The organism is Streptomyces sp. NPDC037054, assembly GCF_055606745.1.
The window spans coordinates 1,074,298-1,123,537 of the sequence record NZ_JBVJSJ010000001.1 but is presented as its reverse complement, the minus strand read 5'-3'; the positions used below and the strand labels follow the sequence as shown (position 1 = coordinate 1,123,537).

The window sequence follows — 49,240 nt, the reverse complement described above, 5'->3', positions numbered from 1 at the left end:
GGCGAAGCTGAGAACTTAAGCGCCAGTAAACGGCGGTGGTAACTATAACCATCCTAAGGTAGCGAAATTCCTTGTCGGGTAAGTTCCGACCTGCACGAATGGCGTAACGACTTCTCGACTGTCTCAACCATAGGCCCGGTGAAATTGCACTACGAGTAAAGATGCTCGTTTCGCGCAGCAGGACGGAAAGACCCCGGGACCTTTACTACAGTTTGATATTGGTGTTCGGTTCGGCTTGTGTAGGATAGCTGGGAGACTTTGAGCATCGGACGCCAGTTCGGTGGGAGTCGTCGTTGAAATACCAGTCTGGTCGTGCTGGATGTCTAACCTGGGTCCGTGATCCGGATCAGGGACAGTGTCTGATGGGTAGTTTAACTGGGGCGGTTGCCTCCTAAAGGGTAACGGAGGCGCCCAAAGGTTCCCTCAGCCTGGTTGGTAATCAGGTGTTGAGTGTAAGTGCACAAGGGAGCTTGACTGTGAGACCGACGGGTCGAGCAGGGACGAAAGTCGGGACTAGTGATCCGGCGGTGGCTTGTGGAAGCGCCGTCGCTCAACGGATAAAAGGTACCCCGGGGATAACAGGCTGATCTTCCCCAAGAGTCCATATCGACGGGATGGTTTGGCACCTCGATGTCGGCTCGTCGCATCCTGGGGCTGGAGTCGGTCCCAAGGGTTGGGCTGTTCGCCCATTAAAGCGGTACGCGAGCTGGGTTTAGAACGTCGTGAGACAGTTCGGTCCCTATCCGCTGTGCGCGTAGGAGTCTTGAGAAGGGCTGTCCCTAGTACGAGAGGACCGGGACGGACGAACCTCTGGTGTGCCAGTTGTTCTGCCAAGGGCATGGCTGGTTGGCTACGTTCGGGAGGGATAACCGCTGAAAGCATCTAAGCGGGAAGCCTGCTTCGAGATGAGGGCTCCCACCTCCTAGAGAGGGTAAGGCTCCCAGTAGACGACTGGGTTGATAGGCCGGATATGGAAGCACGGTAACGTGTGGAGTTGACCGGTACTAATAGGCCGAGGGCTTGTCCTCAGTTGCTCGCGTCCACTGTGTTGGTTCTGAAACCACGAACAATCAGACCTGTGTTGGTCACCGGGTTGGTTGTCTGTTTCATAGTGTTTCGGTGGTCATAGCGTAGGGGAAACGCCCGGTTACATTCCGAACCCGGAAGCTAAGCCTTACAGCGCCGATGGTACTGCAGGGGGGACCCTGTGGGAGAGTAGGACACCGCCGAACAATCATTGGGAAAGGGCCCACACCTCACGGTGTGGGCCCTTTCTGCATTTAGAGTCGAGTTCATGCGCTACGACCTCGTCATCTTCGACAACGACGGTGTTCTCGTCGACAGCGAGCCGATATCCAACCGGCTCCTGGCGGCCTATCTCACCGAGCTGGGCCACCCGACCTCCTACGAGGACTCCATCCGGGACTACATGGGGTCCGCGATGCACCGCGTGCACGACCTCGTGCGGGAGCGCACCGGGCAGCGGCTGCCGGCGGAGTTCGACGACGTCTTCCACGCCCGCGTCTTCGCAGCCTTCGAGCGGGAGCTGGAGCCGGTCGTCGGCGCCGTCGACGTCCTGGAGAAGCTGGCCGCGGACGGGGTGCCGTACTGCGTGGCCTCCTCCGGGAGTCATGAACGGATTCGGGTGGGGCACCGGACGACCGGGCTGGACCGGTGGTTCGGGGAGGAGCGGATCTTCAGCTCGCAGGACGTGGGGCGGGGGAAGCCGGCGCCCGATCTCTTCCTGTACGCCGCCGAGCGGATGGGTGTCCCGCCCGAGCGGTGTGTCGTCGTCGAGGACAGCCCGCTCGGCGTGCGGGGCGCCGTGGCCGCCGGGATGGACGTGTACGGGTTCACCGCGATGACGCCGGCCGCGCGGCTGGCCGGGGCCACGCGCCTCTTCGCCGACATGGCGGAACTGCCGCCGATGCTCATGCCCTGAGCCTGTTCGTTCGCCGCTCAACAGGACCGATACGGTGGCGGGCATGAGCGGCCGCGCACGACTGATGTGGGACGAGGCAGTAACGGGCTACGACTTCGGCCCGGGCCATCCGATGGACCCGGTCCGGCTCGCGCTGACCCGGCGCCTGATCGACGCCTTCGGGCTCGACCGCGAGGTGGAGGTGGTCGCGGCGAAAGCGGCGGGGGAGTCGACGCTGCGGCTCGTCCACCGGGAGGACTACATCGAGGCGGTGCGGGCCGCGTCGCTGGACCCCGACGCGGCGGACCAGTCGTACGGGCTCGGCACGATGGACGATCCGGCGTTCGCCGGGATGCACGAGGTGTCCGCGCTGATCGCCGGACAGTCGGTCGGGGCCGCGGAGGCCGTGTGGCGCGGTGAGGCGCTGCACGCCGTGAACTTCGCGGGCGGCCTGCACCACGCGATGCCGGGATCCGCGTCCGGTTTCTGCGTCTACAACGACGCCGCGATCGCGATCGCGCGGCTGCTGGAGCTGGGCGCGGAGCGCGTCGCGTACATCGACGTGGACGTGCACCACGGGGACGGGGTGCAGGCGGCGTTCTGGGAGGACCCCAGGGTGCTGACGGTCTCGCTGCACGAGCATCCGCGGACGCTGTTCCCGCAGACGGGCTGGCCCGAGGAGACGGGCGCCGACGCGGCGGAGGGCTCCGCGGTGAACCTCGCGCTGCCGGCCGGCACCGGGGACGCGGGATGGCTGCGGGCGTTCCACGCGGTGGTGCCCGAGCTGCTGGCCGACTTCCGGCCGCAGGTGCTCGTGACGCAGCACGGCGCCGACACGCACTTCGAGGATCCGCTGGCGCACCTGGCGGTGTCGCTGGACGCGCAGCGGGCCGTGCAGGTGGCCTGCCACGACCTGGCGCACGAGTACGCCGACGGGCGGTGGGTCGCGCTGGGCGGCGGCGGATACGCCGTGGTGGACGTCGTACCGAGGTCGTGGACGCATCTCGTGGCGATCGCGGCGGGGCGGCCCGTGGAGCCCACGGAGCTGATCCCGGAGAGCTGGCGGCAGGAAGTGTTCGCGAAGACACGGCAGTTGGGGCCGGGGCGGATGACGGACGGCCGCTGGCCGGTGTCCTACGGGGAGTGGGAGGCCGGGTACGACCCCGCGGACCGGCTGGACCAGGCGGTGCTGGCGACCCGGCGGGCCGTGTTCCCGCTGCGCGGGATGCTGCCGTAACGCGAGGCCGCCCCAGGGCGAGGCCGCCCCAGGGCGAGGCCGCCCCAGGGCGAGGCCGCCCCAGGGCGAGGCCGTCGCAACGCGGGGCGTCGGAACGCGGGGCGGGTGCGCCGTTCGGGGGGAGTTTTCGCCGTTCCCGCCCCGCGGCCCGTGTCGTTCCAGCACCATCGACTCCGTGCTCACCGCCGACTCCCTCCGTGCGCACCTGCTCGCCGCTCGGCTCGCCGGGGTCGTGGCGACGACACGGGAGGTCAGCCTGCGGAGATACCGGCTCTTCGCGGCCGGGGACCCGCGCGTACTGATCGGGATCGATCCCGAGCGGTCATGGAAGTCCCGGGATCTGATCGAGTTGATGGCGGACAGGTGTGGGGTTTCGGCCGATCCGTGCCAGACTTCGGGCCACGACGTGATCGATCCGGAGCGCACGCTGGCCGCCCTGGACGCCTTCGCCGGGCGTCTCGCGGCAGCCGCCCGGCGCGGTGCGCCCGTGCTGCTCGGCACCGGACACCCGCATCGGCTGCTCGGTTTCTACGGCGGTCTCGCAGACGCCTTGTCGGCGGCGGGATGTACTGTCCTCACCCCGGCGCAGGGTCGCTGTGTCGACATAACGACCCGGTTCGGTCTACGCACGCACCTCCTCGACTACGTCGGAGGAGTCGCCCTGGTCCGGGAACCCGGTGGCGCGCGCCCCGGTGGTGAACCCGGCGCACACTCGCACTCCCCGTTGCCGGTCCGGCTCGCGCTGGCCGCGGCGGCCGAGGCCGGCGGACCGCTGCCCGAGCTGGTGATCGGGGACCACGGCTGGGTCTGCGGGGCAGGTCAGCTGGGGTTCGAGGCGATCGGTCTGGCCGACACGGACGACCCGGCGCCGTTCGTCGGTCAGGCCGAGGGCTCGGTGTCGGTCGTCGTGCCCCTCGACGACGGCGTGCGGTCCGCCTACTACCGCCCGCTCACCCGCTACGTACTCAATCGGGCGTGTCTGTCACGGTAGGCCGCCGATGGATGCACCTCTTCCCCACTCGCATCACCCGCCCCTACATTGGGGAGTGAGCACGCAACGACGAAGAGTCACCGGAAGGGGAAGCCGGTGGCCGTCGAGTGCGGAAGGTTCAGGTGTGTCATGGCTGCAGCTGGCGAAAGGCCTCTGAACGAGGTTCAGTTCCTTACCGTGGCGGAAGTCGCCTCGGTGATGCGAGTGTCGAAGATGACCGTGTACCGCCTGGTGCACAGCGGTCATCTGCCCGCGATCCGGGTGGGACGGTCCTTCCGTGTCCCGGAGCAAGCGGTTCACGAGTACCTCCGCGAGAGCTATGTGGGGGTGGAAACGGCCTGACGGCGGTCTCCGGGGGAGGCCCTCAGGGCAGATTCGGGTCTCTCCCGTCACCTCGATTACGACCTCGGCGCTCGGGCGGGTAGGCTAGCCCCTCGTAGGTCGTGTGGGCCCATGGCGCCCAACTACCGAGTGATGAGAAGTGAGCGAGGGTTAGTCGTGGGCTCTGTTATCAAGAAGCGGCGCAAGCGGATGGCGAAGAAGAAGCACCGCAAGCTGCTCAAGCGCACGCGCGTTCAGCGTCGCAACAAGAAGTAGTGACGCCGGTCGCTACTTCGGTACGCGACGCCGACGCCGCTGAAGCGTGACCGTGGCCCCCCACCCGTCCGGTGGGGGGCCGCGTGTCTTGCGCCGACTCGTCGCCTCGTGCGCCGCCGGGGTCATCACAGCGCAACACCGAGCGGCTAGGTTGGCCGTCGTACGGGGAACACGGCAGGCTACGAGCGGTACAGCGAGCCGAGCGGTGGAGCGGCAGAGCGGCGAGGCGGAAGGAAGGCGCTGGTCTTGGGCAAGGTCGTGCTGGTGACCGGAGTGGCCCGTCAGCTGGGGGGCCGGTTCGTGCGGCGGATCCAGCGCGACCCGGAGGTGGACCGGGTCGTCGCCGTGGACGCGGTCCCGCCCGAGCACCATCTGGGCGGCGCCGACTTCGTCCGGGCCGACATCCGGCAGCCCACCATCGCGCGGGTGCTCGCCGAGACGGGCGCCGACACGGTCGTGCACCTGGACGTCACGGGCACTCCGCTGGGCGGCGGCAGCCGGGCGTCGGTGAAGGAGACCAACGTCATCGGGACGATGCAGCTGCTCGGCGCCTGCCAGAAGTCCCCGGCGGTGCGGCGGCTCGTCGTGAAGTCCAGCACGAACGTCTACGGTTCCGCGCCCCGCGACCCGGCCGTGTTCACCGAGACGACCCCGCCCAAGTCCCTGCCGAGCGGCGGCTTCGCCAAGGACGCCGTGGAGGTCGAGGGGTACGTGCGGGGCTTCGCGCGGCGCCGGCCCGACGTCGCCGTGTGCGTGCTGCGGTTCGCGAACATCCTCGGGCCGGCCACCGAGACGCCGCTCGCCTCGTACTTCGCGCTGCCCGTCCTGCCGACCGTGTTCGGCTACGACCCGCGGCTGCAGTTCGTGCACGAGGACGACGTCATCGACGTGCTGCGGATCGCCTCGCACGAACCGGTGCGCGGCACCCTCAACAGCGGCACCTTCAACATCGCCGGGGACGGCGTCCTGACGCTCTCCCAATGCGCCCGGCGCCTCGGACGGCCCACGGTGCCGCTGCTGCTTCCCGCGGTCACCTGGACGGGCTCCCTGGTGCGTACGCTGGGCATGACGGACTTCTCGCCCGAGCAGATCCGGCTGCTGACCCACGGGCGGGTGGTGGCGACGGACCAGATGCGCGAGACGCTGGGATTCCGGCCGAAACGCACGACCGCCGAGACCTTCGCCGACTTCGCCCGCGGCCAGGGCCCCGGGTTGCTGCCGCCGGACAAGGTCACCGCGGCCGTGGACCGGATCGCCGCGCTGCCCCTCGCGGGCGGCGGTCACCTCCCGACGCAGAGCGCCAACTGAGGAGCGCAGCAACGATGGCGGACGCCAAGGTCATTCCGTTCGACGACGACCGCTCCCGCGGGAGCTCCGCGCAGCGCCCGGCGCGGCGCCGGAGCGCGGGGAACCGGCGCAAGGGCACGGAGTCCGCGCCGGTCCGGGAGGTCCAGCCGCTGCCCGACAGCGCGTCCGCGCAGGACGACGGCCGGGTGAGCCGCGACGAACAGAAGGAAGAGCAGGTACAGCAGGAACGGCCGCAGGAGTCCGGGCCGGTCACCGGGCAGCCTTCGGGCGAGGGCGGCGGCGGTCTCGAGCGGCGCATCGCCGGCGGTCTCGCGTTCCTGCGACGGCGGCTGACGGGGGACTACGAGGTCGACGACTTCGGCTACGACGCCGAACTGACCGACCAGGTGCTGATGTCGCTGCTGCGCCCGGTGTACGAGAAGTACTTCCGGGTGGAGGTGAAGGGCATCGAGAACATCCCGTCCGAGGGCGGCGCGCTGCTCGTCGCCAACCACTCCGGGACGCTGCCGCTGGACGGCCTGATGATGCAGGTCGCCGTGCACGACAACCACCCGGCGGGCCGTCATCTGCGGCTGCTCGCCGCGGACCTGGTGTTCATGCTGCCGGTGGTCAACGAGCTCGCCCGCAAGCTCGGTCACACGCTCGCGTGCGCCGAGGACGCCGAACGGCTGCTGGGGGACGGCGAGCTGGTCGGGGTGATGCCGGAGGGGTTCAAGGGCATCGGGAAGCCGTTCAGCGAGCGGTACAAGCTGCAACGTTTCGGCAGGGGCGGTTTCGTGTCGACGGCGCTGCGGCGGGGTGTGCCGATCGTGCCGTGCTCGATCGTCGGCGCCGAGGAGATCTACCCGATGATCGGCAACGCCAAGACGCTGGCGCGGGTGCTGGGCATCCCGTACTTCCCGATCACGCCGACGTTCCCGTGGCTGGGTCCGCTGGGTGCGGTGCCGCTGCCGACGAAGTGGACGATCCAGTTCGGCGAGCCGATTCCGACGGACGGCTATCCGCCGGAGGCGGCCGAGGACCCGATGCTGATGTTCAACCTGACCGACCAGGTCCGTGAGCAGATCCAGCACACGCTCTACAAGCTGCTGGTGCAGCGCCGGTCGGTGTTCTTCTGACGGCACGGCGGCTGGAGACACGGCGATGGGGCGCCCTCTCGCGGAGGGGGCGCCCCATCGCGTTACTCCTGGTCTCGCGTTACTCCTGGTCCTCGCTGTCGATGCCGAGGCCGGGCAGCAGGCCCGGGAGGAGCGGCGGGACCGTGATGTCCGGTTCGCCGGCGGTGGGGTTGCCCGAGGGGGACGTCGACGGCGTGAGGTCCTTCGGCGGGTCGAGGAGTCCGCCGGTGTTGCCGCCGAGCAGGCCGTCGTCCTCGTCGGTGTCGGCCGATCCGCTGGGGCTGCTGCTGGAGCCGGTGTCGCCGCCGCCGTTTCCCGCGCCGGGCGCGGTGGGGTGGCCCGAGGCGGTGGCGCCGGTGGGCGAGGCGCCGCTGCCCGGCCGCCGGTCCGTGTCGTCGTCCTGGGCCGGGGGCTGCGGGAGGAGGGAGCGCAGCGGCTCGACGTCCTCGTCTATGGCGTCGAACACCGAGGACACCTCCTCGCTGACGTCGCCGAGCTGGACGGGCAGTTTGTCGCGGATGGCGCCCCAGGTCGCGCGGTGGGACCGCGAGAACGAGGAGAGGGCCTGGATGGGGCCGAGTGAGTCGGGGTCGCGCTCGTAGACCGAGGACAGCAGGCGGTGGCCCTCGGAGGCGTCGTACCGCATGCCCGAGAGGGTGCGGCGGATCTCGGTGAGGGACTCGTGGTCGAGCTGTCCGCCGCGGCCGCGGTCGAGGAGCCTGCGCGCCTCGTTGAGCCGGGTGGAGGCCTGGTCGAGGTGGGCCCGGCCGCGCTCGTCGTCGTCCCCGGCGAGGCCGAGCTTGAAGTCCTCGATGCCGCGCTTCAGCCCGTAGAGGGAGTCACCGGGGAGGGCGTCGGAGCTGGCAGCGGCGACTCCGCCGAAGGCGCTCGCCGCCACACCCACGCTGAGGCCGCCCGCCGTGAGGCCCTTGGCCAGCCGGGTCCGGGGCCGGAACCGCTTCAGCGGGGTCGCCCGGTGAGCGCCCCGGGCCCGGGAGGAGCGCTGCCCGGGCAACGAAGGGTCCGGGGCCTCGCCCCCCTGGAGCATGGCCTCCATGGCGGCCACCAGCTGGGCCCGCTGGACGACCTTGACCTCCGGGTCCAGCTCCGGTTTGGGCAGCGCGCCGAGGCCGGCGGCCAGGGACAGCATGCGCCCCTGCTCCGTCGGTTCGGCGGCGTCCGGTGGCGGAGGGGCCGGTGCCGGTGCCGGGTCTTCGGACTGTTCGGCCGCCGTGCCCCGTTCGGACTGTTCCTCCAGGGCCTGGGCGAAGGCGTTCGCCCGCCGGTGCGCCGATACGTTCGCGATCACTGGCGGCACCTCCTCTCGTCAAGACGGTCGACTCCCCAGGGGGTCCTGAGGGTTGCACACCTTGAGCACATCCACACGATCGAGTGATCGGAGTCGGCCAGGGGGTGACCACAGGGAGCCTGCATCCCGCACAACGAGCGGCTCGGCACTTGGGTTACGGACGGCGGATGATCCGATCGGGAAGTCAACGGACTTTCACGGTACGTGAGTTGACCGTAGCGGAACGTATCGCTCAGCGGGCGTCGTCCGGCAGGAGCCGGGCGAGGGTACGGACGGCGCGGTACTGGAGGGTCTTGATCGCCCCCTCGTTCTTGCCCATCACGCGCGCGGTCTCCGCGACGGACAGGCCCTGGAGGAAGCGCAGCGTCACGCACTCCTGCTGCTGGGGGTTGAGCCGTCGCACCGCCTCCAGCAGTGCCGCGTTGGAGAGGGACTCCAGGACGGACTCCTCGGGTGAGCGCTCCACCTCGTTGGCGTCGAGCATCTCGCCGGTGGTGACCTCCAGCCGGAAGCGGCTGGACTTGAAGTGGTCGGCGACGAGGTTGCGGGCGATGGTCACCAGCCAGGCGCCGAAGTCGCGCCCCTGCCAGGTGAACGTCCCGATCCTGCGCAGGGCGCGCAGAAAGGTCTCGCTGGTGAGGTCCTCGGCGGTCGCCTTGCCGCCCACCCGGTAGTAGATGTACCGGTACACGGTGTCGCTGTACTGGTCGTAGAGGCGTCCGAAGGCTTCGGCCTCGCCGGCCTGGGCGCGCTCGACGAGGTCCATCATCCGGGCGCTGTCGCTGTCCGCCGCGGGGCGGCGGGCGGTGGTGGCGCCGGCCGAGCGCCCTCGTCTGCCGACGGCGGCGCTGCCGTCGGCGAGCGCGTAGCACGGGCCGGCGGGCGCGGTGGCAACGGCAAGGGCGGGGACGGCGTACGCGGTGGGGACGAAGCCGCGCAACAGGTCCTGGACCGTTGCGCGCAGCGTAGCCAGGCCCGAGGCGTCAACCCCGACGTGTGGGTACACGGGACTCCCAGAGGCAGAGCTTCCATCACGTGCAGTGCGGGACCATTCACCCGTCGTAGCGACGGACGGGTACCGGATTGCGTCTGAGGAGAATAACGCTTCGTACAGGCCCTGCTACGCCCAGTTGCTCAAATCGTCGATTACGTCGCTTCCGTAGCCGATTGACGCTCGATCAGGTGTCGCAGAGTGACCGTTTGTTGATCGGAAAGGTTCGTATTCGGGCTGCGTCCCGCGCGGGTTGTGGCCGTGTACGGGCAAGGGGACTGCACAGGAGGGTGGCGGGGTACGTCAGTTGGATTGGGCGGGGTCCGCGGGGCGCCCGGGCGTTGCGGCCCTCCGGGCGCCCTCGGTCACCGGCGCCGGCGGTGCAGGGCGATCGCCGCCGCCGTGCCGCCCGCCACCGCGCCGACGCCGGCCGCCGCCGGGATGCCGACCTTGGCCGCCTTGCGGCCCGTGCGGTAGTCGCGCAGCCGCCAGTCCAGCTTGCGGGCGTGCTTGCGCAGCTTGGAGTCGGGGTTGATGGCGTAGGGGTGGCCGACCAGGGACAGCATCGGGATGTCGTTGTGCGAGTCGCTGTAGGCGGCGCAGCGGGACAGGTCCAGGCCCTCCGCCGCGGCGAGCGCGCGCACCGCCTCCGCCTTCGCCGGGCCGTGCAGGGGTTCGCCGACGAGGCGGCCGGTGTAGACGCCGTCGACCGACTCGGCGACCGTGCCGAGCGCGCCGGTCAGGCCGAGGCGGCGGGCGATGACCGTGGCGATCTCCACCGGGGCCGCCGTGACCAGCCACACCTTCTGGCCCGCGTCCAGGTGGGCCTGCGCGAGGGCGCGGGTGCCCGGCCAGATCCGCTCGGCCATGTACTCGTCGTAGATCTCCTCGCCGATCGACTGGAGTTCGCTGACGCGGTGGCCCTTGACGATGGAGAGCGCCGACTCGCGGGCCTCCTGCATGTGCTCGGGATCCTCGACGCCGGCCAGCCGGAACCACGCCTGCTGCCAGGCGAAGCGGGCCAGGTCGCGGGTCTCGAAGAACTTCCGCTTGTACAGGCCGCGCCCGAAGTGGAAGATCGCGGCGCCCTGCATGACGGTGTTGTCGAGGTCGAAGAAGGCGGCGGCGCGGTCGTCGCCCTGGACCGGGAACTCCGGTTCCTCGCCGGAGACGTCCTGGGATGTTTTGCGGGCTGCCTCCGCCGAGGCCTCGCCTGCCAGCACGCTGCGCGCCGTGGCGGAGCGCCTACGGGGGGTGAGCCATCCGAGAGCGGCCATGACCGTGAGCATAGCCAGTTTGTTCGGTCCTTCCGGAGCCGAGAGGTTTGAAGGGTGTGAACTCTCCGTGGCCGTGCCGTTGAACGGGGCGCGGGACAATGGCCCGTATGAGTGCCCTTTTCCGCCGAACGGCCGCCCGGCCCCCGCAGGACCGGCTCGTCACCCTGATCCGCAAGCCCGGTTGCCACCTGTGTGATGACGCACAGTCCGTCATCGAGAAGGTGTGCGCCGACCTGGGCGTGCCCTGGGAGCAGAAGGACATCTCCCAGGACGCCGAACTCCACGACAAGTACTGGGAACAGATCCCCGTCGTCCTGGTGGACGGGGCCCAGCACACCTTCTGGCGCGTGAACGAGGAGAGGCTGCGGAAGGCGCTGACCGAGTAGTCCAAGTGGTCCGGAAAGTGACTTAGGATCGATGGTGTCTTGGTCTCGGGGGCGTGGATCGTAGAGGAAGGTGTGCGGTTTGCCCCCGATAAGCGAGGAACGACGGTGCGTGCGCGCCGGTTCCCTCTCGGTGTGCAGGGAGCGCGTGAGCCCGGTCACGTTGGCCGGGCAAATCGGACACCATCTTTGTGCACGCGTTCACAAAGACATAGCCTGCTGTCGACGGGGCGGTCTTGGGACGTGTGACCGCCTGCAGCCCCGCTCTACCCGCAGGAGCACCGTGGCAACTGGCCGAACTCACCGACCGGCGACCCGTAGCCGAGGGATTCCCGAGGCCACCGTCGCCCGGCTTCCGCTGTACCTCCGCGCCCTGACCGCGCTTTCGGAGCGCTCTGTGCCCACGGTCTCCTCCGAGGAGCTCGCGGCCGCCGCCGGCGTCAACTCCGCGAAGCTGCGCAAGGACTTCTCGTACCTCGGTTCGTACGGGACCCGGGGCGTCGGCTACGACGTCGAGTATCTCGTCTACCAGATCTCCCGCGAACTCGGCCTGACGCAGGACTGGCCGGTCGTGATCGTCGGTATCGGAAACCTCGGCGCGGCGCTGGCCAACTACGGCGGTTTCGCCTCCCGCGGCTTCCGGGTCGCCGCCCTGATCGACGCCGATCCCGCGATGGCCGGGAAGCCCGTCGCCGGGATCCCGGTGCAGCACACCGACGAGCTCGAAAGGATCATCTCGGACAACGGCGTGTCCATCGGCGTCATCGCGACGCCCGCCGGTGCCGCCCAGCAGGTCTGCGACCGGCTCGTGGCCGCGGGTGTCACCTCGATCCTGAACTTCGCGCCGACCGTGCTGTCCGTGCCGGACGGCGTCGACGTGCGCAAGGTCGACCTCTCCATCGAGCTGCAGATCCTCGCCTTCCACGAGCAGCGCAAGGCGGGAGAGGAAGCCGCCGCGGAGGCCGCCGCCGTCCCGGCCGCCACCACCCGCGACGAGTCCACCGACCAGGGGCCCGACGGGGACGTACCCGCCGTGATGCCGGCATGAGTCTCCTCGTCGTCGGGCTGAGCCACCGCAGCGCCCCGGTCAGCGTCCTGGAACGGGCCTCGCTGAGCGCGGACGCCCAGGTCAAGCTGCTCCAGGACACGGTTGCCGCCGAACCGGCCGCCGAGGCCGCCGTGCTGGCCACCTGCAACCGCATCGAGCTGTACGCCGACGTGGACAAGTTCCACGCCGGTGTCGCCGAGCTGTCCACGCTGCTCGCCCAGCACAGTGGGGTCGGCCTGGACGAGCTCACTCCTTATCTCTATGTGCACTACGAGGACCGGGCCGTCCACCACCTGTTCTCGGTGGCCTGCGGCCTGGACTCGATGGTCGTCGGCGAGGGCCAGATCCTCGGCCAGATCAAGGACTCCCTGGCCAGGGCGCAGGACCTGCACACCGCCGGGCGCCTGCTGAACGACCTGTTCCAGCAGGCCCTCAGGGTCGGCAAGCGGGCCCACTCCGAGACCGGCATCGACCGCGCCGGCCAGTCGCTGGTCACCTTCGGCCTGGAGCAGCTCGCCGCCGGGTCGGCCGTGGAGCGGTGGGCGCGCGGCAAGAAGGCCGTCGTGATCGGCGCCGGGTCCATGTCGTCGCTGGCCGCGGCCACGCTGGCGCGTGCCGGGGTCGCCGAGATCGTCGTCGCCAACCGCACGCAGGAGCGTGCCGAGCGGCTCGCGCGGATCCTCACCGAGGGTGACGACACGGACGTGGTCGCGCGTGCCGTGCCGATGGACCGCGTCGCGGGTGAACTGACACGTGCCGACCTCGCCGTGTCCTGCACCGGCGCGACCGGGCTCGTGCTGACGGCCGAGTCGGTCGCCGCCGCCGTCGAGGGCCGCGTCGGCCGGACCCCCGCCTTCGGCGCGCTCGCCGACGGCACCGGCGAGACCTCCGCGGAGGCCGACGCCACGGGCATACGCAGGCCGGCCGACGCGCGGACGCCGCTGCCGCCCGCCGGGGCCGGCGCCGAGGACGGCTGCCCCCTCGACCTGGCCGCCGTGCAGCCCGGCTTCTCCGTCATGGGGGAGGCCGCCGTCGCCGGTATGGACGCCGCGACGCTGGAGCAGCACGCCGCCTGGGCCGCCGGTGGCGCCGTGGACCGGCGCGAGCAGAGCCGTGAGGCGGACGCCGGGCTGATCACCGCGCTCGCCGCGACCGCCGCGACCGTCGGCCGGGTGCCCGAGCGGCGCCGGCCCGAGCCGGTCGCCGGGGCCCGTCGGCCCGCGCCCGTGCTGTTCCTCCTCGACCTCGCCATGCCGCGCGACATCGACGCCGCCGCGCACCGGCTGCCCGGTGTCCGCCTCGTCGACATCGAGTCGCTCGCCGAGGCCTCCGCGGACGCCCCGATGGCGGCCGACGTGGACCAGGTCCGCCGTATCGTCTCCGACGAGGTCGCCGCCTTCGGGGCGGCGCTCAGGGCCGCGCACATCACGCCGACCGTCGTGGCGCTGCGCACCATGGCCGCCGACGTCGTCGCCGGTGAGATCGCCCGCCTCGAGGGGCGGCTGCCCGCCCTGGACGACAAGCACCGCGCCGAGATCACGCAGACCGTCAAGCGCGTCGTGGACAAGCTGCTGCACGCCCCGACCGTGCGGGTCAAGCAGCTCGCGGCGGAACCCGGCGGCGCCGGGTACGCGGACGCGCTGCGCACCCTGTTCGACCTCGACCCGGAGACGGTGGCCGCCGTCTCCCGCGCCGAGGGCGGCACCGAGACGCAGGACCAGAACGACCAGAACGCCAAGAACCGAGGGCCAGCATGAGTGACAAGGCACTACGGCTCGGGACCAGGCGGAGCAAGCTCGCCATGGCCCAGTCCGGGCAGGTCGCGGACGCCGTGAGCCAGGTGACCGGACGGCCCGTCGAGCTCGTCGAGATCACCACGTACGGGGACACGTCGCGTGAGCACCTGGCGCAGATCGGCGGCACGGGCGTCTTCGTGACCGCCCTGCGCGACGCGTTGGTCAGGGGTGAGGTCGACTTCGCGGTGCACTCCCTGAAGGACCTGCCGACCACGCAGCCCGAGGAACTCGCGCTGGCCGCCGTGCCGGTGCGCGAGGACCCGCGGGACGTGATCGTGGCCCGGGACGCGCTGAAGTTCACCGACCTGCCGCGCGGGGCGCGCATCGGCACGGGTTCGCCGCGCCGCATGGCGCAGCTCAACGCGTACGCCCGGACCCACGGGCTGGACATCGAGACGGTCCCGATCAGGGGCAACGTCGACACGCGCATCGGGTTCGTGCGGGACGGGGAGCTCGACGCCGTCGTGCTGGCCGCCGCCGGGCTGAACCGGATCGGCCGGATCGACGAGGTGACCGACTTCCTGTCGGTCGACACGGTTCTGCCCGCCCCCGGCCAGGGGGCCCTGGCGATCGAATGCGCCGCGGACAACGCGGAGTTGATCGCCGCGCTCGCCGAGCTCGACGACCCGTACACGCGGGCCGCCGTGACGGCCGAGCGGTCACTGCTCGCCGCCCTGGAGGCCGGTTGCAGCGCCCCTGTGGGCGCGTTGGCCGACCTCTTGGCCGACGGGCAGATTGTCAAGGAAATGCGCCTGCGCGGTGTTGTCGGCACGACCGACGGTGCCACGATGGTGCAGCTGTCCACCACCGGTCCCGTGCCCGAAGCGCACGACCAGGCGGCGGCACTCGGTCGCGTACTCGCCACCGAGATGCTCGCCCAGGGCGCGGCCGGTCTGATGGGGGAGCGAGCACATTGAGCCCCACCACCCTTCCCGCCGCCGGTCCGGAACACGGGCACGTCACCTTCCTGGGTGCCGGACCCGGAGATCCGGGACTGCTGACCCTGCGAGCCGTCGAGGCGCTGGCGCACGCGGACGTACTCGTCGCCGAGCACGAGGTGCTCGACGTCGTGCGTACGCATGCCAGGCAGGGCGTCGCCGAGGTGCGCACGGACGCGGACGCCCCGACGGACGAATCCGGCGCGGCCGGTTCTTCCGCGAGGGCGAATCCGGGCACGGGCACGCCTCAACTGACGGTAGTTGACGGCTCGTCAAAAACCGTTGGTGGCCCCGCGTCGCGGGATGCCGCACATCTTGTCATGGAGGCCGCGCGCAGCGGCAGGCGGGTCGTGCGTGCGGTGTCCGGTGACCCCGGGCTCGACGCGTACGCCGCCGAGGAGATGCTGGCGTGCGCCGCCGCCGGGGTGCCTTTCGAGGTGGTCCCCGGTATCGCGACGGCCGTCGGTGTGCCCGCGTACGCCGGTGTGCCGCTGCGGGACGCGCAGGGCACCGACGTGCGGTTCGTGGACGCGCGCACCGCGTCGGACCGGTGCTGGACGGAGGTCGGCGCCTCCGACGGCACGGTGGTCGTCTCCACGACGCTCGACTCGGTGGCCGCCGCGGCCGGGGAGCTGGTCACGGCGGGCCGCAAGCCGGACACCCCCCTGACGGTGACCGTCGCGGGCACGACGACCCGGCAGCGGACCTGGACGGCGACGCTCGGCACGATCGCGCAGACGCTGAAGCAGGCCAAGGTGCTGCCCTCCCCGGAGGGCGGGCGGCCGGTGATAGCCGTGGTCGGTGAGCGTTTCGCCGCGGCTCAGCGCGAGCAGCTGTCGTGGTTCGAGAACAAGCCGCTGTTCGGCTGGAAGGTTCTCGTGCCGCGCACGAAGGAGCAGGCGGCGTCGCTCTCCGACCAACTGCGCTCCTACGGGGCCGTGCCGCACGAGGTGCCGACGATCGCCGTCGAACCGCCGCGCACGCCCCAGCAGATGGAGCGGGCGGTCAAGGGCCTGGTGACGGGCCGCTACGAGTGGATCGCGTTCACGTCGGTCAACGCGGTCAAGGCGGTCCGGGAGAAGTTCGAGGAGTACGGCCTGGACGCGCGCGCCTTCGCGGGCATCAAGGTCGCGGCGGTCGGCGAGCAGACGGCGAAGGCGCTGATCGCGTTCGGCGTGAAGCCGGACCTGGTGCCGAGCGGCGAGCAGTCGGCGGCCGGCCTCCTGGAGGACTGGCCCCCGTACGACCCGGTCTTCGACCCGATCGACCGCGTCTTCCTGCCGCGTGCCGACATCGCCACGGAGACGCTGGTCGCGGGCCTGATCGAACTCGGCTGGGAGGTCGACGACGTCACGGCCTACCGCACGGTGCGCGCGTCGCCGCCGCCGGCGGAGACCCGCGAGGCGATCAAGGGCGGCGGCTTCGACGCGGTGCTGTTCACCTCGTCCTCGACGGTCCGCAACCTCGTGGGCATCGCGGGCAAGCCGCACAACGTCACGGTCATCGCCTGCATCGGCCCGGCGACGGCGAAGACGGCGGAGGAACACGGCCTGCGCGTCGACGTCATGGCCCCGGAACCCTCGGTCCACAAGCTGGCGGAGGCCCTGGCCGACTTCGGCCGCCGCCGCCGCGCGGCAGCGCTGGAGGCGGGCGACCCGGTGACCCGCCCGAGCGAGCGCAGGCCGGGGGCACGGAGGCGTCGCTCGACGACGTGACCCCGAGCGTCAACGGGCCCCGCACTCCTTCCCGGCGTGCGGGGCCCGACGCGTGTCCGGGGCACCAGGACGTTACGCCGGGGGCACCGTGTGGCCGAAGCGGAGGAGGTTGGCGGGGTCGTAGGTCGACTTGGCGCGGCGCAGGCGGGTGCGGGTCGCCGGGGTCCAGGCTCGGGCCCGGTCCCGGTCGTCGCCCGGGGTGCCGTGGAGGTTGACCATCGTGTGGCCCGTGGACCAGGGGGTCATGGCCGTGGTGAGGGCTCGCGTGGCCCGCTCGACCGCTTCGGCCATGGGGGGTGCGGCCAGGACGCCCACCGCTTCCAGGAGGTAGGCGGCGTCCCGGGACGAGATCGCGTCCTCGACCGCCGCGGGGCGGGCGAGCGCTCCGCCCATGTGGCGCAGTTCTATGAGGAGCAGCGGGCAGTCGGGCACCGCCGGGCCCGCCTGGTCGAGGAACGCGGTCACCGCTTCCGGGGGAAGGTCGCGCAGGAGCAGGCAGGACTCGCGGGCGGGCAGGGGGTCCTGCGGGTCCATGTAGATGGCGTCGACGGCCGTGTAGTCCATCTCCGCCACCGTGTCGATCTCCACCGGTGCCGCCGCGCGGAGCGGGGCCAGGAGGTTCTGGCCCTCGGCCGGGTCGCCGGTCCATGCCATGCAGACCCGGGCCCAGAAGCCGCCGCGGAAGGGTTCCGGGATCTCCGGGAACGGGGGCAGACGGAGGAGGGAGAACGTGCTGTTCATTTCCGGGGGTGCCTCGCGCGTCCAGTTCGCCCAGGTCTTCAGCAACGGCTCCGCGTACTCGCCCGCGCAGTAGATGCCTCCGCCCAGGACGCGGGAGAGCGGCAGCAGGTCCGTGACCAGGGACGTGACCACTCCTACGGTGCCCTTGCCGCCGCGCAGGGCCCAGAACAGGTCGGGTTCGGACTCGGCGGTCACGTGGTGGGCCGTGCCGTCGGGGGTGACCAGGTCGAAGGAGCGGACCAGGTCCGAGGCGTAGCCGTACGTGCGGCCCAGGACGGGCAGGCCGCCGCCCAGGGTGTAGCCGACGACGCCGGCGTCCGTGGACGAGCCGTTCAGCGTGGCCAGGCCGTGCGGGGCCGCCGCCTCCAGCACGTGCCGCCACTTCGCGCCCGCCGCGACGGTCGCCGTGCGCGCGGCCGGGTCGATCGTCACGTCCGTCATGCGGGACGTGTTGATCAACAGGCCGTGGTCGACGGGGAAGTTGGCGCCGTGCCCGGTGGCCTGCACGGCGACCGGGGTGTTCGTGGCCGACGCCCAGCGCAGCGCCGTCACGACGTCGTCGGACGACGTCGCCCCGACGACGACGTCGGGGGTGTGCAGCGCGGCCAGGTTGAATCCGGCGACCTCCTCGGCGTAGCCGGCTTCGCCGGGGTGGAACACCGGGCCCCGGATGTCCGGGAGGGCGTGGGTGGACCGGGGGTGGGTGGCTGTCATCGCGTCCTCCGCGAGGGTGCGTACGGAGGGCCGGGGCGGGCTGCTGTCAGGCACCGGCGTGCGGCGGACGTGGGCTGCGCGTGCGGCCGGGTCGGGCTGCGGATGCGGCCGGGTCGGGCGTCGGCGTGCGGCGGAAGAGAGAGCCGTCGAGGTCCCTTTCTCCCAGCATGGACCCGGGTGCGCGGCCCCGCATGCCGGGCCGCGCGCAGCCCGCCCGAGTACCCCCGTGGACCGCCCCGTACTCCGACGCCCAGTCGGCAAATCGGGTGCCGGGGCGGGCGTAGCGTAGACGGCATGACGAAGTACGGATCCTTCCCGGGTACGCGGCCCCGGCGGCTGCGCACCACCCCCGCGCTGCGCCGCATGGTCGCCGAGACCCGTCTGCATCCGGCCGACTTCATCCTGCCCGCGTTCGTGCGGGAGGGCGTCGCCGAACCGGTGCCCATCCGGGCCATGCCCGGCGTCGTCCAGCACACCCGGGACAGCCTGAAGAAGGCCGCCGCCGAGGCCGTCGCGGCCGGGGTCTCCGGGATCATGCTGTTCGGCGTGCCGGAGGACGCCAACAAGGACGCCCTCGGGACCGCGGGCACCGACCCGGACGGCATCCTCCAGGTCGCGCTGCGGGACGTGCGCGCCGAGGTCGGGGACGACCTCATCGTCATGTCGGACCTGTGCCTCGACGAGTTCACCGACCACGGGCACTGCGGTGTCCTGGACGACCAGGGGCGCGTGGACAACGACGCCACCCTGGAGCGGTACGCCGAGATGGCGCAGGTGCAGGCCGACGCGGGCGCCCATGTCGTGGGCCCCAGCGGCATGATGGACGGGCAGATCGGCGTCGTCCGTGACGCGCTCGACCAGATCGGCCGCGAGGACGTGGCGATCCTCGCCTACACGGCGAAGTACTCCTCCGCGTTCTACGGCCCCTTCCGCGAGGCCGTCGGCTCGTCGCTGCGGGGCGACCGCAAGACCTACCAGCAGGACCCGGCGAACCTCCGGGAGTCGCTGCGGGAGCTGGCCCTCGACCTGGAGGAGGGCGCCGACATGGTCATGGTGAAGCCGGCCGGGCCCTACCTCGACGTCCTGGCGCGGGTCGCGGACGCCGTGGACGTGCCGGTGGCCGCGTACCAGATCTCCGGCGAGTACTCGATGGTCGAGGCCGCCGCCGAGAAGGGCTGGGTCGACCGGGACCGGGCGATCCTGGAGACGCTGACCGGCATCAAGCGGGCCGGGGCGCAGAACATCCTGACGTACTGGGCGACCGAGGTCGCGCAGAAGCTGCGGTAGGCGGCGCGGGCCGGGGTCCGTCCGTCGCCCTTCCCGCGTCGATTCCCGGCCGGGTGTCCGGATCGCGGAAATGCGGGTGTAGACGGCAGGTATTTCTCTAGGGTGCGGGGAACGTCCCACCAGGCCCCGAGGAGCGCCCCGTGACCGTCGCCGAGCCCGCCGCCCCCGTCCCCGCGCCCGTCGCTGAGGCCCCCGGCCCCGCCCCCGTGCCGCCGCTCGCCGCGCGCGTCCGGGCCGTTGGCGGATCGCCCGTGCGGGACATCCTCGCCGTCACCGCCCGCCCCGAGGTCATCAACTTCGCGGGCGGGCTCCCGGCGCCCGAGCTGTTCGACGCCGACGGCATCGCCGCCGCGTACCAGGCCGTGCTCGCCGGCTCGCCCGCGCAGGCACTCCAGTACGCCACCACGGAGGGCGAACCGGCGCTGCGCGCCGCGCTCGCCGCGCGCACCTCGGCGCGGGGCCTGCCCACCGACCCGGACGACATCCTCGTCACCACCGGCTCCCAGCAGGCGCTGTCGCTGCTCGCCACGGCGCTGCTCGAACCCGGTGACACCGTCCTCGTCGAAAGTCCCTGTTATCTCGCGGCACTTCAGGCCTTCGGCCTCGCGGGAGCGCGCGTGCTGGCCGTGCCCGGCGACGCGGACGGCGTCGACCCGCGGGCCCTGGAGGACCTCGTCGTCCGCGAGCGGCCCAAGCTGTTCTACACCGTCCCCACCTTCCAGAACCCCACCGGCCGCACCCTGCCCGCCGACCGCCGCGCCGCCGTGGCCGCCGTCGCCGCCCGGCGCGGACTGTGGATCGTGGAGGACGACCCGTACGGCGAGCTGCGCTTCGAGGGCGGGCGCGTGCCGTGGATCGCCGCCCACGACGACGCCCGCGACCGGACCGTGCTGCTCGGCTCCTTCTCCAAGGTGATGGCGCCCGGGCTGCGGCTCGGCTGGCTGCGGGCGCCCGGCGAGCTGCGCCGCGCCTGCGCCGTCGCCAAGCAGGCCGCCGACCTCCACACCCCGACCGTCAACCAGCTCGCCGCCGCGCGGTACTTGGCGGACAACGACCTCGACGCGCACGTCGCCCGCGTCGCCACGGCCTACGCCGCCCGCCGCGACGCCATGCTGGCCGGCCTCGCCGACGCGCTGCCCCCGGGCTCGGTCTGGAACCGGCCCGAGGGCGGCATGTTCCTGTGGGCGCGGCTGCCCGACGGCCACGACACGACCGCCCTGCTCCCGCAGGTCGTCCGGCACGACGTCGCCTACGTCCCCGGCGCCCCCTTCTACGCGGGCGAGCCCGACCGCGCCACGCTCCGGCTGTGCTTCGTGACGCAGACGCCGGACGAGATCGCGGAGGGGCTGCGGAGACTGGGGGCGGCGCTGCGGGCGTGACGCCGGCGGGGGGAGGGGCTGGTCGCGGGGGCGGCCGGCGGCCGTGATTGGGTCTGCGGCATGGCTGTCTTCCGTGACTTCAACTTCAAGCTCCTCGTCGTCGAGGAGCTCATGTACGGGGTCGAGACCCTGACCCCGGCGTTCAGCATCGACGAGCTGATGCGGGAGCGCGGCATCACCGATGTGCAGGGCCATGTCTTCGCCAACGACCTCGCGTACAAGGTGCTCCCGGAGTCCCGCGCGTACTTCGAGGCGCTGGAGATCAGCGACGAACTGCTGGCCTCCGTCGAGTCCCTGTGCGTCGACGGCGGCAACCAGGTCTACTACGAGTGCTCACCCGTCTGGGACGGCGAGGACGAACTCTTCGACGTGCACTCCCTCGACGACCTCGACCTCCTCCCCAACCTCAAGCGGATCATGGGGGCGGAGGAGGCGCTCATCGCCGTGCCGGACAAGCTGGAGATCCTCGCGGCACGCGGCATCGCCGCGTCCTAGTCCCACCAGAAGTGCCACACCGGCTGGTTGAGGACCCGGCGTTCCGCGTACGCGGGCAGGGTGGTCTCGGTGCCCTGCCAGATGTTGTCCGGGCAGAACGCGAAGTGCTCCGCCGCCAGGGCCTCCGCCTCGGCGGGCGTCGTCGGCGGCTGGGCCACCGACACCAGCAGGTGGTCGAAGCCGAGCGCCACGACGCGTATGCCGTAGCGGTCCTCCCAGGAGCGGAGGACCGCGCACAGTACGGCCGTGTCGTTCTCGTGGTTCACCGGGCCCGACCAGCCGATCGCCGCCGGGATGTCCGCGGAGCGCCGCGCCGGGACCAGGGCCAGGCGCGGGTCCTCCAGCGGACCGAACTCCACCAGGGCGTCGGCCGTTCCGGCGGCGACCACGTCGGGCTCCTCCACCGGCGGCCTGCCGGACGCGGGCGCCAGGCCCGGCCAGGGCGTCCCTTCCTCGCACGCCTCCCAGAAGTCGGCGAGGACCTCCGCCGCGTCGTGGTCCCCCGGGTACGTCACGTCGCCGGGCATCAAGGTCCAGTCGGCCGGGGTGCCCTGTCTGCCGCCCGCCTCGATGACGACCGGGAGCAGACCGGCCGTCCGCGCGGACTGCAGCGCCGTCCACGCGCCCGGCACGGCGGTGTCGTCCGCGAGCCACAGCAACGGCTCGTGCCACGGGCCCTTGTCGGTGGCGTCGATCAGGGAGCCGGGCGGCAGCTCCAGGCCGAGCGTACGGCCGGACGGTTCGGCGACGAGCTGGGGCAGGGGGTTGGGAAGCGTGGCCATACGGCCGACTGTAAGCCCGCCCGCCGACAATGAACGAGGCCCAGGCGGCCGGGGTGGCCTCCGGGGCGGTCAGCCGCAGGCCGCGGCCGATTCGTAGCCCGTGATGTCGTCGGGCTTCACCAAGCCGTCCTCGATCGCACGGGCCAGCATGTCCGCCTTTGTCGGTGCGTTTCTGCCGACCTGCGCGTACTTGACCCGCGCCCGCCGGATGTACACGTCCACGGTGTGGACCGACACCCCCATGCGCCGGGCGACCGACGCCTTCGACATGGACTGGAACCACCACAGCAGCGCGGTGCGTTCCTGCGAGGACAACTGGGGCCTGTTGGCGCCGCGATCGCCCACCAGGACACCCGCGGCCGTCGGGGTGACGTACGGCCTGTCTCCCGCCACCGCCAGCACCGTGTTCACCAGGTGCGCCCGTCCCTCGTTCTTCGCGACGAACTCGCAGGCGCCGACCTCCAGGGATTCGAGCACCACGCGCTGTTCGGTGAACTGTGAGAAGACGATGACCCGTTGGCCCGCCGCGGCCAGACGGGCGACGGCGTCGATGGCGATGGTGCCGTGCAGATTCAGGTCGAGGATGAGGACGTCCGCGACGCCGGGCGGCACCTCGGCGGTTTCGCCCGTGTACACCACCGAGATGCGCGGCTCCGCGGACAGCCAGGTCTGAATGCCTTCGACGACGACCGGGTGGTCGTCGGTGATGGCAACGGTCAGTGAGCCGGTCGCACCGGACAACGTGTCTCCCACCACAACTGCTCCCCCTCCGCGTCGAACAGGAAGGACACGCCACGCGGGCCCGGCGGTTCCACGACCGCGTCCGGCGGGGCGTCGGCCACCACGCTCACCGCCACCTCCTCGGGCGTCGCCACCAGCGTGACCCGCGCCTCGGTGGCCGCGGCGGCCAGGACCAGCAGAGCCCCGTCCGTCAGTTCGCGACGCACGGACACCGGCAGCACGGGCAGGTCTCCGTAGCAGAGCAGGGTGACGCGTACCCCGCGCCGCTCCGCCATGTCCGCGCAGGACCGCAGTTCGTGCAGGAGCGGGTGCGGGGTGTGGTCCGTCTCGGCGAACAGCCTCCGCAGGCGTGCCGCCTCCACTGCCGCGCGCCGGCGTACGTCGGTGTCCTCCGGGTCCAGCCGGCGTTCCGCCAGACCACGCAGCAGCGGTTCCACCCTGGCGCGCAGGTGCTCGTACCGGCGCCGCCGCTCGGCGTGCACGGCTTCGTCGGCGGCGGCACGGGCGAGGTGCTCCGCGTGCGCCGCGGCGGCCTCGGTGGCCTCTGCGGCACCGCTGTTGAGCTGCCGGGCGAGGTACGCGAACGTGAGCTGGACGCCGGCGGTGGTGTAGATGGCGGCCAGAATCCGGGAGACGGTGACGTGGTCGAGCGGGCCGTCGGCGGCCAGCAGGCCCACCGTGACGGCCGTGTTCGCCACCAGCAGGGTGACCAGTTCCCACAGCGGGCGCTGGATCAGCAGCAGTACGCCGAACCAGCCCACGGTGTTCCAGGCCCAGCTCACGTCACTGCTCGCCCCGTCCGGCGAGTACGTGGCGGTCACGACGGCCCCGGCGACCAGCGCGGCCCCCGCGAGCAGCCGCGCCGTGCGTGCGCCGAGCGCGGAGCGCAGCAGCAGGACGGAACCGGCGCCATGGATGAGCGCGAGGGCGAGCCAGCCGCCCGCGGCGGCGCCCCGTGACGCGTACTCCGGCAGGCCCTTGAGCAGCAGGAACGTGTCCAGCCCCAGGTGCCAGATGCCGACGATCACCACCACGCCGAGATGGACGGCCGAGGCGAAGCGGGTGGCGACCACGCCCTGGACGACACCGGCGCTCATGGTGCCCATCTCAGGACGACCCGGGTTCCGGCCCCGGCGGACGACACCACTCGGGCGCTGCCGCCCACGGCACGCATCCGGCCGTGGACCGATTCCCGCAGGCCGCGTCGGTGGGGGGCAACGGCCGACGGGTCGAACCCGGCTCCGTCGTCGCGGACTTCGACGGTGGCGCCCCGTCCGACGCGTCGCACGGTGACCCGCGCGGTGCGGGTGTCCGCGTGCAGGGCCACGTTGGCCAGGGCCTCGGCGGCCCCTTGCGCGAGGGCGTCCACGACCTCGCGGGGGAGGTCCAGCGGCGGTACGTCGAACTCGATGTCCAGTGGTGGCAGGCCTACTTGGCGTGCCTGCACGGCGGTGCGCAGCGCGACGTCCAGCGGGGCGAGCGCGTGCGCCGTGTCGCGTGCCGAACCGGGGTGTGCCCGCAGGCTCTCGATGACGGCCAGGTCGGCGCCGGCCCGTTCCGGCAGCGCGGTGGAGTCGCGGGTGATGCTGCCCGTACCCACCATGGTGAGCGTGGCGAGCACGGTGTCGTGCAGCAGTCGCTGCTGTTCCAGTTCGTCGGCCCGCGCGGCGGACCGGGCTCGTGCGGACGCGCGTGCCGCTGCTTCCTCGGACAGCGCGTGATCCGCCGTGCGTGCCCCGTGCCGCAGCAGGGCGACGACGGCGGCGGCGAGCAGCCCTTGGAGTACCAGCACGACGGAGGCCTCTCGTAACCCGCCGCCCGTCGCGTGGGCCGCCGCGATGGCGAGTGCCGCGACCATCGCCCAGGGCTGGCGCAGCGTGAACTGCGCGATGAAGACGCCGGTGCCGGACACCATGTCGACCCACCCCGAGCCCGCTGACGCCTCCAGGACCGCGGCCGGGACGAGCACGCCGTGCGCGAGGCAGAGCACCACGACGACGGCGGTGTCACCGACGCAGAGCCAGGGGCGCGGTCCCCGCCTGAACATCACCACGCCGAACAGGACGCTCCACGCCGACAGTGCGACGACGGCGACGGCCACCCAGACGGAACGTGCGGGCGGCGCGAAGCCAACCACGGCGACCAGGGCCGCCCCGACCGCACTGGTCGCCCTCAGAACCGCGGACAGGCGGGCGGACCTGCGCTGAAGCTGATGCTCGGCGTGGCCCTGCGTCGGTCTGTCGGCGCCACTGGCCGCAACCCCCATGTGTCCCCCGCCTCGCCGCCTCGCCGTCCTGTCACGCGTTTGCGTGACATGCCCCTCGCGAGTCCCGCGGCCTAGCCTCCCAGGGCACGGGTTCCCCGGGGAGGGTCCCCGCGCTGGAAGTACAGCCTGACGACTTGAAGGGGGCGGGCCATGCAAAGAGCCCGAAGTTCCACCACGCTGTTCCTCAGCGCACTTCTCGCCATGGCGATCGCGTTCGTGGCGGCCGCACCGGCGGACGCCGCGCCGAGCCGGGCGAACGGCCGCGGCAAAGTGATCTTCGTGCACGGCTTCGACCCGTGGGGCCCGGCGGCGACCAACTGCAACGAGTACTGGTCAAGCGCGATCAGCTACTTCAAGTCCAAGGGGTACACGGACAGTCAGCTGAGGACGTACAGCTACTACGCGAACGAGGGCGGGTCGAATGGCTGTACTTGGAGGTACAAGGACTCGCGCGGCCACTACGGCACGCGTGGTACGTCTCTCACGGACATAGCCAGGAGTTTCGCCAACCGCGTCTACAACTCCTACTCCAGCGGCCCGTATGGCGGCCAGAAGGTCGACGTGGTCGCCCATTCCATGGGTGGCCTCGTGGTGCGTGCCGCGCTGTACCACGTCAAGAGGGGCACCTCCGGCTTCCCGCCGTACCTCTACATCGAGGACGTGGTCACCCTCGGCACTCCGCACAATGGGGCGGACAGCGCTCAGCTTGCACTGTGCAACGCCAACTACTTTTCTCCCACGCAGTGCAAGCAAATGGCCAGGGGCAGCACCTTCCTGGACGGCCTTCCCCTGACTCCCAGCCAGTCGGCCATGGGAACGGACTGGACCGTGGCGTCGTCCTATGACGACGACACGGTCTCCGAAAGTTCCGGAGTCTGGATCAACGCGCAGCACAAGATCCAGTACGACGGCAGCGGAAACGACGCGATCAGTCACTCCGCCCTGAAGAGCCGCACGTACGGCGAGATTCGGGCCCGGGTCAAGAACGGCGGTTCGTGGTCGTCCTTCGCCCCGAGGTCGTCACCGGTCAGGAAGGCGTACCTGGGCGTGTACTACAAGTCCACGCACTGACCTTGCCGTCCTTCACCGCCCGGACGACGCGCGTGCCGTCCGGGCGGTGAAGGCGAGCCAACTGGCCGGCGTGACCGTGAGGACGGGGCCGGTGGGGTTCTTCGAGTCGCGGATGTGGATGGTTTGGGGGGTGCGGGCGACTTCCACACACTCGCCGCCCTCGCTGCCGCTGTAGCTCGACTTGAACCACTGAAGCGCGGTGCTCATAGCTCTCCAAGCAGACGGTCCAGCAGGCCCAGGGACTCGTGGGTGGTGAGAGCCTGCGTCCGCAGCATCGCATATTTGCGCGACAGGATGGACACCTCGTCGAGGTCGGAGACCCACTGACTGCCGCGCTGCCCTTCGATATAAGCCAAGTGCTGGTGATCGGGCGTTTCCAGCAGGACGAAGGGACCGTCGAGCCCGCCGTGCGCAGGGCTGTTCAGTGGCAGGAACTGGATTGTCACGTCCTGGAGTTCGGCGCACGCACGCAAAAGCCGCAGTTGTTCTCGACGGACCTCGGGCCCGCCCACACGCAGCAGCAACACCGGTTCCCACACTACGAAACTCAGCGTTGGTGGGCACTTGCGGCGCAGGATCTCGGTGCGCTCCATCCGCGCAGTTGTCTTCACCCCGATCTCGTCATCGTCGTAGGCGGGCACACGCTCGCGCAGCACGGCACGGGCGTAGGACTCGGTCTGAAGCAGGCCGGGCAAAACCTGGTTGGCATAGAACGACAGCGCCACCGCCTCCCGCTCATGCACCATGTACTGCTCGGCGTACAGCGGGAACTGGTCGATCTCCGGCAGGTTCTCCACCCCCGCCGCCAACAACCCCTTCGTGTCGAGGAGTTCGTCCAGCGACCGGGCGAGGTCGATCAGCAGGGAGCGTCTGCCCTGTTCGATCGACGCGATGGTCTCCTCGTCCACCATCGCCGCCTCGGCCAGGGAACGCTGGGTGTGTCCGGCCGCCTTGCGCGCTGTCTGCACCTGGGTGCCCAGCATCCGCATGGTCGACGTGTTCTTCCTTTGCCGAGGCAACTTTCGTGCCCCCTCCCGTGCCGACCCCGTAGAGGTCCGTACATGTCCCGAGTACGGGCTTACCCACTGATTCACCCTAGTGACTCTGCGCGACATTCGTCTCGTGAACGGCGTGAATGAACTCCCCTGCCAGCGCGATCAGTTCTTCCCCCGCGGGCGCAAGTCCGTGCCGGCGGCGCGGCGGTCGGCGTGGTGGGCGCTGAAGTACTGGGGGCTCGACCACTGGGACCGGGCCGACGACGTACTGCTGTGCGTCAGTGAACTGACGACCAACGCGCTGGTGCACGGCGTGCCGCCGGGGCGCCGTTTCCTGCTGCGCGTGCGGTACGACGGTCACGTCCTGCGCGTCGAGGTCCACGACAGCGGTGACGGCGTGCCCCGGATCGCGGACGACGCCGACGAGGGCGGGCGCGGGCTGCTGCTGGTGGGGGCGCTGGCCGACAAGTGGGGTGTCGGGGAGCGGTCGCCCGGCAAGGTCGTGTGGGCCGAGTTCGCCAAGTAGGCGACGGGAGCGAAACTTTCGTTAGAGGGTCGGAGTATTGTGATCTTGTGGTGGGGGTCGGGTTTCGTTGAAGATTTCAGACCCCTCCGCTCAGCCCGGGTGACCTGCTCAAATGGGCTTCCAGAGCGCCTCGTTGGCTCCCCGAACGTTTCGAAACTCGTGCCGAAACTGTTGACTGCGGGTGTGCGCAGCTCAACACTGGCGCCGCGCTGCACCCGCAATGCAGGCGTACACGAGGAGGAAGCACGGACATGAACGCGCTTGTTCGGCTGATGAGGAGAGGCTGGGCCGTCGGCCTCGCCTTCGTGGTCGCGTTGGCCCTGCCCGGCACCGCGAGCGCCGGGACGGTCGTCAACACGAACCAGACCGGCACCAACAACGGCTACTACTACTCGTTCTGGACCGACGCCCCGGGCACCGTCTCCATGGACATGGGCTCCGGCGGCCAGTACAGCACCCAGTGGCGCAACACCGGCAACTTCGTGGCCGGCAAGGGCTGGTCGACCGGCGGACGGCGGACGGTGTCGTACTCCGGCACCTTCAACCCGTCCGGCAACGCGTACCTGACGCTCTACGGCTGGTCGACCAACCCGCTCGTCGAGTACTACATCGTCGACAACTGGGGCACCTACCGGCCCACCGGCACCTTCAAGGGCACCGTCACCACCGACGGCGGCACGTACGACATCTACCAGACCACCCGGTACAACGCCCCGTCCATCGAGGGCAACAAGACCTTCAACCAGTACTGGAGCGTCCGGCAGCAGAAGCGGACCGGCGGCACCATCACGACCGGCAACCACTTCGACGCCTGGGCCCGCGCCGGCATGCAGCTCGGCACGATGAACTACATGATCATGGCCACCGAGGGCTACCAGAGCAGCGGCAGCTCCAACATCACCGTCGGCGGCACCGACGGCGGTGGCGGCGGTGGCGGTGGCGGCAGCACCGGATGCTCGGCCACCCTGTCCGCCGGTGAGAAGTGGAGCGACCGTTACAACCTCAACGTGGCGGTCAGCGGCGCCAGCAACTGGACCGTGACGATGAACGTGCCGTCCCCGGCCAAGGTGCTGTCCACCTGGAACGTCAGCGCCAGTTACCCCAGCAGCCAGACCCTCGTCGCCAAGCCCAACGGCAGCGGCAACAACTGGGGGGCCACCATCCAGGCCAACGGCAACTGGACCTGGCCGTCCGTGTCCTGCAGCGCAGGCTGACCCCGCATCCCGGCTCCGGCTGAAGGAACACTCCCCTATGAAGAAGAGAATCATGGCCGGGCTCGCCGTCGGCGCGACGGTGCTCGCCAGTGGCCTCACCGTCGGCGCCGCGCCCGCCCAGGGCGCCCCGGCCGCCGCCTGCAACGGCTACGTCGCCCTGACCTTCGACGACGGCCCGTCCGCCAGCACCCCCGGCCTCCTCACCACGCTGAAGGAGAACGGGCTGCGGGCCACCATGTTCAACCAGGGCAACTACGCCGCCGCCAACCCGTCCCTGGTCAAGGCGCAGGTCGACGCCGGGATGTGGGTCGGCAACCACAGCTACACCCACCCCCACATGACGCAGCTGAGCCAGGCCCAGATGGACTCCGAGATCTCCCGGACCCAGCAGGCCATCTCCAGTGCGGGCGGCGGCACGCCCAAGCTGTTCCGGCCGCCCTACGGCGAGACCAACTCCACCCTGAAGACGGTCGAGGCCAAGTACGGCCTCACCGAGGTCCTCTGGGACGTCGACTCGCAGGACTGGAACGGGGCCACCACCGACGCGATCGTGCAGGCCGCGTCGCGCCTCACCAACGGCCAGATCATGCTGATGCACGACTGGTCGGCCAACAGCCGCGCCGCCCTGCCCCGCATCGCCCAGGGACTCGCGAGCCGGGGCCTGTGCACCGGCATGATCTCGCCCTCCACCGGGCGGGCCGTCGCCCCCGACGGCAGCGGCGGCGGAGGCGGTGGCGGAGGCGGCAGCACCGGGTGCACCGCCACCCTGTCCGCCGGGCAGTCCTGGAGCGACCGGTACAACCTCAACGTCTCGGTCAGCGGCTCCAGCACCTGGACCGTCACGATGAACGTGCCGTCCCCGGCCAAGGTGCTGAACACCTGGAACATCAGCGCCAGTTACCCCAGCAGCCAGACCCTCGTCGCCAAGCCCAACGGCAGCGGCAACAACTGGGGCGTCACCATCCAGCACAACGGGAACCGGACCTGGCCGACCGTGTCCTGCAGCGTGAGCTGAGACAGCTGAGAAAGCCGTGGGCGGCGCACGACCGGGGAACCGGTCACGCGCCGCCCACCGGCGTACGTCAGCCGCGTACGTCAGAGACGCTCGGGCGTCCTGATGCCCAGCAGCGCCATGCCCTTGTGCAGCGTCCGCGCCGTCATGTCGCACAGGAACAGCCGGTTCTCCACCTGCTCGGCCGACTCGGCCTTCAGCACCGGGCACTTGTCGTAGAACGACGTGTAGAGCGACGCCAGCTGGTACAGGTACGCGGCCAGCTTGTGCGGGGCGTACTCCGCCGCCGCCTCGAAGACCGTGTCCCCGAACGCGTCCACGTGCAGGCCCAACGCCCGCTCCGCCGGGGCCAGTTCCAGCTCCGGGTGCGCGGCCGGCCTCGCCTCGCCCGCCTTGCGCAGGATCGACTGGATCCGGGCGTACGCGTACTGGAGGTACACGCTCGTGTCGCCGTTCAGCGACACCATCTGGTCCAGGTCGAACTTGTAGTCCCGGCTCGGCGACGTCGACAGGTCCGCGTACTTCACGGCGCCGATGCCGACCTGCGCGGCCCGCTCCTGGATCTCGTCCTCGGTGAGGTCCTGCGCCTTCTCCCGCACGACCTCGGCGGCCCGCTGCACGGCCTCGTCCAGCAGGTCCTCCAGCCGGACCGTCTCGCCCTCACGCGTCTTGAACGGCTTGCCGTCCGCGCCGAGCACCGTGCCGTAGCCCATGTTGTGCGCGGTGACGTGCTCGGTCAGCCAGCCCGCCCGCCGGGCCGTCTCGAAGACCATCTTGAAGTGCAGCGACTGCCGGACGTCCACCACGTACAGCAGCGTCGTCGCGTGCAGGTCGAAGACGCGGTTCCGGATCGCCGACAGGTCGGAGGCCGCGTAGCCGAAGCCGCCGTCCGCCTTCTGCACGATCAGCGGGACCGGCTGGTCGTCCTTGCCGCGGATCTCGTCGAAGAAGACGACGAGCGCGCCCTCGGAGCGCACGGCGACACCGGACTCCTCCAGCAGCCGCGCCGTCTCCGCCATCATGTCGTTGTACGCGGACTCGCCGACGATCTCCTCGTCGCGGATCTCCATGTCCAGCTTCTCGAAGACCGAGTAGAAGTAGACCTTCGACTCGTCCACGAACTGCTGCCACAGCTCCAGGGTCTCCTTGTCGCCGGACTGGAGGGCGACGACCCTCTTGCGCGCCCGCTCCTTGAACTCGTCGTCCGAGTCGAAGAGCACGCGCGAGGCCTTGTAGACCCGGTTCAGGTTGCTCATCGCCTGCTCGCCGTCGACCTCGGAGGCCGGGGCCAGCTCGCCCGGGTGCTCCATCAGGTACTGGATGAGCATGCCGAACTGGGTGCCCCAGTCGCCGATGTGGTGCCGGCCGATCGTCCGCTCGCCCGTGAAGTCGAGCATGCCCCGCAGGGCGTCGCCGATCACCGCGGACCGCAGGTGGCCGACGTGCATCTCCTTCGCCACGTTCGGCTGCGCGTAGTCCACGACCGTCACGCCGGGCTCCGCCTTCGGCGGCACACCGAGGCGGTCGGTGTCGGCGTACCGGGCGGCGAGGTTCTCCGTGATCGCCCGGTCCGTGACCGTGATGTTCAGGAAGCCCGGCCCGGAGACCTCGACGTCCTTGATCACGTCACCGGTGACGATGTTGCCGACGACCCGCGCCGCCAGCTCCCGCGGGTTCGCCTTCGCCTGCTTCGCCAGCGCCAGCACGCCGTTCGCCTGGAAATCGGCCCGGTCACTGCGTCGCAGCAGGGGGTCCGCGGAGGTCTCCGGCAGGGCGGCGGAGATCGCGGAGGTGAGCTGCTGTTCGACGGAGTCGCTGAGGGACGTGACCGGAGCCATAGGAGTGGGTGCCGTTCTCCTCGTGGGAATCGATGGGCCCCGCCAGTATCCCACGGGGGGTAAAGCCGTTTTTCCGGCCGCCCGCGGGTCTGTGACAATGGAGCCTCACCCGTTCAGAAAGAAGGACGTGCCGATCGTGGCTCAGAGCACCGAGACCACCGACTGGGTCTCCCGTTTCGCGGATGAGGTCATCGAGGAGTCGGAGCGTCGGGCCCCGGGCAAACCGGTCGTCGTCGCGTCCGGACTCTCTCCGTCCGGCCCCATCCACCTGGGCAACCTCCGCGAGGTCATGACCCCGCACCTCGTCGCCGACGAGATCCGCCGCCGCGGCCACCAGGTCCGGCACCTGATCTCCTGGGACGACTACGACCGCTACCGCAAGGTGCCCAAGGGCATCGCCGGGGTCGACGAGGACGCCTGGGCCGAGCACATCGGCAAGCCGCTCACCTCCGTCCCCGCGCCGAAGGGCTCCGCCCACCCGAACTGGGCCGAGCACTTCAAGGCCGAGATGATCGCGTCGCTGGCCGCGCTGGGCGTCGAGTTCGACGGCATCAGCCAGACCGAGCAGTACACCTCCGGCGTGTACCGCGAGCAGATCCTGCACGCCATGAAGCACCGCGGCGACATCGACGCCGTACTCGCCCAGTACCGCACCAAGAAGGCCCCCGCCAAGAAGCAGCAGAAGCCCCTCGACGAGGCCGAGCTGGAGGCCGCCGAGGGCTCGGGCGCCGCGAGCGAGGACGACGGCTCCCTCGGCGCCGCCGGCTACTTCCCGTACAAGCCGTACTGCGGCAACTGCGAGAAGGACCTCACCACCGTCACCGCCTACGACGACGACTCCACCGAGCTGACGTACGCCTGCACCGCGTGCGGCTTCTCCGAGACCGTCCGGCTCAGCGAGTTCAACCGCGGCAAGCTCGTCTGGAAGGTCGACTGGCCCATGCGCTGGGCCTACGAGGGCGTGATCTTCGAGCCCAGCGGCGTCGACCACTCCTCGCCCGGCTCCAGCTTCCAGGTCGGCGGGCAGATCGTCGGCATCTTCGGCGGCAAGCAGCCCATCGGCCCCATGTACGCCTTCGTCGGCATCAGCGGCATGGCCAAGATGTCGTCCTCGCGCGGCGGCGTGCCCACCCCCGCCGACGCGCTGAAGATCATGGAGCCGCAGCTGCTGCGCTGGCTGTACGCCCGCCGCCGCCCCAACCAGTCCTTCAAGATCGCCTTCGACCAGGAGATCCAGCGGCTCTACGACGAGTGGGACCGCCTCGACGCCAAGGTCGCCGACGGCACCGCCCTGCCCGCCGACGTCGCCGCACACGCGCGTGCCGTCGGCACCGCCGCCGGTGAGCTGCCGAAGACGCCCAGGCCGCTGCCGTACCGCACGCTCGCCTCCGTCGCCGACATCACCGCCGGCCACGAGGACCAGGCGCTGCGCATCCTCAGCGAACTCGACCCCGAGCAGCCGCTCGGCTCCCTCGACGAGGCACGGCCCCGGTTCGACAAGGCCGAGGCGTGGATCAACACCCACGTCCCCGCCGACCAGCGCACCATCGTGCGCGACGAACCCGACCACGAACTGCTCAAGTCCCTCGACGAGGCCTCCCAGCAGTCCCTGCGCCTGCTGCTCGACGGGCTCGCCGACCACTGGTCGCTCGACGGACTGACCCACCTCGTCTACGGCGTGCCGAAGGTCCAGGCCGGATTCTCCGCCGACGCTACGCCCAAGGAACTGCCCGCGGAGATCAAGACCGCCCAGCGGACCTTCTTCGCACTGCTCTACCACCTGCTCGTCGGCCGCGACACCGGCCCGCGCCTGCCCACGCTGCTGCTCGCGGTCGGACAGGACCGGGTGCGGGCCCTGCTCGGGGAGTAGACACGCCGGACACGACGGAGGGGGCGCCCGGTTACCGCCGGGCGCCCCCTCCGTTCGTGTCCTACCGGTCGGCGGGTCAGGCGATGTGGTCCTCTTCCAGCTCCGCCGAGTGACGCTTCTGGAAGCGCTCCACGAGGGACTTCAGCTCACCCGGGCTCAGCGTCGTGCCGTAGGTCGCCTGAATGTTGTCGCCGAGCACGCGGGGCGTGGGGTAACTGCCGTCTATCGACTGGCGGAACACCTGGTAGTACGCCTCGTCGTCCGGCTCCGGAGAACCACCGCCCTCGCCCAGCTCGCGCGTGCGGCCCGGGCCCGCCGGGACCGGGAAGGTGCCGGTGTCCTCCGGCGACGGCTCCGGGGCGGCGGGCTCACCGAACGGCTCCCGCTCGTACCGCTCCCGCGCCACGGGCTCCTCGTACCGCTCCTGCTCGGCCTGGAACTGCTCCGCCTGGTACTGCTCCGCCTGGTACTGCTCCGCCTGGTACTGCTCGTACTGCTGCTGCTCCTCGTACCACTGGGCGTACTGCTCGGCCGGGTCGTACGTCGGGTCGTAGCCGCCCTGGTACTCCACCTCGCGCGGCACGAACCACGGGCTGTGCTCCTCCGGCTCCTGGTCCGGCCCCTGCCCCTCGGGCCCCGCGTCCGGGCCGCCGAGCAGTTCGGGGCGCTGCCGCGCGGGCGGCGCCGCGGCGTTCCGCTGCGACGAGGGCTGGGCCTGGGCCGACTGGGCGTGGGCCGGCTGGGGCTGCGGCGGCGGGGGGATCAGCGCCGGCTCTATGCCCGCCGCCGCCAGGCCCGCCGGGGCCGTGTCCGCCAGCGGCACCCCGTACCGCGCCAGACGCAGCGGCATCAGCGACTCCACCGGCGCCTTGCGGCGCCAGGCCCGGCCGAACCGGGAACGCAGCCGCGCCTGGTAGACCAGGCGTTCCTGCTCCAGCTTGATGACCTGCTCGTAGGAACGCAGCTCCCACAGCTTCATCCGACGCCACAGCAGGAACGTCGGCACCGGAGAAAGGATCCAGCGCGTGAGGCGGACACCCTCCATGTGCTTGTCCGCCGTGATGTCGGCGATCCGGCCGATCGCGTGCCGCGCCGCCTCCACCGACACCACGAACAGGATCGGGATCACCCCGTGCATGCCGACGCCCAGCGGGTCCGGCCAGGCCGCCGCGCCGTTGAACGCGATCGTCGCCGCCGTCAGCAGCCACGCCGTCTGCCGCAGCAGCGGGAACGGGATGCGGATCCAGGTGAGGAGGAGGTCCAGGGCGAGCAGGACGCAGATGCCCGCGTCGATGCCGATCGGGAAGACGTAACTGAACTGCCCGAAGCCCTTCTTGAGGGCGAGCTCGCGCACGGCCGAGTACGACCCCGCGAAGCCGATGCCGGCGATGATGACGGCACCGAAGACGACCACGCCGATGAGAATCCGGTGCGTCCGTGTCAGCTGCAGTGGCGCGGCCACCTGTACTCCCCTCCCCTTGCGTGCGGTGTGCGCGCAACAGAGTGGCACATGTGTGCGGCGAACGCGTTGCCGGGACGGGCGGAGCCCGGCCCACGAGAGGACCGGGCTCCGTCAATACGTCCCGAGGCGGGGCGAGTTGGCGAATCGCCCTCAGCTCTTGCCCGCGGGCGCCTCCGAGGACCGGGCCTGGGCCGCCTTCGACGCGGACGCCGAGGCCGACGGGCTCTTCGCGCCCTTCGACGGCGAACCGCTCGCCGAGCCGCCGTCGCCCGCGTCCGGCTCGTTCGCGTCCGCCACCGAGGCCACGGCCTCCTTGGCCGCCTTCTGCGCCGACTTCACCATCGTGTCCACGTCCGGCGTCTTCTCGCCCGCGAGACCGGCGCCGTTGTAGTCCACTGTCACGACGACGTTCTCGACGCGCGCCACGACCGTCTGCTGCTTGAAGGTGCCTTCCTTCTTCTTCAGGCCGTAGCGCACCGTCGTCGCCTCGTCGCCGATCCCGGACGCAGGCTCGGACTTGACGTCCTTCGCGCCGTCCGCGGCCTGCGCGTCCTGGACCTGCTTCTCGTAGTACTTCTTCGCCAGGTCGTCGCCAGCGCCGCGCGTCACGTCGGACTCGAAGCGCAGCAGCGACACGTTCAGCCAGCGGAACTGCGAGCCCTTCACGCCGTTGTTGTCCAGGCTGCTCCAGGAGCAGGAGCCGCGCGTGGTCACGTCGTCCGACTTGCCTTCCTTGCCGGACTTGTCGGCCTTCGGGACGAGGTCCTCCAGCGTGTCCTTCTTCAGGACGTCACACGACTCGGGCAGCTTCGCGAACGCCGCCGCACGCACGGTCGGGGACGGGCTCGCCGACTTCGACGCCGCGGCCGAGGCGCTCTTGTCCCCGTCGCCGGAGCCGGAGTCGGAGGAGCAGGCCGTGGCGACCAGCATCACGGGGACGGCGGCCGCGCGGACAAGGACGCGGTTGAGGCGCTTCGCTCGCTGGTCTCGCTGGTCTCGCTGTGCTCGTCGCTGCATGGTTCCTTCACTCATGACGCTCGTGGTTCCTGCCGGTCGGAACGGGTCCGAGGGGTCACGGTACGCGGTGAGCCGAGTGCGGTCTCCCCGTTCCGGAGCTTTCCGGAGCGGCGTGAAGGAGCCGTGAAAGGGGGTCAGTCGGACAGCGAGTCGTCGAGCTGCGCGGCCAGTTTCCGGGCCCTGTCCTGCATTTCCTCGCTGTCCGGGACGACGCCGACGGTCGCCGGCTGCTCCGCGTACTCGATCGTCACGATGACGTTGGACGTGCGGAACGCCACAGTCACCGTCCGCTGCTCGGCCGTCGAACCGGAGCTGCTGAGCACGTCGTCGAGGAACGCGTCGTCGCCCAGGTCCTCCAGGACGCGGGGCTGGAGATCGGAGGGCGAGGCGGAGGGGGAGCCGGACGGGGACGAGGAACCGGACGCGGAGCCGGAGGCGGAGGGCGAGCCGGAAGGGGAGGGCGAAGTGGAGGACGCCTCCCCGCCGTCGTTCCCGCCCTTGCCGGTGCTCTCGCTCTGGCCGGCGCCCGGTTCGTCCGTGACGGACTCCGTCGCGGTCGGCGCCGGAAGGTCCGCCGCCTCCCGCCGCACCGCGAACAGGGTCTCGGCCTCGCTGTCGTCGCTCACGGCGTTGTCGTACGACACCACCCGCTCGAAGTCGACGAGGAGGTGGTCGGTGGCGTCCGTCGACTCGACCTTCCAACGGCAGCCCACCTTGCGGTCGGTGTCGTACGTGAGCGTCGCCTCGCCCGCGTAGGCCCGTTCGCGTTGTTCCGCGTCGGCGATCTGCTGGATGCCGGGCAGCAGGGAGTCGAGGGTGTCCTGGCTGACGACGCCGCAGGGTTCGGGGAGGGTGCGGTACTTGCCGGGCTCGGCGGTGGCGGTCGCGGTGCCGGCGTCGCCGGGGTTGGAGCCGTCCGAGGTCGCGCCGTCCCCGGAACCGCCGGTGCAGGCGGTCAGCAGGGCCGCGAGGAGGGCGGCGACGCCGGTTACGTACGCCTTCCGCTGCACGGTCGGCTCCTCTCCACGGTTTGCTGGTCCTCCAGTGTCCCCGCTGGTTATTCGCTTGCCGCGCGGGGGCGCCCACTGGAGACAATGTGTATCGCACGCACTGCCGTGAACGCCGGTCCGCTGTCCTATTCGTCGACCTTGGCGCCGGTTTTGCGATTCTGGGCTTCTGTTTGTTTCCGGGGGAATGAGGACGAGATGTCGTACGTGGAGATGCCGGGCGCGAAGGTACCGATCCGGATGTGGACGGACCCGGCGACGGTCGAGGAGGGCGCGCTCCAGCAACTGCGGAACGTGGCGACCCTGCCGTGGATCAAGGGCCTCGCCGTGATGCCGGACGTGCACTACGGCAAGGGTGCGACGGTCGGCTCGGTCATCGCGATGCGGGGCGCGGTGTGCCCGGCGGCGGTGGGCGTGGACATCGGCTGCGGAATGTCGGCGGTGAAGACGTCCCTGACGGCGAACGACCTCCCGGGCGACCTGTCCCGCCTGCGCTCGAAGATCGAGCAGGCGATTCCGGTGGGGCGGGGGATGCATGACGCGCCGGTCGACCCGGGCCGGTTCCACGGGCTGTCCACCGCCGGGTGGGACGACTTCTGGGGGCGCTTCGACGGGGTCGCGGAGGCGGTGAAGTTCCGTGAGGAGCGGGCGGCGAAGCAGATGGGGACGCTTGGCTCGGGCAACCACTACATCGAACTTTTGTTTGATTCTGAGGGTGTCGTGTGGCTCACGTTGCACTCCGGTTCGCGCAACATCGGCAAGGAACTCGCCGAGCACCACATCGGTGTCGCGCAGAAGCTGCCGCACAACCAGGGCCTGGTCGACCGTGACCTCGCCGTGTTCGTCGCGGACACCCCGCAGATGGCGGCGTACCGCAACGACCTGTTCTGGGCCCAGGAGTACGCGAAGTACAACCGCACCATCATGATGGCACTCCTGAAGGACGTGATCCGCAAGGAGTTCAAGAAGGCGAAGCCGACGTTCGAGCCGGAGATCTCCTGCCACCACAATTACGTGGCGGAGGAGCGCTACGAAGGCATGGACCTGCTCGTCACCCGCAAGGGCGCGATCCGGGCTGGCGTCGGGGAGTACGGGATCATTCCCGGTTCGATGGGTACGAGTTCGTACATCGTGAAGGGTCTCGGCAACGAGAAGGCCTTCAACTCGGCGTCGCACGGCGCCGGTCGGCGGATGAGCCGCAACGCGGCGAAGCGGCGGTTCACGACGAAGGACCTGGAGGAGCAGACGCGGGGCGTGGAGTGCCGCAAGGACTCCGGCGTCGTGGACGAGATCCCGGCCGCGTACAAGCCGATCGAGCAGGTCATCGACCAGCAGCGGGACCTCGTTGAGGTCGTGGCGAAGCTGAAGCAGTTCGTCTGCGTGAAAGGTTGACGAGACAGGGCCCCGGCAGGAGCCGGGGCCCGCGCTGCTCAGAGGCCGGCGGGCCTGGGGACTTGTCCGCTGCGCAGACGCCAGAGCCGGAGGCTGCAGCTCTGTGCGGTCCTTCCGAGGGCTGCGGCAGCCGAGGCCGGACTGTTGTGTTTCAGCAGGATTCGGTCTTCCTCCTCGCTCCAGCGGCGGGTCGTGTAAGCGGCCCTCATGGTGATGGGCCGTGTCCATGAGGCGAGTGAGTCCGCTGCCTCTTGCTTGCGCTGCAAGGAGAGACAGCCGGGATAGTAGAGATGAGCGGCCAGTTGTTGTCCCGCTGCCATGAGGTAGAGGACGTTGTAGATGTCGTCCCGGGCGTTGCGGTTGAGGGCCCGCGCGGCTCCGGTCACTTCTTTGGCGTAGTTGCACAAGAACGTGCCGACAGGCGTGCTGGCGGTAGTGAGGGAGACGAAGGGAAACCCTTTGCTGGTGTACCCGACTGAGCCATCGGCGTCGATGATGCCCCGCAGATAGTCCCTGCGTGAGAACTCGACGCGCGGCGGGGCGATTGAGTGCGATTTGCGGCCATAGGGCAGGCCGAGTTGGTTGAGCTTGGTCCTGGCTTCGAGCGAGCTCAGGGTCCAGACGACGGAGTGCGCGGTCTCGGCGAAGTTGGTGGACCGGGTGCGTGCCCGGATGCTGCTGTAGTAGGGCGTCAACTCCTGGAACCTACAAAGGATTTCGATGTCCTTCGCGCTGATCTCGACGGTCAGACGTCCTTTTTGGCCGGGTCCTTTGGCCAGGTGTCCATCCGCCTGCAAGAAGCCGAACATGTACGCGTACTCGGGCACTGTGAGGTCCATGAACCGGTGCCCGATAGGGTCGCAGCCAGCCACAGGGAAGCTCCACTTCCTTGTTGGTCAGGCCCTCGGGTGGGACCGGCATCCCGGCCGAGGGCCGTCGTTTTGATGGTGTGGCTGCGAGCCTAGGTCGGCAGTTCGCCTGCCGTTCGGGTGATCGACGGCATTCAACCTTGTGGGTGACGACGGCCTTCGGCGTCGGTCATTTTGCGTGGGTCACCGCGTAGATCATGACGAAGGCGACGATGTGGATGCCGAAGAGGAAGTAGCCGAGGTACCACCACATGTAGCGTTCGTTCTTCTTTTCCTCCGTCAGGCGGCGCTGTTCGCGTGACGAGGGGTCCGGGGGCGTCATCAGGGCTCCCTGTGGACCTTGGTGTTCGAGGCCTGGGCGCGGGGGCGGACCACGAGGAGGTCGACGTTGACGTGGGCCGGGCGGGTCACCGCCCAGGTGATCGTGTCGGCGACGTCGTCCGCGGTGAGGGGTTCGGCGACGCCCTCGTAGACCTTCTCCGCCCGGTCCCGGTCGCCGCCGAAGCGGGTCAGGGCGAACTCCTCGGTCTTGACCATGCCGGGCGCGATCTCGATGACGCGGACCGGGCGGCCGACGATCTCCAGGCGGAGGGTCTCGGCGAGGACGCGGGCGCCGTGCTTGGCGGCGACGTAGCCCGCGCCGCCCTCGTACGTGGCGTGGCCGGCGGTGGAGGAGACGACCACGACCGTGCCGTCGCCGCTCGCCTCCAGCTTGGGCAGCAGGGCCTGGGTGAGGTTCAGGGTGCCGATGACGTTCGTCTCGTACATCCGGCGCCAGTCGTCGGGGTCGCCGGTCGCGACCGGGTCGGCGCCGAGTGCGCCGCCCGCGTTGTTCACCAGCACGCCGATCGTCTTGAAGGCGGTGGCGAACTCGTCGACCGCCGCGCGGTCCGTGACGTCCAGCGGGTACGCCGTCGCCTTGTGGCCCGCCGCGTTGATCTCCTCGGCGAGCGCCTCGATGCGGTCCTTGCGGCGGGCGGTGAGGACGACGCGGTAGCCGGCCGCCGCGAGCTGCCGGGCCGTGGCGGCGCCGATTCCGCTGCTCGCGCCGGTGACGACGGCGATGCGGGAGGCGGCGGACGGTGCGGCGGTGGCCATGGGCTGCTCCGGATTCGTGTCCCGATTCGTACGACTGGTCGCCGCCAAGCGTAAGTCAGCCGTCCCGAGTCGTGAGTGCGTCTTCCGGGTCGTGAGTCAGCCGCCGTTGCGCGGAGCCCACATGATCAGGGCCATTCCGGCCAGGCAGACCAGCGCGCCCGCGATGTCCCAGCGGTCGGGCCGGTAGCCGTCGGCCACCACGCCCCACAGGATCGAACCGGCGACGAAGATCCCGCCGTACGCGGCGAGGACGCGGCCGAAGTGGGCGTCGGGCTGGAAGGTGGCGACGAAGCCGTACGCGCCGAGCGCGAGGACGCCGCCCGCGGCCCACAGCCAGCCGCGGTGTTCGCGCACGCCCTGCCAGACCAGCCAGGCGCCGCCGATCTCGAAGAGCGCGGCGACGGCGAAGAGGGCTGCGGAGCGGAGGATCAGCATGCGGGTCAGCCTCGCACGGGGGTGACGGGACGGACGGCGTCACCTGTTGGACGGCGCCTGCCCGGGCCGTCGCGTGGGATACATCCCCGTACGACTCGGATGCGTCCCCGTACGTCCCAGTGCAGTGAGGAGTGGTCCAGTGGTTCCGGTGGTCCTGGTGGACGGCGGCGGTGTCCGCAGTGGTGGGGCGGGTGGCGCGCGAAGGGTGCGCGGGTGGCGGCGGGGTGTGGTGGGCGGTGTGCTGCCGGCCCTGGTCGCCGCGGCCGTCGGAGCCGGCTCGGGTGTCGCCGGGGCGGCGGGTGCGGCGGCTGCCGCCGGTGGTGTTCCCGAGGCCGACCTCGCGTATCACGGCATGGCCGTGATGTCCGGCGGCACGATGGACGTCGGGATCATCCCGGTCAATCACGGTCCCTCGGCGGTGGCGGACGCGACGGTGCGGCTGCGCTGGTCGGCGCCGCTCGCGGACCGGCAGGAGCTGCCGGAGGGCTGCGCGCGCACGGGGACGCGGGTGGTGCTGTGCCGGACGGGGTCGCTGCCCGCCGACGGGGTGGGGGAGCGGACGGATTTGCGGGTGCGGCTGCGGGAGGCGCCGTCGGAGGTGCTGCTGGAGCTGAGCACGGTGTGGGGCGGGGGAGCGGTGGACCGCAACCGCGTCAACGACCGGCAGCGGGTCCTCGTCCTGGACACGGGGGATGGGTACCACTTCTGACGCCGCGGGCGGCGCGCGGGCCCGGCTGCTGGAGGAGCTGGCCGTGGCCTCGCGGCGTTCGATGGCGTCGGCCGCGCTGTTCGGCCAGGCCGTGGCCGACCGGCTCGGGCTGCATCCGACCGACCTCCAGTGTCTGAACGTCCTGACGCTGGAGGACGGCCCCGTGCCGACGAGCCGGGTCGCGGCGCTGACGGGGCTGACGATCGGGTCGGCGACGCGGCTGGTCGACCGGCTGGAGCGGGCCGGGTACGTGGTGCGGCGGCGGGACGACCGGGACCGGCGGCGGGTGATGGTGGCGGCGGTGCCGGAGAAGGCGGCCGAGTTCCGCCGGGTGTGGGAGCGGCTGAACGGCGGTCTCGGCACCCTCTTCGACGATCTGGACGACGCCGAGCTGGGACTGGTGGTGACGCAGCTGCGCCGGGCGGCGGACTTCCACGGGGAGCTGGTGGCCCGGCTGCGGGCGGAAGACCACGGGCGGGACAATGCGGGCGGAGCGACCGGGCTGGGTGGCGTGGGCGGTGCGGCCGGGCGGGGTGGCGCGGGATGACGCGGGCGGAATAACCCCGGGAGGCGGGCCGTTCTGGAGGTATAGTTGAACGGTCAACAACTTGGAGGTTGAGCGGCCATGCAGTTCGGGATCTTCAGCGTCGGCGACGTCACGCCCGATCCGACGACGGGACGCACCCCGACCGAACGCGAGCGGATCAAGGCGATGGTCGCGATCGCGCTGAAGGCCGAGGAGGTCGGCCTGGACGTCTTCGCGACCGGCGAGCACCACAACCCGCCGTTCGTGCCCTCGTCCCCGACCACGATGCTCGGCTACATCGCGGCACGCACCGAGCGCCTGATCCTGTCGACCTCCACGACCCTCATCACCACCAACGACCCGGTGAAGATCGCCGAGGACTTCGCGATGCTCCAGCACCTCGCGGACGGCCGGGTCGACCTGATGACGGGCCGCGGCAACACCGGCCCCGTCTACCCCTGGTTCGGCCAGGACATCCGGCAGGGCATCAACCTCGCCATCGAGAACTACGCCCTGCTCCACCGCCTGTGGCGCGAGGACGTCGTCAACTGGGAGGGCAAGTTCCGCAGCCCCCTCCAGGGCTTCACGTCCACCCCGCGCCCGCTGGACGGCGTCGCGCCGTTCGTCTGGCACGGCTCCATCCGCTCCCCGGAGATCGCCGAGCAGGCCGCGTACTACGGCGACGGCTTCTTCCACAACAACATCTTCTGGCCCGCCGACCACACCAAGCGGATGGTCGAGCTGTACCGGGCCCGGTACGCCCACTACGGCCACGGCACGCCCGAGCAGGCGATCGTCGGCCTCGGCGGCCAGGTGTTCATGCGGAAGAACTCGCAGGACGCGGTGCGCGAGTTCCGCCCGTACTTCGACAACGCGCCGGTCTACGGTCACGGGCCCTCCCTGGAGGACTTCACCGACCAGACGCCGCTGACCGTCGGCTCCCCGCAGCAGGTCATCGAGAAGACGCTGTCCTTCCGCGACTACGCGGGCGACTACCAGCGCCAGCTGTTCCTGATGGACCACGCCGGGCTGCCGCTGAAGACCGTGCTGGAGCAGCTCGACATGCTGGGTGAGGAGGTCGTGCCGGTGCTCCGCAAGGAGTTCGCCGCCCGCCGCCCCGCGGGCGTGCCGGACGCGCCGACCCACGTGTCGCTGCTGGCCGCCGCCGAGGCCGGGAAGGGCGCAGGTGCCGGGAAGGGCGCAGGTGCTGTGAAGGACGCCGGTTCCGTGAAGGACGCCGGTTCCCTTAAGGAGGAGACCCGCGCATGAAGCTCGTCGTCGTGTCCGCGGGACTGAGTGTCCCGTCGTCCACCCGGCTGCTCGCCGACCGGCTGGCCGCTGCCGTGCAGCGGCAGACCCCGGCCGACGTCGAGGTGGTCGAGCTGCGCGACCTCGCCGTCGAGATCGCGCACAACTTCACCAACGGCTTCGCCGGCCGCGACCTCGCCGCCGCGCAGAGCGCCGTGGCCGGGGCCGACGGGCTGATCGTCGTCACGCCCGTGTTCTCGGCGTCGTACAGCGGGCTGTTCAAGGCCTTCTTCGACGTGCTCGACAAGGACGCCCTCGCGGGCAAGCCCGTGCTGATCGCCGCGACCGGCGGCACCGCCCGGCACTCCCTGGTGCTGGACCACGCCCTGCGCCCGCTGTTCTCGTACCTGAGGGCCGTGGTCGTGCCGACCGGTGTGTACGCCGCCTCGGAGGACTGGGGCGCCGAGGGCCTGGACGGCCGTGTCGAGCGGGCGGCGGGGGAACTGGCGGTGCTGATGAGCGGGCTGGCGGGGAGGCCCCCGGCCGGCCGGGAGTCCGCCGCCGAGGAGAGCGCCGAGAAGATCGCCGAGTTCGAGGTCGTGCCGTTCGAGCAGCAGCTCGCCGCGCTCCGGCCCGCGAGCTGAGAACTCTCTGAGGACTCTCTGAGAACTCTCTGAGAGGGAACTGGGAGGGGACTGAGAGGGAACGCCGATGAGCCGCCCGTCACGCGGGCGGCTTCGGCGTCTTGGCAGACTGGACCCGTGGCCCACACCGTTCTGCTCGCCGAAGACGACCGCGCCATCCGGCACGCCCTCGAACGTGCCCTCACCCTGGAGGGCTACGAGGTCACCGCGGTCGCCGACGGCGTCGAGGCCCTGGCACACGCCCACCGGGGCCGGCCCGACGTGCTGGTGCTGGACGTGATGATGCCGGGCATCGACGGGCTCCAGGTGGCCCGCGTGCTGCGCGCCGAGGGCGACAGCACGCCGATCCTGATGCTGACCGCGTTGGTGGAGACCGCCGACCGGATCGCCGGCCTCGACGCGGGCGCCGACGACTACGTGGTCAAGCCGTTCGACGTCGAGGAGGTCTTCGCCCGGCTGCGGGCGCTGCTGCGCCGCACGGGGGGCGGGAGCGGGAGCGGGAACGGCACCGGCACCGGACAGGGCGCGGGCTCCGCGGACGCCCCCGTGCCCGGGGCGCCGGGAGCGGAGGGCGCGTCGAGCGCCCTGAGCACACCGGGCGAACCGAGCGCACCGGGTACACCGGGTACACCGGGCGCGCCGGGCAGGCCGGGCGGTCCGGACGGGTCGCCGTCCGTCGCGCCGCAAGTCGCCGCCGCCTCGCAGGTCGCCGTCTCGCGAGCCGTCGTCCCCGAGGCGCAGCCCGCCCGGCCCCACCTGCACGCGGCGGGGCTGCGGATGGACCCGCAGGCGCGGCGGGCCTGGCGCGGGGAGCGCGAACTGGAGCTGACCCGCACGGAGTTCGAGCTGCTGGAGCTGCTCGTCCGCAACGCGGGCATCGTCCTGGACCACTCCACGATCTACGACCGCATCTGGGGCTACGACTTCGGCCCCGGCTCGAAGAACCTCGCCGTCTACGTCGGTTACCTGCGCCGCAAGTTGGACGAGCCGGGCGCGCCGCAGCTGATCCACACGGTGCGCGGTGTGGGTTACGTGCTGCGGGAGGACTGAGTGGGCCGGGCGGGCGGCCGGGCCAGCCCCCGCGGCGGGCGGCTCCCGGGGCGGCGGCGGTTCCGGCTGGTGTCGCTGCGGACCACGTTCGCGCTGTCGTTCGCGGCGGTCACGGCCGCCGTCACCGTGCTCGTCGGCATCCTCTCGTACAGCGCCGCCGCCCGGCTGGTGCGCGTCGACCAGCAGACGGTGTTCGACGAGGTCGTGCAGGACGTGAGGGGCGAGGTGCGGCGGGCCCGGATGACGCCGGAGGACTTCTCCTCGTCGGCGCCCGGCCACGACCTGCTGCGCCCGGCCCGCACCGACGTGCAGGTCCTCGGGCCCGACGGCGCGATCGTCGACCCCGGCCACCCGGGGCTGCCCGTCACGGACGCCGACCGGGGCATCGCGGGCGCCGCCACGGCCGGGCGGCTGACCGTGCACATGGCCGTCGACGTCGGCGACGACGTCTACCGCGTCGCGACCGTCGCGCTCGGCGGCGGCCGGGGCGCGGTGCAGGTGGCGCAGTCGTTCAGCGACACCGAGGACCTGCTGCGGTCGCTCCAGCAGCGGACGCTCGTGACGACGACCGCCGTGGTGGTCGGGGCGGGGCTGTTCGGCTGGTGGCTGGCGCGGCGCATCACCCGGCGTCTCGTGGTCCTCACGTCGGCGGCGGAGGACGTCGCCCGGACCCGGCGGCTCGACATCCAGGTGCCGGTGACCGGCTACGACGAGGTGGGCCGCCTCGGCCGGGCCTTCGACCGGATGCTGGGCCGGCTCGCCCAGTCCGAGGAGGACCAGCGGCGGCTGGTGCAGGACGCCGGTCATGAGCTGCGGACGCCGCTCACGTCGCTGCGGACCAACATCTCCCTGCTGCGCCGCATCGACGAACTCCCGCCCGCCGCCCGCGAGGAACTGGTCGCCGACCTGGGCCAGGAGGCCCGCGAACTGACCGATCTCGTCAACGAGTTGGTGGACCTGGCGGCCGGACAGTCGGACAGCGAGCCGCCGCAGCGGGTCGACCTCGCGGACATCGCCGAGGAGGTGGCCGCTCTGGCGCGGCGGCGCACGGGGCGGCGGATCGTGGTCCGCGCGTGCGGCGACACGACCGCCGAGGGCCGGCCGGGCATGCTGACGCGGGCGATGTCGAACCTCGTGGAGAACGCGGCGAAGTTCGACCGGGACGGCGGGGAGCCCATCGAGATCGCCGTGGCCGGACCGGCCGTCCCGGGGACGGTCCGCGTCGAGGTCCGCGACCGCGGGCCCGGCATCACCGACGGCGACCTGGGCCACGTCTTCGACCGCTTCTACCGCGCCGCCGACGCGCGTTCCCTGCCCGGCTCGGGGCTCGGCCTGTCCATCGTCCGCGAGGTGGCGCTCGCCCACGGCGGGGCGCCGTTCGCGTTCCGGCGGGACGGGGGCGGGGCGGTCATCGGCTTCACGGTGGGCGGCGGGGCGGCGGCCGACGGGGAGGCCGGAGGCGGGGCCGGTTCGGCCTGAGTCGGCCCGACCCGGCCTGGTTCGGGGCGAGTTGGGACGAGGGGACAAAGGGGGGCGTGGGCGACGGCGAGGAGTGGGGACGGTTCCCGCCGAGCAGACATGCGGTGGGCGGGAGGAACCGCCGTACGCAGCGGAAAGGGGAGGGCGCAGTTGTTGAGCGACGAGAAGGGCCTCGGAAGGGCCGCGGGCGTACTGAACGGCGCGAAGGGCGCGAAGGGCGCGGAGGGCGCCGAAGGTCCGGGGGGTGCCGGGGGCGGGCTGAGTGACACGGAGGCCGCCGCGCTCGCGGCGATCGACGAGAAGGAAATCGCGCGGAACCTGGTGGAGTTGATCACCGTGCCGAGCGTGACCGGCAGCGCCGCCGAGTCGGAGCTCCAGCACCAGCTCGCCGGGCGGCTGGAGTGGCTCGGCATGGACGTCGACCTGTGGTCCATGGACCTGCCCGAGCTGTACGCCGACCCCGGCTTCCCCGGTGCGGAGGCGCCGCGGGACGAGGCGTGGGGCCTGGTCGGCACGACCCCGGACGGCGGCGACGGGCCGACGCTGATCCTCCAGGGCCACGTGGACGTCGTACCGCCGGGAGACCTCGGGGCCTGGGAGGGCGACCCGTTCGTGCCGAGGGTCGAGGGGGACGTGGTGCACGGGCGCGGCGCCTGCGACATGAAGGCCGGCCTCGCCGCGCACCTGGGCGCGCTCGCGGCGATACGGGCGGCCGGGATACGGCTGCGTGGACGCGTCGCCGCGCACTTCGTCGTCGGCGAGGAGGACGGCGGCCTCGGCGCGTTCGGCACGCTGCGGCGCGGGCACACCGGTGACGCCTGCTTCATATCCGAGCCGACCTCGGGCGCGGTCATCACGGCCAACGCGGGCGCGCAGACGTTCCGGCTCTCCGTCCCCGGCCGGGCCACCCACGGCAGCACGCGCGACGAGGGAGTCAGCGCCGTCGACGCCTACCTGCCGCTGCACCGGGCGCTGGCCCGGCTGGAGGCGGAGCGCAACACCGACCCCGATCCGCTGATGGCCCGGTACCGGATCCCCTACGCCCTGTCCGTCGGCACCGTGCGCGCCGGTGACTGGGCGAGCAGCGTGCCCGACCTGCTGATCGCCGAGGGGCGGCTCGGGGTGCGGCTGGGGGAGGACCCGGCCGAGGCGCGCGCCGCGTTCGAGCAGTGCGTGGCCGAGACGTGCGCCGCCGACCCGTGGCTGCGGGACCATCCGGCGACGGTGACCTGGCCCGGCGGGCGCTTCGCCAGTGGCCGCCTGCCCGCCGGGCACCCGCTGACGGACCTCGTGCGCGGCGCCCACGCCGACACGGCCGGCGGCCCGGCCCTGCCCGAGCGCGGGGCGCCGTACGGCAGTGACCTGCGGTTGTACGCCGCGGCCGGGATCCCCACGCTCCAGTACGGCCCGGGCGACGTCCGCGTCGCGCACAGCCCGCGCGAGCAGGTGTCGCTGCGCGAGGTGGTGGAGGTGACGCGGGCGCTGGTGGTGGCGGTGCTGCGGGTGGTGGGGACGCGGTGAGGGCGGCGCGGTCGTCCGACCGTATCGGCGTGGTGGCCGTCAGGCGGTCGTCCGACCGTATCGGTGCGGTGGCCGTCAGTCGATCGTCGGGCTGCGGCGTTCCAGGAGGACCACGTCGCGCCACCGGCCGTGATGGCGGCCGATGCGCTCGCGGACGCCGATGACGCGGAAGCCGGCCCGCTCGTGCAGGGCGAGGCTGGCGGTGTTCTCCGGGAAGACGCCGGACTGGACGGTCCAGATCCCGGCCGCCTCGGTCGACTCGACCAGCGCCTTCAGCAGCGCGCCGGCCACCCCGCGGCCCCGGGCGGCGGGGGCGACGTAGACGGAGTGCTCCACGACACCGGCGTACGCGCAGCGGTCGGAGACCGGGGAGGCGGCGACCCAGCCGAGCACCGTGCCTTCCTCGTCCGGAGCGGATCCGTCCAGGGCGACGAACCGGTGCTCGCGCAGCTTCGCCGCGTCGAACGCCTCCCAGTCCGGCGCCGTCGTCTCGAAGGTCGCGTCGCCCTCGTCGATGCCCGCCTGGTAGATCGCCAGGACGGCGTCCGCGTGGGCGGCGGACATCGGCCTGATGGTCACGGTCGTCGTCACGGGGCCGCCGGGGTGCCGGTGAGCAGCCTGCCCATCGCGGCCAGGACGGCCGGTTCCACGCGGTAGTAGACCCAGGTGCCGCGTCGCTCGGAGGTGAGCAGGCCGGCCTCCTTGAGCTTCTTCAGGTGGTGGGAGACGGTCGGCTGGGAGACGCCGACGTCGGAGATGTCGCACACGCAGGCCTCGCCGCCCTCGTGCGAGGCGACCGCCGAGAACAGCCGCAGCCGTACGGGATCGCCGAGCGCCTTGAACATCCGCGCTGCCGTCTCGGCCTCCTCGGCGCTGAAGGGGCGCTCGGTGAGGGGCGGGCAGCAGGGCGCGACCGCGTCGTCGGCGGGTTCGAGGACGGGTTCGAGGACGGGCAGCACCTTCGTGTTCGACATACGTCTATGTTGACACGCGCCGAACGGCTCGGAGCAGCCTCTGCCCGCGAGACAGCGATCCGCATTGATTCGATGCATGTCTATCTTGACGTCCGTCGATGCAGGTGCCATGGTGGCCAGTGTCAAGCCATCGACGCATGTCGAACCACGCAGGGAGTCGCCGTGACCGCGCCCGCATCCACCCCGCTGCCCGTCGTCGTGATCGGAGCGGGCCCCGTCGGCCTGGCCGCCGCCGCGCACCTGGCCGGA

Annotated in this window: 49 protein-coding genes and 2 rRNA genes (1 of these 51 cut by a window edge); 31 read left to right on the top strand and 20 right to left on the bottom strand. The window is 71.2% G+C overall.

Annotation, left to right across the window (positions count from 1 at the left end; all coding sequences use genetic code 11):
* From ACZ7D7_RS05000 to ACZ7D7_RS04960, 9 genes are all read left to right on the top strand, one after another.
* Positions 1-1,028 (top strand): 23S ribosomal RNA (locus tag ACZ7D7_RS05000); the annotation flags it as partial.
* An 87-nt stretch (positions 1,029-1,115) separates the two neighbouring features.
* A 5S ribosomal RNA gene (gene rrf, locus ACZ7D7_RS04995) occupies positions 1,116-1,232 on the top strand.
* Between the two features lie 62 nt (positions 1,233-1,294).
* Positions 1,295-1,942, top strand: coding sequence for an HAD family hydrolase (locus tag ACZ7D7_RS04990; RefSeq protein WP_470822388.1), 648 nt, complete (start codon positions 1,295-1,297; stop codon positions 1,940-1,942).
* 43 nt (positions 1,943-1,985) lie between these two features.
* Positions 1,986-3,158, top strand: coding sequence for an acetoin utilization protein AcuC (locus ACZ7D7_RS04985; RefSeq protein WP_470822386.1), 1,173 nt, complete (start codon positions 1,986-1,988; stop codon positions 3,156-3,158).
* A 175-nt stretch (positions 3,159-3,333) separates the two neighbouring features.
* The gene (locus ACZ7D7_RS04980) at positions 3,334-4,149 is read left to right on the top strand and encodes a phosphatase (RefSeq protein ID WP_470822385.1); all 816 of its coding nucleotides are present in this window, start codon (positions 3,334-3,336) and stop codon (positions 4,147-4,149) included.
* Positions 4,150-4,278: 129 nt separating this feature from the next.
* Positions 4,279-4,491, top strand: coding sequence for a helix-turn-helix domain-containing protein (locus tag ACZ7D7_RS04975; protein WP_004984898.1), 213 nt, complete (start codon positions 4,279-4,281; stop codon positions 4,489-4,491).
* Positions 4,492-4,647: 156 nt separating this feature from the next.
* Positions 4,648-4,746, top strand: coding sequence for a 30S ribosomal protein bS22 (locus tag ACZ7D7_RS04970; RefSeq protein WP_003948845.1), 99 nt, complete (start codon positions 4,648-4,650; stop codon positions 4,744-4,746).
* 246 nt (positions 4,747-4,992) lie between these two features.
* Positions 4,993-6,054: an NAD-dependent epimerase/dehydratase family protein gene (locus ACZ7D7_RS04965; protein ID WP_470822384.1), complete on the top strand. Its 1,062-nt coding sequence runs from the start codon at positions 4,993-4,995 to the stop codon at positions 6,052-6,054.
* 14 nt (positions 6,055-6,068) lie between these two features.
* Positions 6,069-7,172: a lysophospholipid acyltransferase family protein gene (locus tag ACZ7D7_RS04960; RefSeq protein WP_470822382.1), complete on the top strand. Its 1,104-nt coding sequence runs from the start codon at positions 6,069-6,071 to the stop codon at positions 7,170-7,172.
* A 79-nt stretch (positions 7,173-7,251) separates the two neighbouring features.
* Here the strand turns inward: ACZ7D7_RS04960 and ACZ7D7_RS04955 are convergent, their stop codons facing one another.
* The 3 genes from ACZ7D7_RS04955 to ACZ7D7_RS04945 all read right to left on the bottom strand — a co-directional run bounded on the left by ACZ7D7_RS04955 (position 7,252) and on the right by ACZ7D7_RS04945 (position 10,749).
* Entirely contained in the window at positions 7,252-8,481 is a 1,230-nt protein-coding gene (locus tag ACZ7D7_RS04955) for a DUF5667 domain-containing protein (RefSeq protein ID WP_470822380.1), read from the bottom strand.
* Positions 8,482-8,713: 232 nt separating this feature from the next.
* Positions 8,714-9,487: an ECF subfamily RNA polymerase sigma factor, BldN family gene (locus tag ACZ7D7_RS04950; protein ID WP_470822379.1), complete on the bottom strand. Its 774-nt coding sequence runs from the start codon at positions 9,485-9,487 to the stop codon at positions 8,714-8,716.
* Positions 9,488-9,837: 350 nt separating this feature from the next.
* Positions 9,838-10,749 carry an HAD family hydrolase gene (locus tag ACZ7D7_RS04945; RefSeq protein WP_470822377.1) on the bottom strand — a complete coding sequence of 304 codons (912 nt, stop codon included), beginning with the start codon at positions 10,747-10,749 and terminating at the stop codon, positions 9,838-9,840.
* A 98-nt stretch (positions 10,750-10,847) separates the two neighbouring features.
* Here ACZ7D7_RS04945 and ACZ7D7_RS04940 point away from each other — a divergent pair, with 98 nt between their 5' ends.
* From ACZ7D7_RS04940 to ACZ7D7_RS04920, 5 genes are all read left to right on the top strand, one after another.
* Entirely contained in the window at positions 10,848-11,135 is a 288-nt protein-coding gene (locus ACZ7D7_RS04940; RefSeq protein WP_470822375.1) for a glutaredoxin family protein, read from the top strand.
* A gap of 280 nt (positions 11,136-11,415) precedes the next feature.
* Positions 11,416-12,180, top strand: a complete 765-nt coding sequence (locus ACZ7D7_RS04935; RefSeq protein ID WP_470822374.1) for a redox-sensing transcriptional repressor Rex — start codon at positions 11,416-11,418, stop codon at positions 12,178-12,180.
* Positions 12,177-13,937, top strand: a complete 1,761-nt coding sequence (locus ACZ7D7_RS04930) for a glutamyl-tRNA reductase (protein ID WP_470822372.1) — start codon at positions 12,177-12,179, stop codon at positions 13,935-13,937. The genes ACZ7D7_RS04935 and ACZ7D7_RS04930 overlap by 4 nt, the downstream gene beginning before the upstream one ends.
* Positions 13,934-14,893: a hydroxymethylbilane synthase gene (gene hemC / locus ACZ7D7_RS04925; RefSeq protein ID WP_470822371.1), complete on the top strand. Its 960-nt coding sequence runs from the start codon at positions 13,934-13,936 to the stop codon at positions 14,891-14,893. The genes ACZ7D7_RS04930 and hemC overlap by 4 nt, the downstream gene beginning before the upstream one ends.
* A complete protein-coding gene (locus tag ACZ7D7_RS04920) occupies positions 14,890-16,629 on the top strand; it encodes a bifunctional uroporphyrinogen-III C-methyltransferase/uroporphyrinogen-III synthase (protein WP_470822369.1) in 1,740 nt (579 codons plus the stop codon). Before hemC ends, ACZ7D7_RS04920 begins: the two co-directional genes overlap by 4 nt.
* Positions 16,630-16,701: 72 nt before the next feature.
* Here ACZ7D7_RS04920 and ACZ7D7_RS04915 read toward each other — a convergent pair whose 3' ends face one another.
* The gene (locus ACZ7D7_RS04915; RefSeq protein WP_470822368.1) at positions 16,702-18,084 is read right to left on the bottom strand and encodes an FAD-binding oxidoreductase; all 1,383 of its coding nucleotides are present in this window, start codon (positions 18,082-18,084) and stop codon (positions 16,702-16,704) included.
* A 294-nt stretch (positions 18,085-18,378) separates the two neighbouring features.
* On the opposite strand from ACZ7D7_RS04915, the gene hemB reads away from it, so the two are divergent.
* The 3 genes from hemB (at position 18,379) to ACZ7D7_RS04900 (ending at position 21,245) form a co-directional block, all read left to right on the top strand.
* The gene (gene hemB / locus ACZ7D7_RS04910) at positions 18,379-19,371 is read left to right on the top strand and encodes a porphobilinogen synthase (RefSeq protein WP_470822367.1); all 993 of its coding nucleotides are present in this window, start codon (positions 18,379-18,381) and stop codon (positions 19,369-19,371) included.
* A gap of 140 nt (positions 19,372-19,511) precedes the next feature.
* A complete protein-coding gene (locus ACZ7D7_RS04905) occupies positions 19,512-20,750 on the top strand; it encodes an aminotransferase-like domain-containing protein (RefSeq protein ID WP_470822365.1) in 1,239 nt (412 codons plus the stop codon).
* Positions 20,751-20,810: 60 nt separating this feature from the next.
* Complete coding sequence (locus ACZ7D7_RS04900) at positions 20,811-21,245, top strand: DUF6892 domain-containing protein (protein WP_470822363.1); 435 nt, start codon at positions 20,811-20,813, stop codon at positions 21,243-21,245.
* Here the strand turns inward: ACZ7D7_RS04900 and ACZ7D7_RS04895 are convergent.
* From ACZ7D7_RS04895 to ACZ7D7_RS04880, 4 genes are all read right to left on the bottom strand, one after another.
* Positions 21,242-22,027: a DUF4253 domain-containing protein gene (locus tag ACZ7D7_RS04895; RefSeq protein ID WP_470822361.1), complete on the bottom strand. Its 786-nt coding sequence runs from the start codon at positions 22,025-22,027 to the stop codon at positions 21,242-21,244. The two genes, ACZ7D7_RS04900 and ACZ7D7_RS04895, sit on opposite strands and share 4 nt — an antisense overlap.
* Positions 22,028-22,096: 69 nt before the next feature.
* The gene (locus tag ACZ7D7_RS04890) at positions 22,097-22,780 is read right to left on the bottom strand and encodes a response regulator transcription factor (protein WP_470822360.1); all 684 of its coding nucleotides are present in this window, start codon (positions 22,778-22,780) and stop codon (positions 22,097-22,099) included.
* Entirely contained in the window at positions 22,744-23,865 is a 1,122-nt protein-coding gene (locus tag ACZ7D7_RS04885; RefSeq protein WP_470822358.1) for a hypothetical protein, read from the bottom strand. Before ACZ7D7_RS04885 ends, ACZ7D7_RS04890 begins: the two co-directional genes overlap by 37 nt.
* Entirely contained in the window at positions 23,862-24,869 is a 1,008-nt protein-coding gene (locus ACZ7D7_RS04880; protein ID WP_470822356.1) for a sensor histidine kinase, read from the bottom strand. The genes ACZ7D7_RS04885 and ACZ7D7_RS04880 overlap by 4 nt, the downstream gene beginning before the upstream one ends.
* A 315-nt stretch (positions 24,870-25,184) precedes the next feature.
* Between ACZ7D7_RS04880 and ACZ7D7_RS04875 the strand changes: the two genes are divergently transcribed.
* Positions 25,185-26,105: an esterase/lipase family protein gene (locus tag ACZ7D7_RS04875; RefSeq protein WP_470822354.1), complete on the top strand. Its 921-nt coding sequence runs from the start codon at positions 25,185-25,187 to the stop codon at positions 26,103-26,105.
* Positions 26,106-26,117: 12 nt separating this feature from the next.
* Here the strand turns inward: ACZ7D7_RS04875 and ACZ7D7_RS04870 are convergent, their stop codons facing one another.
* Both ACZ7D7_RS04870 and ACZ7D7_RS04865 read right to left on the bottom strand, forming a co-directional pair.
* Positions 26,118-26,312, bottom strand: coding sequence for a DUF397 domain-containing protein (locus ACZ7D7_RS04870; protein ID WP_470822352.1), 195 nt, complete (start codon positions 26,310-26,312; stop codon positions 26,118-26,120).
* A complete protein-coding gene (locus ACZ7D7_RS04865; protein WP_470822350.1) occupies positions 26,309-27,094 on the bottom strand; it encodes a helix-turn-helix domain-containing protein in 786 nt (261 codons plus the stop codon). Before ACZ7D7_RS04865 ends, ACZ7D7_RS04870 begins: the two co-directional genes overlap by 4 nt.
* Positions 27,095-27,227: 133 nt before the next feature.
* On the opposite strand from ACZ7D7_RS04865, the gene ACZ7D7_RS04860 reads away from it, so the two are divergent.
* From ACZ7D7_RS04860 to ACZ7D7_RS04850, 3 genes are all read left to right on the top strand, one after another.
* The gene (locus tag ACZ7D7_RS04860) at positions 27,228-27,626 is read left to right on the top strand and encodes an ATP-binding protein (RefSeq protein ID WP_470822348.1); all 399 of its coding nucleotides are present in this window, start codon (positions 27,228-27,230) and stop codon (positions 27,624-27,626) included.
* A gap of 251 nt (positions 27,627-27,877) precedes the next feature.
* Positions 27,878-28,840 carry a glycoside hydrolase family 11 protein gene (locus ACZ7D7_RS04855; protein WP_470822346.1) on the top strand — a complete coding sequence of 321 codons (963 nt, stop codon included), beginning with the start codon at positions 27,878-27,880 and terminating at the stop codon, positions 28,838-28,840.
* Positions 28,841-28,877: 37 nt separating this feature from the next.
* Positions 28,878-29,855 carry a polysaccharide deacetylase family protein gene (locus tag ACZ7D7_RS04850; protein WP_470822344.1) on the top strand — a complete coding sequence of 326 codons (978 nt, stop codon included), beginning with the start codon at positions 28,878-28,880 and terminating at the stop codon, positions 29,853-29,855.
* A gap of 80 nt (positions 29,856-29,935) precedes the next feature.
* Here the strand turns inward: ACZ7D7_RS04850 and argS are convergent, their stop codons facing one another.
* Positions 29,936-31,690: an arginine--tRNA ligase gene (argS, locus tag ACZ7D7_RS04845; RefSeq protein ID WP_470822343.1), complete on the bottom strand. Its 1,755-nt coding sequence runs from the start codon at positions 31,688-31,690 to the stop codon at positions 29,936-29,938.
* 127 nt (positions 31,691-31,817) lie between these two features.
* Between argS and lysS the strand changes: the two genes are divergently transcribed.
* Positions 31,818-33,560 (top strand): lysine--tRNA ligase, encoded by a 1,743-nt coding sequence (gene lysS, locus ACZ7D7_RS04840; RefSeq protein WP_470822341.1) that lies wholly within the window; start codon positions 31,818-31,820, stop codon positions 33,558-33,560.
* Positions 33,561-33,636: 76 nt separating this feature from the next.
* Here the strand turns inward: lysS and ACZ7D7_RS04835 are convergent, their stop codons facing one another.
* The 3 genes from ACZ7D7_RS04835 to ACZ7D7_RS04825 form a co-directional block, all read right to left on the bottom strand.
* Entirely contained in the window at positions 33,637-35,022 is a 1,386-nt protein-coding gene (locus ACZ7D7_RS04835; RefSeq protein WP_470822339.1) for a DUF2637 domain-containing protein, read from the bottom strand.
* Between the two features lie 150 nt (positions 35,023-35,172).
* On the bottom strand, positions 35,173-36,054 hold the full coding sequence (locus ACZ7D7_RS04830) for a DUF3558 family protein (protein ID WP_470822337.1): 882 nt from the start codon (positions 36,052-36,054) through the stop codon (positions 35,173-35,175).
* Between the two features lie 119 nt (positions 36,055-36,173).
* Positions 36,174-37,049, bottom strand: coding sequence for a DUF3558 domain-containing protein (locus ACZ7D7_RS04825; RefSeq protein WP_470822336.1), 876 nt, complete (start codon positions 37,047-37,049; stop codon positions 36,174-36,176).
* Between the two features lie 195 nt (positions 37,050-37,244).
* On the opposite strand from ACZ7D7_RS04825, the gene ACZ7D7_RS04820 reads away from it, so the two are divergent.
* Positions 37,245-38,438, top strand: coding sequence for an RtcB family protein (locus ACZ7D7_RS04820; RefSeq protein WP_470822334.1), 1,194 nt, complete (start codon positions 37,245-37,247; stop codon positions 38,436-38,438).
* A 38-nt stretch (positions 38,439-38,476) separates the two neighbouring features.
* Here the strand turns inward: ACZ7D7_RS04820 and ACZ7D7_RS04815 are convergent, their stop codons facing one another.
* The 4 genes from ACZ7D7_RS04815 to ACZ7D7_RS04800 form a co-directional block, all read right to left on the bottom strand.
* Complete coding sequence (locus ACZ7D7_RS04815; RefSeq protein ID WP_470822333.1) at positions 38,477-39,265, bottom strand: LAGLIDADG family homing endonuclease; 789 nt, start codon at positions 39,263-39,265, stop codon at positions 38,477-38,479.
* A 211-nt stretch (positions 39,266-39,476) separates the two neighbouring features.
* Positions 39,477-39,725 carry a hypothetical protein gene (locus ACZ7D7_RS04810; RefSeq protein ID WP_470822473.1) on the bottom strand — a complete coding sequence of 83 codons (249 nt, stop codon included), beginning with the start codon at positions 39,723-39,725 and terminating at the stop codon, positions 39,477-39,479.
* Entirely contained in the window at positions 39,629-40,405 is a 777-nt protein-coding gene (locus tag ACZ7D7_RS04805) for an SDR family NAD(P)-dependent oxidoreductase (protein WP_470822331.1), read from the bottom strand. Before ACZ7D7_RS04805 ends, ACZ7D7_RS04810 begins: the two co-directional genes overlap by 97 nt.
* A gap of 96 nt (positions 40,406-40,501) precedes the next feature.
* Positions 40,502-40,840, bottom strand: a complete 339-nt coding sequence (locus ACZ7D7_RS04800; RefSeq protein WP_279550894.1) for a YnfA family protein — start codon at positions 40,838-40,840, stop codon at positions 40,502-40,504.
* A 205-nt stretch (positions 40,841-41,045) separates the two neighbouring features.
* Between ACZ7D7_RS04800 and ACZ7D7_RS04795 the strand changes: the two genes are divergently transcribed.
* The 7 genes from ACZ7D7_RS04795 (at position 41,046) to ACZ7D7_RS04765 (ending at position 48,017) form a co-directional block, all read left to right on the top strand.
* Positions 41,046-41,549, top strand: coding sequence for a hypothetical protein (locus ACZ7D7_RS04795; RefSeq protein WP_470822472.1), 504 nt, complete (start codon positions 41,046-41,048; stop codon positions 41,547-41,549).
* Positions 41,533-42,096 (top strand): MarR family transcriptional regulator, encoded by a 564-nt coding sequence (locus tag ACZ7D7_RS04790; RefSeq protein ID WP_470822330.1) that lies wholly within the window; start codon positions 41,533-41,535, stop codon positions 42,094-42,096. Before ACZ7D7_RS04795 ends, ACZ7D7_RS04790 begins: the two co-directional genes overlap by 17 nt.
* A 78-nt stretch (positions 42,097-42,174) precedes the next feature.
* Positions 42,175-43,344, top strand: a complete 1,170-nt coding sequence (locus ACZ7D7_RS04785) for an LLM class flavin-dependent oxidoreductase (protein WP_470822328.1) — start codon at positions 42,175-42,177, stop codon at positions 43,342-43,344.
* The gene (locus ACZ7D7_RS04780; RefSeq protein WP_470822326.1) at positions 43,341-43,967 is read left to right on the top strand and encodes an FMN reductase; all 627 of its coding nucleotides are present in this window, start codon (positions 43,341-43,343) and stop codon (positions 43,965-43,967) included. Before ACZ7D7_RS04785 ends, ACZ7D7_RS04780 begins: the two co-directional genes overlap by 4 nt.
* Positions 43,968-44,084: 117 nt before the next feature.
* Entirely contained in the window at positions 44,085-45,017 is a 933-nt protein-coding gene (locus ACZ7D7_RS04775) for a response regulator transcription factor (RefSeq protein WP_470822324.1), read from the top strand.
* 69 nt (positions 45,018-45,086) lie between these two features.
* The gene (locus ACZ7D7_RS04770; protein WP_470822322.1) at positions 45,087-46,496 is read left to right on the top strand and encodes a HAMP domain-containing sensor histidine kinase; all 1,410 of its coding nucleotides are present in this window, start codon (positions 45,087-45,089) and stop codon (positions 46,494-46,496) included.
* A gap of 258 nt (positions 46,497-46,754) precedes the next feature.
* Positions 46,755-48,017 carry an ArgE/DapE family deacylase gene (locus ACZ7D7_RS04765; protein ID WP_470822470.1) on the top strand — a complete coding sequence of 421 codons (1,263 nt, stop codon included), beginning with the start codon at positions 46,755-46,757 and terminating at the stop codon, positions 48,015-48,017.
* A gap of 75 nt (positions 48,018-48,092) precedes the next feature.
* Here the strand turns inward: ACZ7D7_RS04765 and ACZ7D7_RS04760 are convergent, their stop codons facing one another.
* Positions 48,093-48,608 (bottom strand): GNAT family N-acetyltransferase, encoded by a 516-nt coding sequence (locus ACZ7D7_RS04760; protein WP_470822320.1) that lies wholly within the window; start codon positions 48,606-48,608, stop codon positions 48,093-48,095.
* Positions 48,605-48,991, bottom strand: coding sequence for an ArsR/SmtB family transcription factor (locus ACZ7D7_RS04755; protein ID WP_470822318.1), 387 nt, complete (start codon positions 48,989-48,991; stop codon positions 48,605-48,607). The genes ACZ7D7_RS04760 and ACZ7D7_RS04755 overlap by 4 nt, the downstream gene beginning before the upstream one ends.
* Positions 48,992-49,153: 162 nt before the next feature.
* Here ACZ7D7_RS04755 and ACZ7D7_RS04750 point away from each other — a divergent pair, with 162 nt between their 5' ends.
* Positions 49,154-49,240, top strand: partial view of an FAD-dependent oxidoreductase gene (locus ACZ7D7_RS04750; RefSeq protein WP_470822317.1) — the 5' end (the start) only. It continues 1,323 nt past the right edge of the window; only the first 87 of its 1,410 coding nucleotides appear in the window; its start codon is at positions 49,154-49,156; its stop codon lies off the right edge, out of view.

What these genes read in the sequence shown, in the direction of transcription:
- ACZ7D7_RS04960 (WP_470822382.1), top strand. Translation starts at nt 6,069, where the DNA reads ATGGCGGACGCCAAGGTCATTCCGTTCGACGACGACCGCTCCCGCGGG.
- ACZ7D7_RS04865 (WP_470822350.1), bottom strand. Translation starts at nt 27,094, where the DNA reads ATGCGGATGCTGGGCACCCAGGTGCAGACAGCGCGCAAGGCGGCCGGA.
- ACZ7D7_RS04915 (WP_470822368.1), bottom strand. Translation starts at nt 18,084, where the DNA reads ATGACAGCCACCCACCCCCGGTCCACCCACGCCCTCCCGGACATCCGG.
- ACZ7D7_RS04885 (WP_470822358.1), bottom strand. Translation starts at nt 23,865, where the DNA reads ATGAGCGCCGGTGTCGTCCAGGGCGTGGTCGCCACCCGCTTCGCCTCG.
- ACZ7D7_RS04850 (WP_470822344.1), top strand. Translation starts at nt 28,878, where the DNA reads ATGAAGAAGAGAATCATGGCCGGGCTCGCCGTCGGCGCGACGGTGCTC.
- hemB (WP_470822367.1), top strand. Translation starts at nt 18,379, where the DNA reads ATGACGAAGTACGGATCCTTCCCGGGTACGCGGCCCCGGCGGCTGCGC.
- ACZ7D7_RS04945 (WP_470822377.1), bottom strand. Translation starts at nt 10,749, where the DNA reads ATGGCCGCTCTCGGATGGCTCACCCCCCGTAGGCGCTCCGCCACGGCG.
- ACZ7D7_RS04785 (WP_470822328.1), top strand. Translation starts at nt 42,175, where the DNA reads ATGCAGTTCGGGATCTTCAGCGTCGGCGACGTCACGCCCGATCCGACG.
- ACZ7D7_RS04790 (WP_470822330.1), top strand. Translation starts at nt 41,533, where the DNA reads ATGGGTACCACTTCTGACGCCGCGGGCGGCGCGCGGGCCCGGCTGCTG.
- ACZ7D7_RS04930 (WP_470822372.1), top strand. Translation starts at nt 12,177, where the DNA reads ATGAGTCTCCTCGTCGTCGGGCTGAGCCACCGCAGCGCCCCGGTCAGC.
- ACZ7D7_RS04870 (WP_470822352.1), bottom strand. Translation starts at nt 26,312, where the DNA reads ATGAGCACCGCGCTTCAGTGGTTCAAGTCGAGCTACAGCGGCAGCGAG.
- ACZ7D7_RS04900 (WP_470822363.1), top strand. Translation starts at nt 20,811, where the DNA reads ATGGCTGTCTTCCGTGACTTCAACTTCAAGCTCCTCGTCGTCGAGGAG.
- argS (WP_470822343.1), bottom strand. Translation starts at nt 31,690, where the DNA reads ATGGCTCCGGTCACGTCCCTCAGCGACTCCGTCGAACAGCAGCTCACC.
- ACZ7D7_RS04755 (WP_470822318.1), bottom strand. Translation starts at nt 48,991, where the DNA reads ATGTCGAACACGAAGGTGCTGCCCGTCCTCGAACCCGTCCTCGAACCC.
- hemC (WP_470822371.1), top strand. Translation starts at nt 13,934, where the DNA reads ATGAGTGACAAGGCACTACGGCTCGGGACCAGGCGGAGCAAGCTCGCC.
- ACZ7D7_RS04800 (WP_279550894.1), bottom strand. Translation starts at nt 40,840, where the DNA reads ATGCTGATCCTCCGCTCCGCAGCCCTCTTCGCCGTCGCCGCGCTCTTC.
- ACZ7D7_RS04875 (WP_470822354.1), top strand. Translation starts at nt 25,185, where the DNA reads ATGCAAAGAGCCCGAAGTTCCACCACGCTGTTCCTCAGCGCACTTCTC.
- ACZ7D7_RS04855 (WP_470822346.1), top strand. Translation starts at nt 27,878, where the DNA reads ATGAACGCGCTTGTTCGGCTGATGAGGAGAGGCTGGGCCGTCGGCCTC.
- ACZ7D7_RS04895 (WP_470822361.1), bottom strand. Translation starts at nt 22,027, where the DNA reads ATGGCCACGCTTCCCAACCCCCTGCCCCAGCTCGTCGCCGAACCGTCC.
- ACZ7D7_RS04780 (WP_470822326.1), top strand. Translation starts at nt 43,341, where the DNA reads ATGAAGCTCGTCGTCGTGTCCGCGGGACTGAGTGTCCCGTCGTCCACC.
- ACZ7D7_RS04990 (WP_470822388.1), top strand. Translation starts at nt 1,295, where the DNA reads ATGCGCTACGACCTCGTCATCTTCGACAACGACGGTGTTCTCGTCGAC.
- ACZ7D7_RS04830 (WP_470822337.1), bottom strand. Translation starts at nt 36,054, where the DNA reads ATGAGTGAAGGAACCATGCAGCGACGAGCACAGCGAGACCAGCGAGAC.
- ACZ7D7_RS04985 (WP_470822386.1), top strand. Translation starts at nt 1,986, where the DNA reads ATGAGCGGCCGCGCACGACTGATGTGGGACGAGGCAGTAACGGGCTAC.
- ACZ7D7_RS04820 (WP_470822334.1), top strand. Translation starts at nt 37,245, where the DNA reads ATGTCGTACGTGGAGATGCCGGGCGCGAAGGTACCGATCCGGATGTGG.
- ACZ7D7_RS04975 (WP_004984898.1), top strand. Translation starts at nt 4,279, where the DNA reads ATGGCTGCAGCTGGCGAAAGGCCTCTGAACGAGGTTCAGTTCCTTACC.
- ACZ7D7_RS04940 (WP_470822375.1), top strand. Translation starts at nt 10,848, where the DNA reads ATGGCCCGTATGAGTGCCCTTTTCCGCCGAACGGCCGCCCGGCCCCCG.
- ACZ7D7_RS04805 (WP_470822331.1), bottom strand. Translation starts at nt 40,405, where the DNA reads ATGGCCACCGCCGCACCGTCCGCCGCCTCCCGCATCGCCGTCGTCACC.